The following is a 57,671-nucleotide window of genomic DNA, read 5'->3' on the forward strand; positions in this document are numbered from 1 at the left end:
AGCTGGCTCGATGTCCGCCGGCAGAGGCGGACGCGGCGGCACGATGAGGTTGGCGGGCAGCGGCGGCGGAGGGCCGGGATCGACGACGGGCGACGGCGTCTCGCGCGACGGGCTCGCGGTGGCGGCCGTCGGCGGCTTCTTGGCCCTCGACGCGCGAGGCGCCGCGGGCTTGCGAGCGGGAGTGGCGCGCGGGGCCTTCGCCTCCTCGTCGCTCGCGACGCGTGGGGCCGCCGGCTTCCGTGCGGACGTGGCCCGGGGCGTGGCAGGTTTCTTCGCGGATGCCGCCCGCGGCGTTGCAGGCTTCTTCGCCGCGGGCGTGCGGGGACTGCGCGCGGCGGAAGCCGCTCCGGCGTTACGGGCAGACGAGGCGCGCGGCGTCGCGGATTTGTTCCCTTCCGGCGTGTCGGCGTCAGCGGCCTCCGATCCGGCCGACGAGGAAGCCGAGCCGGCGGCAGGCCGACGGGGCGCCCTCGGACGCGGCGGGGGCGAGGGAGAGGCGTCGACGCTCGCCGCATCGTCCTCCGACCCAGCGGAGGCGGACTCAGGGGGCTGCGGCAGCGACGCTGTCATCACTACAAGCTATCAACCCCCTCGGACACCACCGAGGCCCACGGTCCGTTGTGAGGGAAATCGGAGGTGGCCCCGGCCCGCGGCGTCGTGATCGGCCCGCGAACAGCGAGTCCGCCCGAACCTCATCGTCTCTGCGAGGGCGGTCGTCAAGGCCCCACCGCCGCCGATCGGGAGAGGCAGGATGGTTCCATGGCCGAGAAGGTGCATCGCATCCACTCCCTGCCCGACGACTCGCCCTGGAAGGGTGGGCTGCCGCCGGCCGGGTCCGAAGAGCATCCCCGAACGATCCGCATGCTCGACCGCGTCCTCACGGTTCAGCGCCCGGCCGTGCTCGCGCACCTGCGCAGCATTCGCCTCCGCCACCCGGACGCGTCGCCGGCGGAGATCCTGCGCATCCTCGAGCGCCGGTATCTGGCGGCGGTGACCACGGGCGGTGCAGCAGTCGGCGCGACAGCCGTGGTCCCGGGTATCGGGACGGGCGTGACGCTGGCCCTCAGCGGCGTCGAGACGGTCGGATTCCTCGAGGCCACCGCGCTCTTCGCTCAGTCCGTCGCAGAGGTGCACGGCGTCGCTGTGGAAGACCCCGATCGCGCGCGAGCGCTCGTGCTGACCCTGATGCTCGGCAAAGAGGGCGTCGACCTCGTGTCGCAACTGGCCGCGCAGGCGGCTGGCCGTGGAACGACACGCTCGAGCTATTGGGGCGATCTGGTCACCAAGACGCTTCCGCGTGCCGCCGTGGGGCCGCTCGTCGACCGGCTCAAGACGACGTTCGCGCGACAGTTCGCCGCGCGCGGTGGAGCATCGTGGCTCGGCAAGGCGCTGCCCTTCGGCGTCGGTGCCGTCGTGGGCGGGGCCGGCAACAACATCCTCGGACGACGGGTGCTCGTCACCTCGCGGCGCGCCTTCGGTTCCCCGCCGGAGATCCTGCCGCAGGACCTCGAGCCACGGCCCGGTGCGGCGAAGCTGGAGCGCCGCGCTGCCGGCGGAATGCAGCGCGTCGGTGGCGCCATCGCGGGGGCCGTAGGGTCGGCGGGCCGGCGCACGGGTTCCGTCGCCCGTAAGGCTCTGCCGCGCCGCAAGCGGGACGACGAGGACACGGCCGCGTCCTGACCCATTGTCATCGTCTCGTCCTGCGCGCAAGACCTGGGCGGGCCTCACCGGATCGCGTTAGCCTCGCCGCATGGACGACCTCCTCGATCTCCTGGCCGCGTGGATGCCGCGACAGCGCTGGTACGGCACGAAGGGCCGCGATCCTCGGCTGACGCTCGTCGCGGACTGGCCGCTCGAGACTCCGGCGACGCGGGTCCTGCTGGTGCGGGACGATGCCGTGACGCCCTCGGCGGTTTACCAGGTGCCGGTATCGCAACGCGACCCCGATGTCGTCCTGCCGGGGAGCCTCATCGGGCCGGGCGACGATGGACGGGTGTGGTCGGATGCCGCCACGGATCCCGCCTTCACCGACCTCTTGTTCCGACTGGTGTCGGTGGGTGGCACGGCATCCTCGGGGGAAGGGGGGTTCGTCGGCGTTCCCCTGACCGCTCCTTCCTCAGAACTGGTGTCGGACGTTCCGGCGCGCGTGCTCAGCGGCGAGCAATCCAACACCTCGATCATCTTCCGACCCGTGGGCGCTCACCCGGTGATCTGCAAGCTCTTCCGTCAGGTCAACGTGGGCATCAACCCTGATGTCGAGCTCCAGTCGGCCCTCGCGGCCGGCGGCGCCACGTTCGTCCCCGCCGCGATCGGTGAGGTGCAGGGCGCGTGGACCACGGCGAGCGGAGAATCCGTCACGGGCTCCCTGGCCTTCGCACAGGAATTCTTCGACGGGGTGGAGGACGCGTGGCGCGTGGCACTTCAGGCCGCCAGTGCTGGCGACGACTTCTCCGCACCGGCTCGCGCGCTGGGCGAGAGCGTCGCGCGCATGCACGTGTCCCTCGCCGACATCTTCCCCACGGTCGCCCCCGACGCCGAGGTCCGGTCCCGCGTCGCGGCGGCATGGGAGCGACGCCTCGCCATCGCGGTAGCCGAGGTTCCTGCTCTGGGACGCTACGTCGAGCGCATCGGCGAGGTGTACGCGGAAGCGCTCGCGGCCCCGTGGCCCCCGCTGCAGCGCGTCCACGGCGACCTGCACCTCGGTCAGGTCCTGCACACTACCGCGAACGGATGGGTGCTGCTCGACTTCGAGGGCGAGCCGCTCCGTCCGATCGCCGAGCGGCGCGCTCCCGACCTCGCCGTGCGCGACGTCGCGGGCATGCTGCGCTCTTTCGACTACGTCTCCGGCGCGGTTGCCGACGACGACGGTGCTGCCGTCCGTGCGTGGGTCATCGACGCTCAGCAAGCGTTTCTCGGCGGCTACCTCGACACGGTCGGGGACGAGAACCGGGCATCCGACGCGCTCCTGTCCGCCTTCGAGCTCGACAAGGCCGTCTACGAGGCCATTTACGAGACGCGGAACCGCCCAGACTGGGTGCGCATCCCGCTCGCGGCCATCGGACGCCTGGCACCCCTCCCGGACTGAGCGAGAGCCGGAAAGGAAAGACGCCGCCCCGCGAATGTCTCGCGGGGCGGCGTCTTCGTCGAATATCAGTTCTGCTGCATGGTTCCCAGCGTCACGTCGACGGTGCTCTCCTTACCGCCGCGGAGATACGTCACCTTCGCCTGCGAGCCGGCGGCGAGCGCGCGCACCTGGGCGGTGAGGTCCACGGAATTGGTGACCGGGATGCCATCGAACGCGGTGATGACGTCGCCCTTCTGCAGACCGCCGGCCTGGGCGGCGCCGCCCGCGGTCACGTCGGCGACGTAGGCGCCGGTCGTGGTCGCCCCCTGGACCGAGGCGGCATCCTGGACGCTCGCACCCAGCAACCCGTGGGTCGCGGACCCGTTGTCGATGATCTCCTGCGACACGCGCTTGGCGACGTCGGACGGGATGGAGAAGCCGACGCCGATGTTGCCGGACTGTCCGCCCGACGACGAAGCGCCGGGGGCGCTGGCGATCGCCACGTTGATTCCGATCAGCTTGCCCTCGTCGTCGACGAGTGCGCCGCCGGAGTTGCCCGGGTTGATGGCGGCATCCGTCTGGATGACGGCGATCTTGATCGTCTGGGTCGCCTGGCCGCTGCCCTGCTGACCCTGACCGAAGTCGAAGAAGAACGGGCTCTCGCCGCCCTGCTGACCGCCCTGGCCTTCCTGACCGGAGTCGGAGCCGTCGCTCGGCGCTGCCGAGGATGCGACCTGGATCGAGCGGTTGAGGGCACTGACGATGCCGGTGGTGACGGTGTTCGGAAGACCGAGCGGCGCGCCGATCGCGATCGTGTTGTCCCCGACGTTGAGCTTCGACGAATCGGCCCACTCGATGGGGGTGAGGTTCGACGCGTTCTCGAGCTTGATCACCGCGAGGTCGTACGTGGGATCGGTCCCCACGACCTTCGCCTTGAAGACTCGCCCATCGGAGGTCGTGACCGACAACGACGCGTCGCCGGTCTGTCCGTCGAGGGTCACGACGTGCGTGTTGGTCAGCACATAGCCGTCGTCGCTCAGGATGACGCCCGAACCGGTCCCGCCGGAGGAGCCGGCGCTGGCGCTGATCGTGACGACACTCGGAACCACCTTCGACGCGACGGCCGCGGTCGCATTGACGTCGCCGTGGTCGTTGACGGTGATGGCCGTGGGACCGGAAGCCGCAGCGCCGTCGGATCCGCCCCACAGCGCGAGACCCGCGTAGGTGCCGCCGAGACCCGCACCGCCGCCGACGAGTGCGGCCGCGACGAGGAGAGCGGCGATCTTCGTTCCCGAGCCCTTCTTCCGGGGCTTCGTGGCCTCGGACTCGGGCAGAGTCAGCGTGGGGTGGGTGCCGTAGGTCCCGCCCGCGGCGGGGCCGAACGCCTGCCCGGTCGGGGCGGTCGCACCGGTGGGCGCCGCGGCATACCCGTGTGCGTGCGGGGTCGGGTGCTGAGGCGTGCCGTAGTGCGGGGTGACGGGCTGCTGCGGGGTCGCGGGCGTCGGGCCCTGCGCGGGCGGCGGCCACGCGGCCGCAGCATCGGAGGGCGACCGGGTCGGCACCGGCGGCACCGCCGGCGCGGATTCGGTCGCGGGCGCTGCCGGCGCAGCGTCGGTGGGGGTCTCGTGCGACGTGGGGACCGCGCCCTGCGCGGCCGCGTCGATGGTGGGGCGGTGCTCGGTACCCTCGGGACGGTCGTCCGTGGTGTCGCTCATGGGGTGCTCCTTCTTCCAGGCGAGATCAACCATGACTCCCGATGCTGTGCGCTTCCTATGACGCGGTTGAGTCGCCTCTATCAGTGTTGAAGGAACGGAACGCACGGTCATCCGCGACCGCCGGCCGACGCCGCTCCGTTACGGTGAGAGGGTTTCGGCTCGGTGCATCGCACCCCTCTCCCCCGAAGGCCTCTCATGCACGACCTCCCCGGCGCCTGGCGCCGTACCGCCCTCGGCGCAGGGCTCATCGCCGCCGATGGAACGGCGGTGCCCACGATCTTCGCGGAGATGACCGCGCTCGCCGCCTCGACCGGCGCCCTCAACCTCGGGCAGGGATTCCCCGACGAAGACGGACCCGAGGCCGTTCTCGAAGCCGCCCGACGGGCGATCTCCGACGGCGTGAACCAGTACGCGCCGGGCCGCGGCTTCCCCGACCTTCTGCAGGCCATCGCCGAGCATCAGTCCCGGTTCTATGGGATCGAGCTCGATCCCGCGCGCGAGGTGCTCGTAACGGTGGGCGCGACCGAAGCACTGGCCGCGACCCTGCTCGCCCTCATCGACGGCCCCGACGACGAGGTCGTGGTGTTCGAGCCGTACTACGACTCGTACGCCGCGTGCGTCGCCCTCGCGGGCGCCCGGCTGGTGCCGGTCCCCCTGCGGTGGCCCGACTTCCAGCCCGACCTCGAGGTGCTGGCATCCGCAGTCTCCGACCGGACCCGCGTGATCCTCGTCAACGACCCGCACAACCCGACCGGCTCGGTGTTCACGCGGGAGGTGCTCGACGAGGTCATCCGGCTCGCAGACCGACACGACGCGATCATCGTCACCGACGAGGTGTACGAGCACCTCGTCTTCGATGGGCCGCACGTGCCGATCGCGACGCTCCCCGGCGCCGCTGAGCGCACAGTGTCGATCTCCTCGGCGGGTAAGACCTTCTCGCTCACCGGATGGAAGACGGGCTGGGTGACCGGTCCCGCTGAGCTGGTGTCGGCGGTCCTGGCGGTGAAGCAGTTTCTCACCTACGTCGGTGGGTCGCCGTTCCAGCCGGCGATCGCCACGGGCCTGCGGCTCCCCGATGCGTTCTTCGCCTCGGTCGCCGCGGAGATGAAGGCCAAGGCCGACCTGCTCGGCACGGGGCTCCGTTCCGCGGGCTTCGACGTCGGAACCCCGGGCGGGTCGTACTTCACGGTGGTGGATGCCGCCCCGCTCGGCGCGACGGACGCCGACGCGTTCTGCCGCGAACTCCCGTCGCGCGCGGGGGTGGTCGGCATCCCCCTCACCGCTTTCGCCTCGCCGGAGCACCGTGCCGACTACTCGACGCTCGTCCGGTTTGCGGCGTGCAAGCGCGTCGAGGTGCTGACGGACGCCGTGGAGCGGCTCTCGGCGCTGTCCCGGGCATGACCGCCGCGGTCAGCGCGGGGTGACGCGGAAGCGACGCAGCTCGAGAGCCGGGTTCACGCGCCGGACGCGGGCGATGGCGCCGGGGTCGATGTGCGCGACGGCGACGTCGGTCGCCGTCCCGATCGTGGCGAGGGCGACGCCCTGCGGATCGATGACCGCCGAGTGGCCGACACCGAGGGGCGGCGGGTGGTCGGCGCCGGCGATGAAGAACGTGTTCTCGATCGCGCGGGCCGTGAGGAGCGTCGTCCAGTGGTGCTCCTTGAGCGGGCCCCGCACCCACTCGGCCGGCACGAGCGCCACATCGACGCCCGCGTCCGCGAGGGTCCGCGATACCTCCGGGAAGCGCAGGTCGTAGCAGGTCATCAGGCCGAACCGCAGGTCGCCGACCTCGAACGTCTCGGGCGGGGAGATCTCGCCGGGGGCCACCCAGTCCGACTCCCGCTGCCCGAAGGCGTCGTACAGGTGCAGCTTGCGATACACGGCCTGGATGCCGGCTCCCCCGACGGCCACGACCGCGTTGCGGACCCGCCACCCGTCGTCTGCTCGCTCCACGAGGCCCGCGACCAGGATGACGTCGAGATCGGACGCCAGCGACTGGAGCCCGACCGTGAAGGGCCCGTCCAGGTCTTCGGCGTTCTCGGCGAGCGACGTATCGAACGGGTCGACGAAGTAGCTCGAATACTCGGGGAACACGACCACCCGAGCGCCGCGATCGGCGGCGGTGCGGGCGAGGTCGGCGATGGCATCCAGGTTGGTCTGCTTCGACGCGGTCGGAGCGAACTGCGCCACCGCCACACCCACGCTGTCGTGCGTCATCCGTGTCCTTTCTCGCCGGTGCGGCTCTCGCCACTGGCCCTGCGCAGGAGCGCGGGACCCACGATCCACAGTACGAGGATCACCACGGCGAGGACGACCACGGCGATCACGGCCGCGTCGAACCCGACCACGACATCGAACACGAACGCCACGACCCCGGTCAGAAGTACCGCCACCGCCGTGAGCGCGGCGATCAGCGCGCGATGTCCGAACCGCACCACGACCGGCTTCACGCCGCGGTGGAAGACGGCGCGATGCAGCGCGACCGGCGCGAGCGCGAGGATCGCCGTCAGCGCCGACAGCGCGACGAGCACCAGGTAGCCGGTGCGCTGGGGATCGCTGAGGTCGGCGAATGCCGGTTGGAAGGCGAGCGCCAGCAGGAATCCCGTGAGGATCTGCGTGCCGGTCTGGAGGACGCGGAGCTCTTGGAGGACGTCGGCCCAGTTGCGGTCGGCGCGCTGCGCCGCGCTCTCGGGACGTCCGTCCCGCAGGTCATCGCGGGGATCGTCGGTGGGGGTCAGCATCTCCGCATCCTGTCGCGTCGTGGGGGTCCGAATCAACGCCGATTCGACACGACCCGAAACCCATGCTAGGTTTATCTCTTGTGCCGCGGGGTGGAGCAGCTCGGTAGCTCGCTGGGCTCATAACCCAGAGGTCGCAGGTTCAAATCCTGTCCCCGCAACAAATGAAGGCCCCGAATCTCCGGATTCGGGGCCTCCGCCTTTTGCCAGGACCGGTCTGGGCGTTGGCTATGTCTCTCAGTCCCCCACCCACCAGTCGGCGAGTTCAGCCATGCGCTCCGCGGTGTTCCGGTGGGGCTCCGTCGTGCGCCACCTCTCGAACGCCGACCGATCCGCGAAGGTCCCGTCCTTCCCGGGCCAGATGCAGGATGACAATCAATGCCGTGGCGCGCGCGGCAAGACTCGGTCCGTACCCCGGTCCGCAACCCATGCGATCGCGATCGTCGCAGCTAGAGCCGGAATCGCCCACCACGATCTGTTTGCCTCCGTCTGAATGAGGATCGGATAGTGAACGACATAGAGACCATACGAAATACTTGCCACGGCCGCGGCTGCACCCGCGACACGCGCACTCATAGTAGCTAAGAGCCTGCGCAGTGGCGAAAGGAGGAGGACAAAGAGTCCGAGCACGACCAAGAAGTGCCGCAGCATCAGGAAGGGGAAATAGCCGAATCCACTGTATCCGTAGAGGAGAAGTCCTATAAATGCGGCGACGCAGATCGAAATCAGCCCTACTATCTCGGGGGTCGCGAATCTGAGCCGAAGTTCATCTCGAAGATACAGATGTGCGGCCATCGCGCCGACCCACCAGACCAAGAAGTAGGCAACCACAAGCGAAAAGTGATTCGGAAAAGCCAAATATGAGACGTATGCCAACACGGATACTAAGACCACCGACAATCGGGTCACGGTTTGCGAACGCCTCCATGCAAGCATGACCGCAGGAAAGACCAGGTAGAAGAATATCTCATACGACAAGGACCACAGTGGGTCGTTCCCGAGATACGGGTCAGTTACCACTCCCGGCTTCAGGAAGGAGATATCCTGCAACGCAAAAATCGTGCCTAGCGCCGATTCCCACGAGAACGGCGTGTGGATGAGCCCCGTCGACCACAGCACGGTCGAGACCAGCATGGCGATGATGAGCGGTGGATAGATGCGTCGGATTCGACGGACATAGTAGCCAGCGGGCCTGGCAACACGACCACGCTCATTCGCGAAGATGACGAAGCCGCTCAGCAGGAAGAACACCAGAACGGCCTCCTGCCCGAAGGAGAAAAATGCCCCTAGCGGTCCCGGAACTCTGATGGCGTGGTGTGCAACCACGTAGACAGCAGCTATGGCTCGACTCACGTCCAATCCCGCACGAACTCGTGGGGACAGTTTCTTCTGAAAAGAGGGAGTCTCGGATCTGACCGTCACGCCCGCACACTATCGTGAGCCGATGTCCGGTGTGTTACGTTCCACGGCCCCGGGGGCCCTCGAAAGGGGGTCGTGCATGGCTCAATGCTGCATTTCGGTTCAGGCTACCTCTGTAACTCGCCAAGCAGAGCACCCGGACCTCTACAACTCGCCCAGCAGAGGACCCGCTCCGTCAGGCCGGTTGCACGGATCAGTATCAGGGCGCCAGGAAAATGTGGAGCGCCGATTCGTGTGCACCCTGATCCGATGCAGGCTAAGAGCCTTCCGTCATGCCTGAACGTCACGCATCTCGCGTTGAATCGCCTTCTGGCGACTGTTGATGAATGGTCGTTCGAACACATAGAAGAATCCAATACACACCGAGACCGCAAGTGGCACGACGACGAAGGTCATCAGCAGCCATTGTGCGGCGATTGGAAGCTCTAGCGGGAGCAGTAGGAGGTTGCCCAGCGCGAGGAGGGGACTGTGGAGTAGGTAGACGCTGTATGAGACATAGCCGGCAAATTCGAATGGCCTGCTTCCCAACAACCTCGCGGCGGATGACGATCGGCCTTGGTTATGCGCCCGACCCATCATGCCGATGACGACGGCGGCGACGACTCCCGTGAGAGTCTCGGAGAACCATAGCCCCGAGACGTCGGGGCTCGCCAGGGCTGATGTTCCCGCCAGCAGTACGGCGATCCAGATCGCGGCAAGGATCGCTACCCAAGGCCTCACTCTTCTTCCGCGAGCGAACTCTGAAGAGGCCATCCCCATGGCGAACATCGCAAGCAACCAGGGGTGCGTGACCGTTCCGATGTCGAGAACCACAGGGGGTATCAAGGTAACGGTCAATATCACGCAGGCAAGGAGGATGGGATCAATCACCCTTCTCAGGGGGAGGAGCAGAATGGGCAGAAGGAAATATATCTGCCATTCTACCGCGATGCTCCACATCGGCCCGTTAATATTCACCGCCCAGGCGCCGGAGAAGTTCTGAACGAGAAGCAAATGCGCAATAACCGATGGCGTTGTTACGGGAATTTTGTTATCCCAGTCCGTTCCGCCTTCCACCTGGAGAATCGGAATGAAGAATATTAACCCTAGAGATACGGCCAAGGCGGCATAGTAGGGAGGGAGAATTCGACGGGCGCGACTACGAATATATCTGCGCACTCCGTTGCCGAAGCTGTAACGGAGCAAGAATCCCGAAAGGACAATGAAGACAGGAACGCCCAGGTATCCCCAGCCGACAATCGCCCCGATGACCGGAAGCTGCTTCTCGGACTCGTCCGAAAGCCCCGTGAAAAGAAACGCATGATACACAACCACGGCGAGACAAGCGATACCCCTGATGCCGTCCAGAAATGGGTACGCACTACCTGGGACGGGCAAAACGTCGACCACCGCTCCGGAAGGCTTGTTTGCTGAGCGAAACGGTGTCATTGATTCCACCCTCCAAAGCTGCGTTCTTCGACACACGAGGCACGCTCTCGAGGGCTAGAATCTTCGAGACAGATCAGATTACTCATCATGCTCTTTCGAGTCTGCGTCGAGTGCTGGCTGCTTCTCATCGTCCCATTCCCCGATCAGCCAGTCCGCGAGGCCGGCCATTCGGCTCGCCACGACACGGTGGTAAGCCGTCATTCGCCAAGTGTGGAACGCCGCTCGGTCGATGAAAGTACCGTCCTCGGCAATTACCCGTCCCTTACGTTCGTCAAGCGATCGGGCGATGACCCACGTGACGACGCCCGGTGAGTTGCCCAACGCGCGTAGTTCATCGATCGCCACAGACACGCTCTCTTCCGCGACATCGTCACGGACCCGGAACAGAACCACATGGCGGAACATCTATTGCCGCAGCGCCTCGACGTGGTCGCGATACCAAGCGACCGTGCGCTCCATCCCCTCTTCGAGCGAGATCTTCGCCGTCCAACCGGCCTCAGCGAGCTTGGACACGTCCAACAGCTTCTGCGGCGTTCCGTCCGGCTTAGAGGTGTCCCACTGCGTGTCACCCTCGTACCCCGTGACCCGCGCGATCGTCTCCGCGATCTCACGGATCGTGACATCGCTGCCCGTGCCGACATTGACCTGGTCCGGACCGTCGTAGTGCTCCATCAGGTGGAGAGAGGCGTCGGCCATGTCGTCGGCGTGCAGGAACTCACGTCGCGGCGTACCGGTCCCCCAGTTGGTGACGCTCGTCACCCCGGAGGTGGCCGCTTCGTCATAGCGGCGGATGAGCGCCGGCAGGACGTGCGACCCCCGGGGAGAGAAGTTGTCGTTCGGGCCATAGAGGTTGGTCGGCATCGCGCTGATCCACGGGAGACCGTACTGGCGCCGCACCGCCTGTGTCTGAAGGATGCCGGCGATCTTGGCGATCGCGTACGCGTCGTTCGTGGGCTCGAGATGACCCGTCAGGAGCGAGTCCTCGCGGATCGGCTGCTCGGCGAACTTCGGGTAAATGCACGACGAGCCGAGGAAAAGGACGCGTTCCACATCGTTGGCGAGGGCGGCATCCAGCACGTTCACCTGAATGCGCATGTTGTCGCTCAGAAAGTCGACCGGGTAGGTCGAGTTCGCCAGGATGCCACCGACCTTCGCCGCGGCAAGCACGACGTACTTCGGCTTGGTCTCCCCCATGTATGCGAAGACGGCGTCGCGGTCCTTGAGGTCGAGCTCGGCCGAGGTCTTTCCGACGATGTTCTCGAAGCCCGATGATTCGAGCTTGCGGACGATGGCGGAGCCGACGAGCCCCCGGTGGCCCGCGACATAGAACGTCGCGTCGCGGTCGAGCTCGTGGGGGGTGTAGTTGACCCCCTCGACAGCCGTGGTCACGCGCGCGCTCCGAGGAGTTCGGCGTTGCTCCACGTCGGCAGATTTACGGTGTCGATCCACTCGGGTCCCTGTTCAAGGGCCGTGACGTCGGCGTCAACCATGAGCCTGGCGAGCTCGTCGCCGCGAACGGACGGGACCCAGCCGAGCTTGTCGGCGGCTTTGGTCGGATCGCCGATCAACGCGTCGACCTCGGTCGGGCGCAGGTAGCGCTCGTCGAACTTGACGTATTCCATCCAGTCGAGGCCCACGTGACCGAATGAGGTCTCGAGGAAGTCCTTGATCGTGTACCCGACGCCGGTCGCCAGAACGAAGTCCTCGGGGGCGTCGGCCTGCAGCATGCGCCACATTCCCTCGACGTATTCGGCTGCATAGCCCCAGTCACGGATGGAGTCGAGATTGCCCAGGTACAGGTCCTTCTGCACGCCTGCTTTGATTCGAGCGACGGCACGCGTGATCTTGCGCGTCACGAACGTCTCCCCGCGCCGCGGAGACTCGTGATTGAAAAGAATGCCGTTGACCGCGAACATGTCGTAGGCCTCGCGGTAGTTCTTGGTGATCCAGTAGCTGTAAAGCTTCGCGGCGGCGTACGGAGAGCGCGGGTAGAACGGGGTCTCCTCGTTCTGTGGCGGCGGTGTCGCGCCATACAGTTCGGACGTCGACGCTTGGTAGTACTTCGTGTCGATTCCGGACAGGCGGACAGCTTCCAGGAGGCGAATGGTGCCGGTTCCCGTCGTGTCGGCCGTGTGTTCCGGCTCATCAAAGGAAACACGCACGTGCGACTGTGCCGCGAGGTTGTAGACCTCGTCGGGATCGATCTCACTCAGCAGAGTCACCATACGGGCGCCGTCCGACAAGTCGCCGTAGTGCAGAAAGAGCTTCGCGCTCGGGTCGTGCGGGTCGACATACAGGTGATCAATGCGATGGGTGTTGAACGTCGACGCGCGGCGGATGAGGCCATGCACCTCGTAACCCTTTGAGAGGAGAAGTTCCGCGAGGTAAGAGCCGTCTTGGCCCGTGATACCGGTGATGAGAGCGCGCTGGGTCAACGTTTCTGCCGTTCTTGATCGTGAGTTCGGGTCACACTGGATGCTTCTCGGCGACAGTGACGGTCAGATCCGCGAGAAGACTATCGAAACGATCGATCGCGAATGTTTCCTCTAGAACGGTCTCTTTGTAACGTTTTCCGTTCCGTCCGAGGCGTTCCGCTTCCACCGGGTCGAGGCCGATCTTTTTCGCTCCCGCGAGCAGAGCTGCCGGATCCCCCGCGGCGACGGTCACACCCGCTTCCGCGTTGTGAACTTCCTGCGCTGTGATCCCAGCTTCATCCGTGGCTGCCAGCACCGGCCGGCCTGCGGCGAAATACGACGTAAGTTTACTGGGCACGCACATTTCGGCGACCCCGGGCAATTCATTGACCAAGAGGACGTCGGCCGACTGCAAAACGTCGGCAAATGCTCGATCGTCCAGCGGAGGCAAGATCTCGGTCGTCGTCGGCTTGCTCTGCACCCGCTCGCTCAGCTCGTCCCTCTGAGCCCCGTTGCCGACGAGGACGAATCGGACGCGCTCGCTGTTCGCGTGGGCAAGCTGCCCGGCGTCCACGACGTGGTGCAACCCTTGCTTGACGCCCATGTTGCCCGTATGCACGACAACGATCTCCTCGTCGCTCCACCCATAGGAAGCTCGCACTGCCGCCACGTCCGCGAACGGGAGCTCACCAAGATGGGTCCAGTTGCGGATGACGGCAATACGATCACGAGGCACGCCCAGGTCCTCGTGGATACGGTTCGCGAACCGATCGTGGATCACGACGACCATGGATGCCGAGCGAAGAAGCCAGCGCTCCACAGACCGGATAGCACGTGCCGCCAGACCCTGCCCTTGGCCTGTCTCCGACATCCCCAAGCCGTACAAATCTTGCACCCACACCACGAAGGGCGTGCCCGAATTTGTCAGGTAGGCACGTAGTCGCACGAGCGCAGATGAGAGCAGCGCCGGGGATACCGTCACGATCGACGTCGGGTTTCCCCAGCGCGCGCACACCTGACGGATACCGAAAAACACCTCCGAGAAGGCGCGAGGAAGCGGTGCAGGTCGGCCCGGGACCCAGTGCCAGACCCGCCTCACATCGACACCATCGATGTTTTCGCGCCGCGACCACTGCTCGTAACCTGAGGAAATCTTCCACTCTGGATAATGGGGGTGCGCCACGACAGCCCGGACGTGGTGGCCCCGACGCGCCAGCCCCGCGGCCATGGCGCTCGTGTAGGGCGCGATTCCCGTAGTCTCCGGGGCATAGTTGATCCCGAAGAAGAGGGGTCGTGACACTTGCTGCACGATCCAGACGATACAGCCCCAACGATTACAAATTAGTTACGAGAAGGGACGCCGTGAGCGACATCCCCGTGATCGACCTCTCCAAGGCACCAGGCGAAAAGGCAGCGTGGGATCGACCCGCGTGGAACGTGTATCTTTGGGCGATCTGCGAGCTGCTTTTCGTCACAAATCCCTGGCAGATCAGCTCGAGTCTGCGCGTCCGTGTACTTCGCGCGTTCGGAGCGAGCATCGGACGCCAGGTCGTCTTTCGACCCCGCACGCGAGTCAAGTTTCCCTGGAAATTGACGATCGGAGATCGCTCGTGGATAGGTGAAGGGGTCTGGATTCATAATCAGGACACGCTGAGCATCGGCCACGATGTTGTGATCTCGCAAGAAACATTTCTCACAACCGGTAGCCACCGCCTTCGGCGCGACATGGCGCTGGTGACTCGACCGATCGTCATCGAGCCGGGCGCTTGGGTGACGAGCAGATGCGTGGTGCTTGGGGGCAGCCACGTAGGGCGCTCCGCCATCTTGAGACCGATGACATTATTGGACGGCAAGACTGTCGGCGCGGGTGAAGTCTGGGGAGGGAACCCCGGCTCCCTAGTGGGGACGCGCTATGAGGGAGAATCGACGAGTGAATACTAAAATTCCTATCTCCGCGCTGATCCAGACAAAAAACGAGGAGCTTGGAATTGAAGCGTGCGTGCGCGCCCTGAGCGATTTCGCAGAGGTGATAGTCGTCGACTCCTGCAGCACCGACCGAACAGTCGAGATCGCTAAACGCGCTGGCGCCCGAGTGGTAAATTTTGAGTGGAATGGACGCTATCCGAAGAAGAAGCAGTGGCAACTGGAGCATGTGAACACCCAGTTCGACTGGATCTTCTTCGTGGATGCGGATGAGTCCCCCCAACCCGAACTGGTGTCGGAGCTGCGCGCGCTTTTCGCAAAAGGCGCGGGGCCCAACCTGGCGGCCCTCGATATCGACCTTGACTACGTTTTTTCCAGACGCGTTCTACGGCATGGCCACCGGGTAACGAAGCGGTGCATTGTTCACAAACGACGCGTTCGGTTCCCTGAAATGGACGACCTCGAGGCGCCCGGCATGGGCGAGCTTGAGGGCCATTACCAGCCGGAGGTAGATGGCAATGTTCTACAGATGACGGGGCGAATTCTCCACAACGACGTGGATCCAGTCGAGACGTGGTTCGCCCGCCACAACAAGTATTCCAGCTGGGAGGCCCATCTGAGGGCCAACAAGTCGCTCAGGAGCGAGATCGCACGCAGGCGAACGTCAAAGGGACGCACCTTCGACCGTGTTCCCTTCAAGCCCCTACTCTTCTTCATCTATGCGTACATCGTGCGACTTGGTTTTCTCGATGGCCGCGCCGGCTTCGATTATGCTTTCGCATTGAGTTCTTACTACTGGCAAATTGGCCTGAAATATCGAGAGTTGCGAAAGACGCACGTCGCTGCGAAGAAGGCATAGTGAAAATACTGCAAGTCGTCAATACCCTGGACGCCACGGACGGCGGGCCCGCTCGAAATTCCTTCGAAGTAAATCAGGCGCTCAATAATCTACCGGATTTGAGCGCTCTGATCTGGGCCGTGCACGGGGTCCATTTAGGATCCACCGTCGATGCAGACGAACGTGCCGGCCGATCAGTCGGTGTTCCATACCCGGTTTTTGCGGGGCGTGCCAGCCGCTTCCTAAGCGAGATACGCGCGTGCGACGTTGTCGTCATACACGGGTTCTACCTTTGGTGGGTGCCGCTGGTGATCTTGGCTGCGAATCTTTTGAAGAAGCCCTTCGTGATCATGCCCCACGGAGCAATCTCACCCTACGAAATGCGCAAGTCATCCATTCGGAAGCGGATATTTGATGAAGCCGCAAGGCTCGCCGGCGTCCGCGGGGCGCGCTTCGCGGTGGGGTCAGAATCTGAACGTACGGACGTTCTCCGCCGGAGAAGCGACGCAAACGTAGCGGTCGTGGGCGTAGGAACCGCGCTGCCCGGAGGCACACTTCAAGAGCGACCACGCCGCACCCACCTTCTGCTTCTGTCTGTCTGCCGAATCGCCTCGAAGAAGCGCATTGACTTGTCGATCGACGCGCTCGCCTGCACCTTGAAGCTCGGCATTCCCGCCACGTTGACCATCGCGGGTGACGGAAGCCCGGAGCTGAAGGCAGAACTGTTCGCACAGGCTGAACGACTGGGCGTCGCCGACGCCGTGAACTTCGTCGGTCACGTAGATGCGGAGGAGAAAGCGTCTCTGTTTCGCGAGGCCGATGTCTTCCTGCTCCCGAGCGAAGACGAAAACTTCGGGATTAGCGTAGCGGAGGCCCTGAGCTACGGAACTCCGGCGATTGTGAGTGATCGAGTTGCGGCAGCCCACGAAGTCCACGGTGACGCCATCCAGATGCTTGCGGATCCCAGTGGGGAGTCGATGGCTACGGCGATCGTCGCCTGGGCAGACCCCAGCGCTCTGGCGGCGGCCCGCGCCAGGGCATGGGCCGAGGCGCGACGAGTATTCGACTGGGCAGCCGTGGCGCAAAGATGGCTCGAAGTTCTGCAGGCGGCACACGGCCGAGGCGAGAACGCCCCGGCCGGAACGATCATCTACGTGAGTACCAGTTATCCGTCATACTCTGAGACCTTTGTCTCTGCCGAAATGGAACACCTTCGCAGCGTTGGATGGAATGTGCTGTCGTACTCGCTCCGAAAGCCCCCGGCTGAACTCGATCACGCGGTTCCCTATGTCGTGCGACCCGCAGGCCGCCTACTCCTTTCCCCGTGGATTCTTCTCGGGCTCGCAATGCGTTTCACACGCTGGCGAAACCTCCCCCGCCTCCGTAACACTCGATCCATCCGCTCTGCACTGCGCGGGGTCTTCCTCGATGCTCATGCCGCTCGACTCTCGCGTGCGATTGCGAGCATCGGCACGGAGGTGACCGGTGTACACGCCCACTTCTTCGCTCAGCCCGCGGAAGTGGCCGCAAGGGCGGCGGGAAGACTTCCTGTCGTCGTCACCGTTCATGCGGCGGACGCGTCGGTAGAGCCCTCAGTCGAGAATCTGCGCTTCATTCGTAGAATCACTGGCTTTCGTTTCGCGAGCCACGCTGTGGAGCGCACGTTCCAGACGGTGGGCGTTCCGACCCGATCAATCGTGTTGCCGTGCGTCGCATCCCTTCCTCCCGAAAGGAAGTCCCTCTCGGCGAAGGATAGTGTCGTACGCGTCATCACCGTCGCACGCCTCGTGACGACCAAGGGTTATCGCCGGATGATGGGTGTGCTCGAGAAAGCCTCGGAACGTGGGCGAGTCGAGTGGACCATTGTCGGTGACGGCCCCCTTCGGGAAGAGATCGAGAGGTGGATCAGCCGTCATGAGAGCCCGCGGCTCCACGTCCGGCTGATGGGCGCCCAACCTCACGCAGAAACCCTTAGCCTGCTATCGAACGCAGACGTCTTTCTTCTGCTGCCCGAGGAGACAGGCGACAGCATCACGAAAGGTGACGGTCTCCCCGTCGCCCTCATGGAGGCAATGGCGTCTGGCGTACCCATCGTGAGTTCGTCCGCAGGCGGTATAACCGAACTAGTGAGGCCGGGCGTCACCGGAATCGTCGTCGGACCCACCGACGATAAGACGGTGATCGAATCAGTCTGGGCTGCAAACAGAACAGCAGCTTCTGCACGTATCGTTGACGCGGGGCGTGACCTCGTCGCGAAGAGCTTCAGTCCCGAATCTACTACCGCGGTTTTGAGCGAGTGGCTCCACGAAACGTTGGAGTCGCCCAAGGCCCCGGTCATTCGGAGCCATGAATGATGGCGAATTCGCCGTCCGCGATATATGCCACGAACGTCCGGCATTATCAGCATGTCTTGCAAGGGCTGACGCAACGCTGGGACTCCGTAGGCTTTCTTGGCCCGAGTGAATTCAGCCCAACTGCATTACAACGCCTGAAAAAAATCATCCCTGCTCGAGTGGCGAGTATTCTTGCCCGTCGAGAAGGTCCTGCACTGCCTGACGACGTGGTGCGCCTGGGGATGCTGCACGTCGCGAATCTTCCCTCTGTCCTCAGTCGCCTGACGGGTCGTTCCGCCACCCCCGCCGAGATTCGTACGATCCATCGATTCCAGGCGGGACAGGTCGCGCGCGCTGGCCGTGGGGCCGCGTTCTTACAGACAGTCGAGGGCCTTGGTTACATGGCCATCAGAGAGAACGCGGCTCAACTCACTGTGGTCGAGAGACGAAATCTGCACCACGCTGTATTCGAGGAAACCCTTGATACCCATCTCGATTTCCCGTTCCGGACCAAGCTCGACCCGTTACGCGATATATTGGAGGAAGAGTATCAAGGTGCGGATCGGATCGTTGTGTACTCCGAGGTCGCGAAAGCTTCCTTCGTCGAAAGAGGATATTCCGCAGACCGCATCTGGGTATCTCCCTTACCCGTCGTAGCAAGTCCCCCGCTAGGGGGTCATAATTCACGACGCGATCCATTCCAGTTGCTCTATGTCGGCAGGCTGGACGCCTACAAGGGGATCGATGTAGCCGTGGCAGCGGTTCAATCGCTGGGCAGCCCGTTCAAGCTGGTGGTCGCTGGGCCCGGAGGTGAGGCCGAGCGCGCCTGGCTGGAGCAGCAGGACCAGGTTGAGTATCGCGGGGTATTGCCTCGTCACGAACTCGCGGATCTCTTTAGATCCTCGGCCGCTCTCCTCGCCCCATCTATCGAGTCGTTCGGCCTGGCGGTCCTGGAAGCGACAGTGGCGGGCACGCCAGTCTTAGTCCGAGAAACGACCGGAGTTGTCGACTATCTGCCGCCGGGCAGTTTTCGGGTCGTGCCTTCGAGGGATTCCGAGCGGTGGGCTCACGCCATCGCACAAGGATTCGAAAGCCTCGGCGGCGCCTGGGCGGCAGAAAATGCCAAGATCTTGGCTTTCGCTTCCGCCGTCTCAAACCAGACCTCACTGATCGATGAGCTCATCAGCTCGGACGAGGAAGGCGAAAAATGAGGATCCTACTCGCTTCTCACAAGTTCTCCCCCGACGTGGGCGGCATCGAGACGATGAGTGAGCTATTGGCGAACTACTTCACGGAACACGGTCACGACGTCACCGTTGTGACGCATACGGGCCAGGACGATGGAATTGAGCGGGAGTTCAACGTCCTCAGGAAGCCATCTCCCATGTCCCTCTGGATAGCATCGAGGTCGTCTGACGTGGTGTTCCACAACAACATCTGCCTGCAGTTCGCCTGGCCTCAACTCTTCCTACACAAACCGTGGGTGATAGCGGTGCGAACATGGATTTCTAGGAACTCCGGTCGGGTGGGCATCAGAGACCGCATCAAATTGGCGGTCCTCCGGAGAGCCAAAGTAATTGCCATCAGTCACGAAGTCGCCCGCCACCTTCCCGTCCTGGACCCGATCGTCATTCCTAACGGGTACCGAGATGCGATGTTCACGGCCGCGGGACGACACGATCGTGACCCGAGAAAGCTCATTTTTGTTGGAAGGCTGGTCGAGTCGAAGGGTGTGCAAGTACTCCTCGAAGCAATGAGCGACCTCCCCCAAGACGTAACTCTCGAAATCGTTGGCTCAGGACCGTACGATTCAATCCTTCAGCGCATCGTCGAACTCAAGAACCTAACGAACCGCGTGGTGTTCCTGGGCGAACTGAAGGGAGCCAGTTTAGTGAATGCCTTGCGCCGCCGCGGGACTCTTGTCGTACCGTCCCTCTGGAATGAGCCGTTTGGAATTGTGGCACTAGAAGGCATGGCATCTGGATGCTGGGTTGTAGCGTCCGAGGGCGGCGGCCTTTCGGAGGCCGTCGGCCCTGCTGGCCTGACGTTCCCGAATGGCGACGCACGTGCGCTTGCGTCGAGACTGCGGCTGCTCATCGAGGATCGAAGCCTACGCGAGCGACTCGCCGAGAATGCCAAGACCCACCTGGCGGCTCATACCACTCGAGCCATGGCTGATCGCTATCTCCACGTCATCGAAGCGCCCACAGGTTAGTAGTCCTCTTGATCTGGAAATCTCGCTTCGCGAAACTCTCTAGGTTCTTCTCGGCGCAGATCCTCGTCCAGGGCGTCGGCTTTGTTGTCGGCATTCTGCTGGTTCGCGCAATGACAAAAGAAGAATTCGCTCTCTATTCGATATGCGTCTCGGTCACCGCCGCGGGCGTTGCCCTGTCGGAAGGTGGAGTAACTGGTGTTCTGATGTCCGAAGGTCCAAACTTCGGTGTACGACGCGCGCGATTCGCGACACTGCTACATGGCGCCGTCCGCTTCCGACGGATCATCGCCGTATTCATGCTCGCACCCTCGAGTGTTCTTCTATTCATCATGCTCGCACGGAACGGTGCCACACCACTACTGGCGATCTGGAGCATAGTCATCGTGGTACTCACGATGTGGTTCTCGCTGGAGCGAGGATTGCTTCAGGTTCCGCTCCGGCTCGACGCACAGTACGTTCGAATTCAGTACGCTTCGCTGCTCGCCGCTTGCCTTCGTCTTGTGCTCGTTGGCGTCCTATTCGCCACGCAGTCGGTCGGCGTTTGGGAGGCACTTTCCGTCGTCGCTGTCTCCACAATATTGGAGATCTGGGTCCTTCGGCGCTCCCTCCGTTCTCTCCCCGCAGCAAATCCACACCAGCGACTGCAGAGCGTAGTGAAGTCTCGGCTCATGCTCGCCTTAGGGCGCACCATGCCGGCGACGATCACAGCCGTTCTGCAGGGACAGGCATTTCTTCTCATACTGTCCTTCTCTAGTTCCACCGAGGTCATAGCTGAGCTCTCCGCGCTGGCCAGGTTTTCCGTTGTATACGTCGTCTTCAACGCCTTCTTCCTCGACGTCATCTCGGGGAGATTCGCACGCGCCACCTCAGCACGCAGACACCTCGCACGCGGGGTCACGTCAGCCCTGCTCGGCTACTTGGGCATTGTTGCCATCGTGGTCGCGGCAATGAGCGTATTTTCAGTGCCAGTTCTGGCCGTTCTCGGCCCGGACTACTCAGGTCTCGAGATCGAACTTGTCATTGTCAGCCTGGGTTCCGGTCTGATCGCACTTGGCAACGCATGGCGGAACCTCAACTTCGCGCGGAACTGGGTACGCGGATCCTGGCTCTTCGTCCCTTCCACGATGGTGTGGGTACTGATCGGGATATTCGCACTCGATCTCAGCAACATATATGCGGCGGCGTGGTGGATGGCGGCTCAAGCGTGCGCGGCGCTGGTCACTCAGTGCTACTGCACATACTTGGGGATACGTGAGGCCGCACCGCGTTGACAGTGAGCCTCATCGGTGCCGTCGGCGGAGCCCACTGGCGTCTCGCCCCCCAACCCTCGAGCCGACACGCCCCTCACCTGAACCGGATGTCGACAGCACATGCCACCGCGTCTCGAGGTACGCGCTTATAGCGATCGACGCAGCGAGGGCGAAGAATCCCTGCGATGTCGGTTGCGTGGTCATGCCGCCGACGACGAGCGAGTACGCAACGAGCGCACCCGTCGTCGCCACAATCGGCGAGGCGGTTCGCGCTCGTGCGACCAGCCAATAGAGGACGGCTGCAGCAAGCAGGAACCGAGCGAAGATGATTGCGTAACCGACAAGTCCTAACTCGGCGACGAGCCTCGTGTTCTCGTCCTCGATCCACATCGCGCCGGACCCGAGCCGGATTCCGGCATTGCCGTGCACACCTATCCCATCGCCGAACACCGAACTCGAGTACTGAATGAAACCAAAAGCGGAGTCGGATATTCGTTCGTCCACCGAACCAGCGTCCGAGGCTGTCGATATTCGAACCTGAAAGGCGCGCAATATCAAGGGGAAAGCCACCGAAGCCACCACGAAGGTCATCGCCACAATCGCAAGCAGGCTCACGCTCGCGCGACGCATCTGTGACGATGCGAAGAGACTTGCCAACCACCCGACAGCGACAACGCCCGCATATACCAATGCACCCCGGGAGCCACTCAAGGCGATGATCATGACGCTCGACACGAGCCCTACGTAGACAAGCGGGAGCTTGATACTTATACGTCCGACTGCCGCAACGCCCACCGCGAACAGAACTGCAACGTATGACGTCAGTCCGATCGGTGAGGAGAACGTACCGCTCGCGCGGACGACTCCGAAGGCCGTCGTGAATGACGCTCCATCATCTCCGAGCTGCTTGTTGATCGCGGCAGTCGCGGGGCTCGAAGCCTGCAGAGCGGCGAGCACGGCCTCAACCGGCGCGAACGCCATGATCACGATCGCGATATTTCGCCAGACCAGCGGGGGGCGATAGCGAATGACAATGTAGATGGGCAGTAGTGGCGCAAGGACGTTTCGAACTCCAATCGCGGAGACGAGCGTCGGTATATCCAGGACCAGAGACTGGTAGAGAGCAACTATAGCCGTGTAAGTGCACACCCCCCAGAAGGCAACACCGATCTGGCGACGCACTGCCATGGGTGCGATCAAAGCGGCGAGCACGAGCGCACCTAGCAGTAGACCGTCGCGGAGAACGTAGAATACGTTCTCCATACCCGGTACCCACTTACGCACTGCACCCTCAACGATCCAAAGCACCGCGTAGAGAGTGAGCGCGGTGGACAGGATGCGGTCGCGGCGAGCCTGCAGGGCACCCGATTCAGCGAGTCCGAGCCGCGCCGATGAGTTCGTCCTGGATCTCCGTGGCGCACGGCGGTTCAGAATCGCGGCGGGTCCTCGTCCGTCGGCCATCACAGCACCATCGTTGCGCGCAGGATAAGGACCGCCGAACTACGCGGGCGACCCACCTGCTGCCCACACTTCTCAAAAGCGACGAGGCCCGATATCGCGATGTTCGGAACCCTTCTAAGCAACTTGGTGCGCATCGACCCGACTCTCTTCCGTACGGCGCCTGCGGCCGGGCTCAACTCTGGTTTGAAACCCGATGTCAGACAAGCAGCGGCGTAGAGCGAACTCATCGAAGTATCGTCCCGATCATCGCAATCGCCAAGAATGTCACGTTGTACATGACGTGGCAGAACAGCGCGCCCCATATCCGCCCAGTCAACAGTACGAGCGCCGCACATGTCACCCCCACCACCAGGAGTTGAACCGCCCCCTGCAGGCTTGGAGGCGCGAAGACAGCGTGGAAGAGGACGAAAGACCCGGCCGAAGCGAGCGATGCGGAGACCCCGGCCGCCAGTGGACCCCACCGCAGTCGGCCGAGTTGGTAGACGCTCACAAGAATGAGTCCGCGAAAGAAGAGCTCTTCGACGGTCGGCCCGATCAACCCCGTGGGTAGCGAATATGTAAACCACCACAGCGGGGTTAGGGTCCCGTCCGGTTCGAAGAGGGTGGGGAAAGGTCCGGCGTTGGCGCCACTAGTGAGGCCTTGTACCAGCCGGAGCAGCAAACCCACGACCGCGCCGAGTAGCAAGTCGTAAGGTCTGAACCTGAGAAGCCCGTTCGGTGAAGCTCGTCGGAATGCGAAGAATAGCCCGGCAACGAGCACGCTCCACAACGAGAGCGTGGAGGCCACCTCCGCCCATGGTTGAGTAACACCATTCAGGAGCGACGAACCTATGATCCCCAAGCCCACCAGGGCCAGCTCCACAGCGGCCCTGCGCCCGGTCCATCCGAAACTCGCCTCCCTCGCGAGCCGCCAGTCAGATCCTCGCAAGGATCGCCGAGGGTAGGCACTCGAGTCGGACAGCACCGACGAGCTGAGATTCTCAGTCACCGGCCAAACCTAACCCTCCTACTCGGTCTGATGCGGCTCGGACGCACCACGGCCCGCGTCCATCTCGCCTCGCCTCCCGCCCGAGACGCCGACCCGATTCGACAGGCCGCGGCCCACAGCCCACGATTACCAGCCGGAAACAAACGGTGTGGCACACTGAGGACGATTCTTTGAACACGGCCCGTCAGGTTGAGAGGGCGTCCCCGAAAGGCACCATGGAGCTCACTGACTACATCCGCACGTTCCTGAAGAATTGGCTCCTCATCGCCGTCATGATACTCGTGGGGTTTGGAATCGCCGCGGCGTACACGTTCACACGCACCCCCACATATCAGGCGACAAGCACCGTCTTCGTCTCGACGCAGGGGGGCAGCTCGACCGCTGAGTTGCAGCAGGGGTCCAGCTTCACTCAAGCTCGTATCAACACTTACGTCGGTCTGGTTACGACTCCAGTCGTCCTTGAGCCGGTCATCGTTGATCTCGACCTTTCTGAGTCGGCGGAAGCCTTAGCGAGCCGCGTCACGGCCTCGGCTGCGGTCAACTCGACACTGATAACGATTTCAGTGAGCGACACCGACGCCTCTCGATCCGCCGCGATCGCCAATGGCATCGCGACGAGTCTCTCTAGTGCCGTGCCGAGGCTTGAGCCCGAAGCAGACGACGGGACGAGTCCGGTCCGGCTGAGTACGGTGCGCGAGGCGCAACCGGCAATGCAACCGAGTAGCCCCAACATCCCCGTCAACCTTGGGATCGGTGCTCTGCTCGGTCTCATCGTGGGTGTCGCAACAGCTTTACTGCGGCAAGTACTCGACAATCGTGTGCGAACCCCCCACGACGCGGAGCGGATCACCGAAGCGCCTGGCATCGGCGCGATACCGTACGACCCCAAAGCGACCGAGCGACCACTCATCGTCCATGACGACCCCTTGAGCCCGCGCGCTGAGTCTTTCCGAGCGCTTCGAACGAACCTGCAGTTCCTGGACATGGGGGGCCGTTCCAGCTTCGTCATCACAAGCTCAGTTGTGAGTGAGGGAAAGTCGACAACGGCTGTCAACTTGGCGATTGCGCTCGCGGACGCGGGGGGTCGAGTGGCGCTGCTGGACGCGGATCTCAGGAAGCCGAAGGTCTCTGAATACCTGGGCATCGAAGGAGCTGCGGGGCTCACAGATGTACTCATCGGCCGTGCAAGTGTGACCGATGTGATGCTGCCCTGGGGCGGGCGGAGTCTGTATGTGCTTCCGGCCGGGAAGATTCCGCCGAATCCGAGCGAATTGCTGGGTTCCCAGCGAATGACATCGTTGATCCAAGAACTGGAGAATGAGTTCGACATCGTGCTCTGCGATGCTCCAGCGTTGCTGCCCGTGACTGATGCCGCGATCCTTGCCCGCGCGACTAGTGGCGCGCTGATGGTGGTGGCGGCCGGCCGCACGACCCGACACCAGCTGGGCCTGTCCACGGACGCGCTGAACACCGTGGGCGCGAAACTGGCTGGTTTTGTTCTCTCCATGGTGCCCACGCGTGGACCCGATTCGTACTACGCCGCGTATGGATACGGGTACGGATACCGACTGGAGACGCCAGAGAAGGCCACGAAGAGTAGGAAGCGGAATCGGAAGCAGGGCTCGTCCACCCGACGGATGGCTCAGGGGGCGGCGCAGGACGATTCCATGTATTCCCGGCGCGCTCACCGCGGGTCGTGAACCCGATCACGATGGTCCTTGGAACGCTTCTGAGACGGAAAAGCGCACTAGTTTCGTCTAGCGGTCCGCTGGCAGGCCTACTGCCACGTCTGCGCGAGCCGACATGAGGAGATCTTCAAGGCCATCGGTCGCGACAGGCGTACCACGAGCGTTCAGATGGGCGATCGCATCGATCTTGTTCTTCCTCCTGTTCCTTTGCGCATGGGTAGGCATTCGGGGTTTTCTAGCGTTCCAACATCTTGCCCATGTACAGGCCGGGGCAACCGACAGCATCTCGAGCCTTGTAGCAGATCCCTCCAGCGCTGAGCCGGTGCTCAGCGGCCTCGCTTCGGATGCTGCGAGTGCTCGCGAACTCACATCTGATCCGCTTTGGCGTCTGGCCGAGCGCGCACCGTGGTTCGGGCCTCAGCTGGAGGCGTTCGGAACGGTCGCAGCTTCATCGGACGAACTCCTACAGGGCTCTGTGCTTCCGTTAATGAGAGCAGCTGAGGGGGTCTCACTTGACGTGGTGAGACCCTCAGAGGGGCGCATCGACACGTCATCCCTTCCTCTGTTAGTCGCTCCCGCTCGAGAATCAGCAGCCAGAGCCCAAGCCGCGGCGAAGTCGATCGACAAGATCGACCGGACACCGCTGCTGGGCGCGGTCGCGGAGGCCGTCGATCAAGTCGCGACCGTACTGGACACAACGGCCCGTTCAATGGATGCGCTCTATCGCGCGTCGCAGTTGATGCCTGGCATGCTCGGCGCAGACGGCGAACGGAACTATCTAATTCTCGTGCAGAACAACGCCGAGTGGCGTTCGCTTGGGGGCATCACGGGGGTTGCTGTGCTCGTACGCACCGATCGAGGCGCGATTTCATTGGTGAGCGCAGAATCAGCGACATCCCTGGGCAGAGGGTTCACGGGCCCGCTGGGGTCGATCCCTGAAGAAGCGCAGGCGATCTACGAGACCAAGCCGACTCGCTATTTTCACAATCTCACCCAGATTCCGGACTTCACGATCGACGGGCCGCTCGCTCGCGACATGTACGAGGCCAAGACCGGCACTCGAGTCGACGGCGTGATTGCAACAGACCCCGTAACGCTCTCGTACCTTCTCAGCGCCACGGGCCCGGTGAGACTGCCGAGCGGGGAGCAACTTACAGCCACCAATGCGGTCCAGCTGCTCCTGAGTGACGTCTATGAGAGGTACCCAGAGCCAGAGGCGCAGGACGCATTCTTCGCGAGCGCAACCGAAGCAGTGTTCGAGACACTGCTCAAGGGTCAGGGATCCACGTCAAGTCTCTTCAGCGCGCTCTACAGAGCGGGCGAGGAACGTCGCACATACATCTGGAGCGGCATCAGTAGCGAGCAAGCGATCCTCGACAGCACCACGATCGCCGGTCATCTGCCCCGTACTGACGCGGACACGGCGAGGTTCGCCACATTCCTCAATGACGGTGCCGGTTCGAAGATGAGCTACTACGTCAAGCCAGACGTTTCTCTCGTTTGGAGTTCCTGTGCGGCACAGGGCGCCGGCAAGCGGCAACTCATGTTGGACGTCAGGCTCACGAGCGTTGCACCGGAGGATGCAGCGACGTCACTTCCGGCATATGTGACCGGCGGGGGAGCTCATGGCGTCGCCCCCGGCGTCGCAAAGGTGATCGGCAACGTCTACCTACCCGAGGGGCTGCGTCTGGTTTCGGCCACCAATAGCGGAGGTACTGGCTTTTCGGAGGCAACATTCGAGGGGAGGCAGGTGTTGACATTCGGTGCTGCTCTTGCCCCTCAGTCATCGAGCCACGTCACCGTCGTCGTCGAGGCCACCTCGTCGATGTCCGAAGCAGAGGCACTCGTCACACCGACTGCCGATGCCTCACTCGAGCCGATCGTTCTAGCTTCTTGCCCAAGCGCAGCAGGCATGGCCGTTCGGTGACGGTCGCCGACATTGCCACCGCAATTGTTGCGCGGAATTTACACAACATGCATCGAACGGATTTGCAACGTGGCAAACGTGTACGCGATACTGACCGTGATCTTTACACGAACCCGCTTCATTCTCGTCCCGATCTGAGCAGCAAACGGATACCAGGAACGAGCGGACCCACCACAGTACCGGTAGCCCGGATTCGAAAGCAGGCAGTCATGAAGCACACACTCACCAAGGCCGCGGCCTCGGCGACGATCGCGGGCGCGCTGCTGTTTGCAGCGCCGGCGATCGCGCAGGCCTACGTCCCGACCAGTCCCGACACCGTGACCGTCACTGTGACTGGTGACGGTCCCGTTCCGATCGACGGCTTCACTGCTGGCGCGAGCGTGACCTTCACGCTCGTCGGCCGCGGCGTCACGGGTGCCAACATCGCCACGGCGAACCTGCCCGTCACCTCCGCCTCCGTTACCAAGACCGCTGACTCCTCGGGCGTCGCAACCGCGGTCGTCACGCTCCCCGCCAACCCCAGCGGCTCTTACACCCTCTCCGCCACCGGCGCACGCGCCGCGGCGGCGGGCGGCGGAACGGGCTCGGGCACCAGCGCCGGCGGCAGTGGCACCGCACTCCCCGCCACCGGTATCGACAGCCAGTCGATGATGGGCATCTGGGTCGGCGGCGGCGCACTGATCGCTGCCGGCGCTACCGTCGCCGTCGCGGCGAAGATGCGTCGCAACCGCGGCGAGGCGAACTCCTAAAGTATCAACACCAGAAGAGAGCGTCGTCGGCCACGGCCGGCGGCGCTCTTTTTCGTGACGGCGTCCGCGCCTCGAGGAGCGCGGTGATCGGGTTTCTGGCATCCATAGGGAACCCTCCCCCGAGCGTCAACCCGGCTGCTCCTCCTCGCCAGAAGCGATTCACTGACTGAATGACCGAACTCACCGCCACTGCGCGATGACCGATGTCGAGATGACCCGCGTCCCGGCCGGCACCGTGCTGCGCGCGGACCAGCGCGGAGCGGACCGTCGCGAGATCACCGTGGAGGCGTTCGACCTCGGGGTCTACCCCGTCACCGAAGAGCAGATGGCCGAGATCCTCGGGATCACTGCGCAGAATCCGCGCCGGCCGGCCGTTCAGGTCAGCTGGCTGCGGGCCGTGCGTTTCTGCAACGCCCTGTCGGACTGGGAGGGCCTCGACCCCGTCTACACGTATGACGGCGAGAGCGTCGACTGGGACACGGAGGCCGACGGGTACCGACTCCCGACTGAGGACGAGTGGGAGTACGCCTGTCGGGCGGGGTCCACGGGATCGACCTACGGCCCGATCACCGAGATCGCGTGGACGGCAGAGGATGGACTGCGCGGCCCCGCAGAGGTGGGGGGACGGCTCCCGAACCTCCACGGACTCTTCGACATGCTCGGCAACGTCTCGGAGTGGTGCTGGGACCCGTTCGTCCCGGACACGAGCGACGCGCGCGTCTTCCGCGGCGGCGGGTGGAGCGACGCGCGCGCGATCGTCCGCGCTTCTGCCCGCCGTGGAGCGAATCCACGCGCCGCGTTCGACGACGTCGGAATGCGCGTCGCGCGCGGTGCGCTCAATCGTTCGCGCTGATGGCGTCGCTGAGTCCATCGACGAACTCGGCGATCGTCGTCAGTTGCTCGTCGGTGAACTTGTCCGCCACGGCGACCATCGCGGTCAGATGGGCACCGAAGTGGCGGAAGAACTCCGCGCGCGACTTCGGCGTGAGCACCACGACCCGAGCGCGTCCGTCGGAAGGATGCGGCCGACGTTCGAGGTGCCCCGCCGCCGCGAGGCGGTCCAGGAGCTTCGTGGTGGACGCCGTGGAGATGCGCAGGTGGGCCGCCACGTCGTGCGGACTGACCATCTCACCGCGCTGCTCGCGGATGATCAGCATCCGCAGGGTGGCGAGGTCGCTGGCGTTCATGTCCATGGCGCCCTTCATGCCGCTGTTCATGCGGTCGAGGGCGTCGCTGAGCGCACGAACCGACTCCATCGCGCGCACTACTCCCGGCCTGTTAGCACGGAAGGCATCGACGACGGACACGGTGGACACCTCCATTGCGCTCTGGGTATAGTCGGCTGATATCGCTAGCTAAACTAGCAAACAGGAGGCACGATGAGCGAGACCGAGTATGTCGTCCTCCTGGACGACTGGGGCAACGAGATCGGAACCGCCCCCAAGGCGAGCGTCCACGGCACCGATACCGCGCTTCACCTCGCCTTTTCGTGCCACGTCGTGAATGCGGACGGCCAGGTGCTCGTCACACGTCGAGCCCTCGACAAGAAGACGTGGCCCGGAGTTTGGACGAATTCGTTCTGCGGCCATCCCGCCCCGGCCGAACCTGTTCTGCAGGCCGTACACCGGCGCGCCGCGTTCGAGGTGGGGCTCACGATCCGGAACGTCGAGCTCGCCCTGCCGCTCTTCCGCTATCGGGCCGTGGATGCCAGCGGCATCGTCGAGCACGAGATCTGCCCCGTCTACGTCGCGCACACCGATGAGGAACCGCATCTGAACCCCGCCGAGGTCGCCGAGGCCCGCTGGGTGGATCCCGCCGACCTCGCTGCCGCCCTCGAAGCGACGCCGTGGGCCTTCAGCCCGTGGCTCGTGCTCCAGGCACAACAGCTCCATCTGTTCTCTCCACCCCCCGCCATACGAGCAGCATCATGATCACGCTTTCGACGACCCCCACCGCGCGCGCCGAGATCGACGCCGAGATCGACGCGGTCATGGCGCGCCTGACACGGCGCCTGCGGGAGCACGGCGAGGGCGCCGAGGCATTGGCATCCGCCATCACCCGCGCCACGGCGGGCGGAAAACGCTTTCGTCCCCTTCTGGTGATCGCCGCGTTCGACACGCTCCGCGGCGACGACGCCCACCGCGCAGCGCTTTACCAGGTCGCGGCAGCATTCGAACTCCTGCACACCGCGTTCGTCGTGCATGACGACGTCATCGACCACGATCTCGAACGGCGCGGCGTCGCCAACGTCGCCGGCGAGTTCCGCACCAGGGGCCTCACACGCGGCGCGGACGCCACCGGCGCGGCACTGCTCGGCGACGCGGCGGGAATCCTCGCCGGCGACCTGCTCCTGCACGAGGCCGGGCGCCTCGTCGCCCTGAGCGAGCTGCCGACGAGGGTACGAAGCGACCTCCTGGGCCTCGTCGAGGAGGCCGTCCTGATCTCGGCAGCGGGCGAACTCGCCGACGTCGAGAACGCCGTGTCGGCCGAGGAGGTCGACGCGGAGACCATCCTTCGCACCACGCACGACAAGACCGCGGTGTACTCCTTCTCCGCCCCGCTCGAAGCCGGGGCCGTGCTCGCCGGGGCGGACGGCCCCGTGCGTGCCGCGATGGAGCGCTTCGGTCAGCGGCTCGGACTGGCCTACCAGCTCGTCGACGACCTCATCGGAGCGTTCGGCTCCGCCGAACAGTCGGGCAAGGACGAGGGCTGCGACCTCCGCGAAGCGAAGAAGACCCACCTCATCGTGCTTGCGCGCGAGACCGAGTCCTGGCCCGAGGTCAGCGAGGCCCTGGCGCTCGCCCACACGGGTCCGGTCGCCATCCGCGCCGCACAGCGCGCACTGAGCGAATCCGGCGCCCGCTCGCGACTCGAAGACCTCATCCGCGGCACCCTCGACGAAGCGCGCGCGATCGTGTCGGCATCCACGCTCCCCCACGACTGCAAGACGATGCTGTACGACCTCGTGGATGCCGTGCAGGGACGCGTGCCGTGAGCACGACCGCGACCGGCCTGGAGCTGTACTCCCGCACCGCCGATGACGCCGCAGCCGCCGTGATCAACCGCTACTCCACCTCGTTCGGCCTGGCGACTCGGTTGCTCGGCCCGAGACCCCGACCCCACGTGCGCAACATCTACGCTCTCGTGCGCGTGGCCGACGAGATCGTCGACGGACCGGCCCACGACGCCGGACTGACTCCGGCCCAGGAGCGCGCGGCGCTCGACGCGCTCGAGAGCGAGGTCCGGGAGGCCATCGCTTCCGGCTTCAGCGCCAACCTCATCGTCCACGCCTTCGCCCGGAGCGCCCGAGAATGCGGCATCGGCGACGATCTCATCGCCCCGTTCTTCGCATCCATGCGGACCGATCTCGACACCGCCGCACACGACGATGCGTCGCACGACGCCTACGTGTACGGCTCGGCCGAGGTCGTCGGGCTCATGTGCCTGCAGGTCTTCCTCAACGCGGGGATGTCGGCGCCGGCTCGTCCCGCCGCCGACCTCGTCGACGGGGCCCGGCGCCTCGGTGCGGCCTTTCAGGACGTGAACTTCCTCCGCGACCTCGACGACGATGCCTCGCGCCTCGGTCGCGATTACCTCGACGGCGCCGCCGGCGATGACCGGCGCACCGCCGTCCTCGACCGCATCGATGCCGACCTCGCCGCGGCCGCCGCGACGGTGCCTTTCCTCCCGCCGGACTGCCGTCGGGCCGTCACTGCTGCGCACGATCTCTTCGCCGAGCTCTCCCGCCGGCTGCGCCTCGCCCCCGCGGGCGCACCGCGGGTCCGTGTCCCCGACGGAGTCAAGGTCACGCTCGCGGCCCGCGCATTCCTCGGACGCCCACCGAAAGGGGCCCACGCATGACCTCGCAGCGCATCGTCGTCGTCGGAGGAGGCATCGCCGGTCTCGGCACCGCCGCGCTCCTGGCCGATCAGGGACACGACGTGCACCTGTTCGAGGGTCGCGACCAGCTCGGCGGTCGCGCCGGATCGTGGGAAAGCGACGGGTTCCGGTTCGACACGGGCCCGAGTTGGTACCTCATGCCCGAGGTGTTCGACCACTTCTTCCGCCTGCTCGGCACCAGCGCCGCTGAGCAACTCGACCTCGTGCGCCTCGACCCGGCCTACCGCGTCTACGGCCCTCCCGGAAAGGGCGAGCCGATCGACGTCGTCTCCGGCCGAGAAGCCGTGCGGGCGCTCTTCGAGCAGCACGAGCCCGGCTCGGGCGACAAGGTCGAGGCGTACCTCGACTCGGCGAAGGACGCCTACGAACTGTCGACCTCGAAGTTCCTCTACGACACGTACTCGTCGACGCAGGGGCTGCGCGACCCCGCGCTCGTCAAGCGACTTCCGACGCTCATCCCCCTCCTGACGCAGACCCTGTGGAAGCGCGTCACCCGCGACTTCTCCAACCCGCGGCTGCAGCAGATCCTCGCGTACCCGTCGGTGTTCCTCGGTGGCTCGCCGTTCGAGGTTCCGAGCCTGTACCACCTCATGAGCCACCTCGACCTCGGCGACGGTGTGCTCTACCCGCGGGGCGGATTCACCGAGATCATCGCCGCGATCGAGCGGCTCGCGCGCGAGCGGGGCGTCCAGATCGAGACCGGTGTTCCGGTCGAGGCGATCATCACCGACGACGGCATCGCCCGAGGCGTTCGACTGGCCGATGGACGGATCGTGCCGGCGGATGCCGTGGTGTCGGGGGCCGACCTGCATCACACGGAGACGCAGCTGCTCGAAGAGGGCGACCGCCAGTACCCCGAGAAGTGGTGGAAGGACCGCGTTCCCAGCCCCGGTGCACTTCTGCTCCTGCTCGGCGTCAAGGGCGAGCTGCCCCAGTTGACTCACCACACACTGCTGTTCACGGACGACTGGCACACCAACTTCGACGCGATCTTCGGCGAGAACAAGCGCATCCCCGACCCGGCGTCGATCTACGTCTGCCGTCCGAGCGCGTCGGACGACTCCGTCGCCCCGGAGGGCTACGAGAACCTCTTCGTCCTGGTACCCGTACCCGCGGACCCCGTCAGCGGGCGTGGCGGCGTCGACGGTCGGGGTGATGCGCGGATCGAGGCCGCCGCCGACCGCGTGATCGCGCAGATCGGCGAGTGGGCCGGCATCCCGGACTTCGCCGAGCGGATCGTGGTGCGCAAGACCATCGCGCCGGAGGACTTCGCGACGGATCTGCACGCGTGGCACGGCAACTCGCTCGGCCTCGCGCACACGCTGGGACAGAGCGCGATCTTCCGCCCGAAGAACCGCTCCCGCAAGGTGTCGAACCTCTACTACGCCGGGACATCGGTCCTGCCGGGTATCGGTCTTCCGATGTGCCTGATCTCGGCGGAGCTCGTGGTCAAACGGATGACGGGCGACCGCACCGCGGGCCCCCTGAACGAGCCGGCCCGCGCGGCGGTCTGAGGTGCCCGGGATCTACCTGGGCGCGATCCTGTTCTCGCTGGCCGGGATGATCGCGATCGATCTGAAATACGGCCTCGCGCTGCGCACCGCGCCGGGCCGCACCGCTCTCGCGGTGGGCCTGGGAACGGCGTTCTTCCTCGCGTGGGATGCCGTCGGCATTCTCACCGGGGTGTTCGTCAAGGGCGACAGCCCGCTGTTCGTGGGCATCGACCTGGCGCCGCACCTCCCCCTGGAGGAGCTGTTCTTCCTCCTCTTCCTCAGCTATCTCGCGCTCGTGCTGTGGACGGTGTTCGAACGGGCGCGACGCCGGCGGGATGCCGAGCACCGGACCCGCGACGACGTCGAGGAGTCCGCGCCGTGACGTATCCCGTCATCCTCCTGCCGTTCGTGGTCGTGACCGTCGTCGTGACTCTCCTCAGCGCGCGCCGCCCCGGCTTCCGTCGCCGCATGCGCGCGTCGGCGTGGACGGCGCTGGCGCTCGTGCTGCTCACCGCCGTCTTCGACAACATCATGATCGCGGTCGACCTGTTCTCGTATCCGGCGGAACACCTCAGCGGCCTCCGGATCGGTCTGGCCCCGCTCGAGGACTTCGCCTACCCCGTCTGCGCGGCCTTCCTCGTGCCCGCGATCTTCACGCTCGTCTCCGCTCGGAGGGAACCCACATGACCACCCCCGCCGCCCTCACCCCCGGACGCGTACTGCGAGAGCTGTTCGTCTCCTCGCGCCCGGTGAGCTGGATCAACACCGCCTTCCCGTTCGCCGCCGCCTACCTGCTGACGACGCGTCAGGTCGATGCGGTGCTCGTGGTCGGCATCCTGTTCTTCCTCGTGCCGTACAACCTGGCGATGTACGGGGTGAACGACGTCTTCGACTACGAGTCCGACCTGCGCAACCCCCGCAAGGGTGGCACGCACGGCGCCGTGCTCGCCAAGCGCATGCATCCGATCACGATCTGGGCATCCGCGCTGTCGTGCCTGCCGTTCGTGGTGTTCCTCGTGATCATCGGTCCACCGCTGTCGTGGCTCGTGCTCGCGCTGAGCCTCTTCTTCGTCGTGTTCTACTCCGCTCCCCCGCTGCGGCTGAAGGAACGGCCCTTCGCCGACTCGGTCACCAGCAGCATCCACTTCTTCTCCCCCGCGGTCTACGGGCTCGTGCTCGCCGGTGCGGAGTGGACGTGGCAGCTCGTCGCCGTGCTCGTCGCGTTCGCCCTGTGGGGTATCGCCTCCCACGCGTTCGGTGCCGTGCAGGACGTCGAGGCCGACCGCGCCGCGGACATCTCGTCGATCGCGACCGCGCGAGGGGCGCGCTGGACGGTGCGCTTCTCTCTCGCCGCGTACGCCCTTGCCGGTGTCGTCATGCTGGTCACGGCATGGCCGGGCCCGCTCGCGGCGTTGCTCGTGATTCCGTACCTCATCGTGTGCTGGCCGTATCGGAACGTGACGGATGCCACCTCGGACACCGCCACCGCCGGGTGGAACCGCTTCCTGTGGCTGAACCAGATTGCGGGGTTCGGCACGACGCTGCTGCTGATCTGGTGGTGGTTCCTCACCGCGTGAGCGGCTCGGGTCGCTCAGAGGCCGTCGAGTGTCCAGGACACGCCGGCCGCGGGGCGGTGGGATCGGCGTGTCTTGGACATTCGGGGCAGCCGAGGGCGGGGCAGGGCGAACCGGACAGGGCCCGCGCCGTGCCGGGGACGACAGACGCCGATGCCCCGAAGGGCACCGGCGTCTGTCGTGAAGGGCGGGTCAGCCCGCGGGGGTCGGCGTCGGCGTCGGCGTGGACGCCGCGCCTCCGCCCTGGCCCTGGTCCTGCAGCTGGATGAGGCGCTGCACGGCCGCGTTGAGCAGCGCATCCTGGCGGGCGAACTCGGTGAGGTCGCCGGCGGTCAGAGCCGCCTGCTTCGCCGTGAGTGCCGCCTGGGCATCAGCCAGCGCCGCCGCGTAATCTCCCGCGTTCTCCGCGGGCGCCGAGGGAGACGTCGAACCGTCGCCCTCACCGGTCTGGTCGGTCGGGGTCACGGACTCGTCGCCGGTCGTCGCGCCGGACTCACCGCCGAACAGGGCGTCGAGAGCCTCGCTCAGGGTGTTCTCGAACGCGATCTTGTTACCGAAGGCGACGAGGACACGACGGAGCTGCGGGAGCTGCGTGCCACCCGAGGACTGGACGAACACCGGCTGCACGTACAGCAGGCCGCCACCGACCGGGAGGGTCAGCAGGTTTCCGTTCAGCACCTGCGACTGCCCCTGCTGAAGGATGTTGATCTGCGACGAGACGGCCGTATCGGAGTCGAAGGTGTTCTGCACCTGGCCCGGTCCGGGAACGGTCGTGGCGGCGTCGATCACGAGCATGCGCAATCGGCCGTAGTCGGAGCGTTTGGTCCCCTGTTGATCGCCCGCGTTCGAGTCGACCGCGAGGTAACCGGTCAGCACGTTGCGGGCCTGCCCGCCCTGGGATGCCGGGATGAAGCTCGTGAACATCGAGTACGTCGGAGCATCCTGACTGGGCATCTTCATCGTCAGGTAGTACGGCGGCTGCAGGCTGGTCGGGTCCTGCGGGTCGTTCGGGGTGGTCCAACGGTTGTCCTGCTGGAAGAACGACCGCGCGTCGTCGACGTGGTATACGCCGAGCATCGAGCGCTGCACCTTCATCAGGTCGGTCGGGTACCGCACGTGGCTCATCAGGTCGGCCGACATGTCGCTCCACGGGCGGATGCTCGAGGGGTAGACCTTCTGCCAGGTCTGCAGGATCGGGTCCTGGTCGTCCCACGCGTAGAGCGTCACCTCGCCGTCGTAGGCATCCACGGTCGCCTTCACCGAGTTGCGGATGTAGTTGATGTTGTCCAGCGCGTAGTTCGGCGACGGGGTGTTGGAGTCGGCGATCGCGCGCGACAGGGAGACGCTCGACGAGTAGGGGTAGTTCGCGCTCGTCGTGTAGCCGTCGACGACCCACTTGATGCGCCCGTCGACGACCGTGGGATACGGATCGCTGTCGAGCGTCAGGTACGGCGCCACCTTCTGCACGCGCTCCTTCGGCGAGCGGTCGTACAGGATCTGCGAGTCCTCGTTCACGTAGTCGGAGAAGAGGATCTGCTCGGACTGGAACTTCAGCGCGTAGATCAGTCGGTTGAACACGTTGCCCACGCTCGGCCCGCCGTCACCGCGGAACGTCGTGCGCGTCTCACTGCCGCCGTCGGCGCCGATGGGGTAGTCCAGTTCGATGTCTTCGCCGCCCTCGGGGCCGCCGACGATCGAGTACGGCGGGGACTGCTCACCGAAGTAGATGCGGGGCTCGTAGTTCTCGTCAGTCAGGAAGCCCGTTCCCGGAATGGCCTGCTCGAGGAAGACGGGGTCGCCGTCGTCGGTGCGCTCGTTGCCCGCCGCGGCCACCATGCCGTACCCGTGCGTGTACACCAGCGCGGTGTTCTGCCACGTGGCGGCGTCGCCCAACTGGTTGATGTTCAGCTCACGCAGCGCGACGACGGCATCCTGGCTCTGCCCGTTGATCTGGTACCGATCGACGTCGAGAGGGCTGCCGAACTGGTAGTACGAGCGGTACTGCTCGAGCTGTCGAACGGTCGGGCTGATGATCGCCGGGTCCATGATGCGCAACTGCGCGGTCGATGCTGCGTCGTTGCGCAGCTGCCCCGCCTCGGCGGTCGTGGCGGCCTCGAAGTTCTCTTTCTCGACGTTGTCGATGCCGTACGCGGCCTTCGTGCTGTCGATGTTGCGCTGATAGAACTGGCTCTCGAGCGCGAGCTGGTTGGGGCGCACCTGGAAGGTCGTCACCGCCCACGGGATCGCCGCGCCGACGACGATGGCCGAGACCACCAACAGGGCCGTCGCGATCAGCGGGTAGCGCCAGCGCCCGATGAAGGCCGTGACGAAGAAGGCCGCAGCGACGATCACGGCGGCGATCGCGAGGATCGTCTGACCGGGGATCACAGCGTTGACTCCGACGTATCCCGGACCGGTGATGCGGTCTTCCTGGTTGATCAGGGTCGTGAAGCGATCGAGCCAGAGGCTCGCGCCCTGCAGCAGCAGGTACAGGCCGGCGAGGACGGCGAGCTGGATGCGCGCGGCCTTGGAGATGCGCAGCTCGCGCTGGCCCACCCGGACCGAGCCGTAGAGATAGGACACGACGGCGGTGAGCAGCAGGCAGACCAGGACCACGGCCGACGCGAATCCCAGCGCGGTCGTGTAGAACGGCAGGCCGAACAGGTAGAAGCCCGTGTCGAGACCGAACTGCGGGTCGGTGGTCGAGGTGGCGACGCCGTTGAACCACAGCCACGTCGTCTCCCACTGCGCCGAGGCGGCGAAGCCGGCGAAGAAGCCGAAGAAGATCGGGATGCCCCACATCGCGAGGCGTCGAAGGGGTTCCACGACCTCCTGGTAGCGATCGAGCTGCGAGCTCAGCCGGGCGTAGACGGGGCGCAGTCGGTAGGCCAATTGGATGACGCCCCACACCGGCACCGCCATGGCGAGGAAGCCGATCACGAACATCACCGTGCGTGCGATCCACTGCGTGGTCAACACCTCGGTGAAGCCCAGCTGCGAGAACCACATCCAGTCGGCGTAGAGGTTCGCGAAGACGAAGAACGCCACGACCAGCGCGGCGATGACCGCCAGGGTGATCGAGATGATCCGTCGTGAACGGTTCGGGGGCGTGGCCTGGTTCGGCGCTGAGGTCGTGGTCACGCGTCCATCCTAGGCGTCGGCCTCTGAGGGTAAGCCGTGGATACTACGATCCCGAGGCGGGCGTCCCCTCGCACGTCGGGAGGGCATCGAGGTCGCCCCCGTCACGGATCGTCTCGAGCGCCGTGAGCGAGTCCCGCAGCGTCGATACGGAGAACACCCGGATGCCATCGGGCACGTGCCCCACCACCTCGTTGCAGTTCGCCTGCGGGGCGAGGAACCAGGTCGCGCCGGCATCCCGAGCTCCGTAGAGCTTCTGGCGGATGCCGCCGATGCCGCCCACATTGCCGTCGGCGTCGATCGTGCCGGTGCCGGCGATGTGCTGACCGCCCGTCAGGTCGCCCGGCGACATCTTGTCGATGATGCCGAGCGCGAACATCATTCCGGCACTCGGTCCGCCGACGTTGTTGATCTGGATCTTCACGTCCACGGGAAGGTCGAAGCTCAGGGTCAGGCCGACGCCCAGGAGCCACTGCTGCTGGCCGCTGACGTCGGTGAGCCGCGGAGTGACGGACACCGAGCTCTCCTCGCCGTCACGGTCGATGCCGAGCGCCACGGGCGCGCCGTCGCCGGTCTGGACCGCGGCGCGGACATCGTTCACGCTCGCCACCGACGCACCGTTGAGGGAGGTGATCACGTCGCCCACGTCGAGCACGCCGGAAGCCGCTCCGGTGTCGTCCACGCTCCCCACCACGATGTCCTGCGGCACGGTGTATCCGAGCTCACGCAGAGCGGCCGCGGAGGCCTCGAGCTGCGAGTCCGTCATCATCGCGGCGTTCTCGCTGTTGCGCTGCTCTGTCGACTGCCCCGAGGGGAAGATCCGATCCAGCGGGACGACCGCCCGGGACGGGTCGAACCAGGCCTGCGCCAGTTCGATCCAGCTGGGGGTGCGTTCGCGGTTGCCGTTGATCTGGACGGTCAGGAGGTCGAGCTGGCCCGCAGAGGGGGTGTCCTGCTCGTCCGGCACCGTGATGAGGGGCACCTCGTTCCCGTCGGCATCGGTCGAGGTGCCGAGCGTGTTCAGGACGGGACCGGGCTGCTGGATCACGTAGGGGGACGGCAGGAAGGTCAACGCGAACAGGACGAGCGTGGCCACGACAAGGGACCACACCCCGAAGACCGTCGACCGACTCCACCGTTGCCGGGGAGCGGGCACGACGGAGACGTTCTCGTCGAACAAGGTCACGGGTCCTACCTTTGCCGGGTCGTTCGCGCGCGGCGTAAGCGGCGTGGGGCCGAGCCGAGGGGAGCGAGGAATCGTGCGACTAGCGTAGATCCCGTTCCCCTTGACCCGGCTGAAAGGCGGCGGAAGTGGCAGACGACGACCGGAACCCCGAGGAGGAGTTCCAGGAGCTCATGCGGCGCCTGATGTCGGGAGACACCTCGGGCCTCGACCCCGAGCAGCTGTCCCGCCTGTCCGGGATGCAGATCGATCCGGCGATGATGCAAGCGGTCATGAACCAGCTGCAGGGCGCTTTCTCCGGCGCTCAAGACGGCATCGACTGGAGCCTCGCCGAACGTCAGGCCCTGCACATCGCCAACCAGGACGGCCTCGGCGTCTCGACCGGACAGCGCACGGATCTCGATCACGCGTTCTCGCTCGCGGGCCTGTGGCTCGGCGAGGCGACGACCATCAGCGACCTCCCGCGTCCCGCCAAGGCCGTGACGCGCGGCGCGTGGGTCGCGGCAACCCTTCCGGTGTGGCAGGAGCTCGCCGAGCCCGTCGCCACGAGCATCGCGGACGCCCTCACCGAGGCTCTCGGGCAGCAGGCTCCCGACGACATGCAGGATCTCATCGCCGGCGCCGGTCGCCTCATGCGCACGGTCGGGGGCTCTCTCTTCGCCACGCAGCTCGGCCACGTGGTCGGCCGCCTGTCGACCGAGGTCGTCGGCGGCGGCGACGTCGGCATCCCGGTGATGCCCGAAGGCGACGCGGCCATCCTGCCGCAGAACTTCGCCGACTTCGGCCGCGATCTCGAGATCCCCGACGACCAGCTGGCGCTCTATCTCGCCACTCGCGAGCTCGCTCACGCGCGCTTGTTCCGGCACGCGCGCTGGCTTCGCCTCCACGTCATCTCGCAGGTGCGCGAATTCGCGCACGGCATCCGCGTCGACACGGATGCGCTCGAGGAACTCGCGTCGCGCTTCGACCCGTCGCAACCCGACGAGCTGCGCAGCGCGCTCGAAAGCGGTGCGCTGCTCCCCCAGCGCTCCGAAGAGCAGACCGCCGCGCTCACGCGACTCGAGAACCTCCTGGCCACCATCGAAGGGTGGGTCGATGTGGTGACCGAGGACGCGACGTCGCGCCTGCCGTCCGCGGCGCGCATCGCGGAGGCGGTCCGACGTCGCCGTGCAGTCGGCGGGCCCGCCGAGCAGGCGCTCGGTTCCCTGGTCGGCCTCGAACTGCGCCCGCGGCGCATGCGCGAGGCGGCGGCGATGTGGCGCGCGGTCACCGACGCCGTCGGCGTCGCCGCGCGCGACGCCCTGTGGGACTACCCCGACCTCATGCCCTCCGCCGACGACATCGACGACCCGGCCGGTCTCGTCGCCCGTCTCACCGCGGCCTCCCGCGGCGAGACGGCCCCCTCGGATGCCATGGACGACGCGCTCGCCCAGCTCATCGCCGAGGAGACCGCCGCCGAGTCCGCGTCGTCCGGAGAACCGGGTGATGCGCCGACCCCCACGGACGGCGGCCCCGAATCCGACGACGACGACCCGACACCCGGGGACCAACGCCCCGTGTGATCGCTCCTCCCCAGGCCTCGATGCGGGACGGAGTCCTGGGGACAACACGGCCGGCGGCCGAGTGCCGCGTCATCATCGGTGCATGCTTCGACTCGACCCCGCCACTCCCCCGCTCTGGCGTGACGACGGGACGGTTCAGCTCGGCTCACCGGCGCGCGCATTTCTCTCGCTTCGGGAACCCTGGACCGACCCCGCTCTGTCCGCGCTCGAGGCAGGAACCTCGCGTCCGGCTCTCCGAGCCCTCGTCCGCATGCGCGGCGGCACGGATGCCCAGGCCGACGAACTGATCGCTTCCGTCTCAGCGGCCCTCGTCCCTCGACGGCGTACGCCCGCCCTCGTGGTGCAGGTCGCCGACGATCTTCCCGCCGCCGCGGTGCGCGCCGTGCTCGCAGCCCTTCCCGCCCGGACGCCGCGGTTGGATTGGGCCGGTCCGGCGTCCCGCCCCGCGCCCGAGGGCTCCCGCGTGCTCCTCCTCGCGGCGCACCGCGTCGATCCGCGGCGAGCGGTCGACCTCATCCGCCACGACATCGTGCATCTCCCGCTGGTCCTCAGCGGTTCTGCCGCGACCGTGGGGCCGATCGTCGCTCCCGGACGCACCGCGTGTCTCAGCTGCCTCGACGCCCGTCGTCGACGGGAAGACCCGTCGTGGCCGCTGATCGCCGCGCAACTGCTCGCGCGGCCGAGACCCGCCATCGACGTCGCGTTCGCCGCCGAAGCCGCGCGCGCGGCGCGACACCTGATCAACGGCCGGATCGACCCGCTGACGCGTTCCCTGCACCTGCGCGCCGACTCGCTCCAGCGGGCCTGGCGTACGCATCTGCCGAGCGAAGACTGCCGCTGCCGATCTCTCGAAGGAAACGCGACGGCATCCGCTCCGACCGACCTCGACCGCGCGACCAGCTCACCGACAGTGTTCGCGCGGCCCGCGTGACTCCGACGTAAGCCAGACGCCGTTCTTCGTCGACCGCCTCGAACGTCTGGGCGTAGGAGATCGGCAGCAATCCTTCACTCACCCCCACGAGGTAGACGTGGTCCCATTCCAGGCCCTTCGCCGCGTGCAGCGTCGCCAGGGTGACCGTACGTGTCGCGGGTTCGTGCTGATCCCGCGCGCGGGCCTGCAGATCGTCGGTGAACGTCCGCAGATCGGTGCCCTCCGGCGCCTCCTCCGCCAGCCGCAGAAGCGCCGCGCGCGCCTCCCACGCATCGCGCAACGCACCACCCGCCGCGGGCGGTTCGTCTGTCAGGCCGATGCTACGCAGGACGTCGCGGACCGTCGCGAGGAATCCGGTCTCGAGAGGCGCGACCGAGGCGGCACGCAGAGCCATGAGCGCTTGGCGCACCTCCGGCAGGTCGAAGAACTTCCGGCCGCCGAGCACCGTCGCGGCAATCGACTGCTTCGCGAGCGCGCTCAGCAGCACGGCCGACTGGGCGTGCGAGCGGTAGAGCACGGCGATCGCGCGTGGATCGGTGCCGGCGCGGACGGCCTCGGCGATGGATGCCGCCACTCCCTCGGCCTCGGCTTCCTCGTCGTCGAACGCGCGCACCGTCGGGATCGGCGATTCTTCCGGCGCCGCGGCGATGAGTTCCAGCGCGCCCGCCCTCCCGCGCATGAGATCGTTCGCGACCGCCAACACGGCCGCCGTCGACCGGTAGTTCCGCTCGAGGCGCACCACGCGGGCGTCCTCGTGCGTGCGCTCGAACTCGAGCAGATACCGCGAGTCGGCGCCCGTGAACGAATAGATCGTCTGGCTGGCGTCCCCGACGACGCACAGGTCGCGGCGGTCACCGAGCCACAGCTCGAGCAGACGATTCTGCAGCGGCGAGACGTCCTGGTACTCGTCGACCGTGAAATGGCGGTATTGCTCGCGCACGGCCGCCGCCACGCGCGGCTCGGCCTCGATCATGCCCGCGCACGTCAACAGCACGTCTTCGAAATCCATCTGTCGCCGCTCGTCCTTGAGCTTCTCGTATGCGCGCTGAAGGGCGACGACCTGATCCACGTCGAGCCGGCCGATCCCTCCGGGGCGATCCACGGCATACCGTTCGATCGAGCGCATCGTCACCTTGCGCCATTCGATCTCCGCGGCGACGTCACGCAGCGTCGCCGTGTCCGGCCGCAGACCGACTCCGTCAGCGGCGTGAGCGAGCATCCGGACCTTGTTGTCGATGATCGTCGGGGCTTGGTCACCGGCCAGGGTCGGCCAGAAGAAGTTCACCTGCGCCAGCGCCGCAGCGTGGAACGTGCGCGCCGATACCCCGGCGACTCCGAGAGCACGCAACCGGCCGCGCATCTCGCCCGCAGCCTTCGCGGTGAACGTGACCGCCATCACCCTCTGCGGCGAGTACGCGCCCGTGTCGACACCGTGGGCGATCCGTCGCGTGATGACCCGCGTCTTGCCGGTCCCGGCACCCGCGAGCACGCAGACCGGACCGCGCAACGCGCGCGCAGCCTCGAGCTGACGATCATCGAGGCCGCTCAGCGGGTCCGTGCTCACGCGAGGCCCCGGTACCACTCGTCGATCAGGCGGTGAGCGATGGATGCCGTTCCCGGGAGCTGCACGGCGGTCTCTCCCCGGAGAGCGGCCCCGATCTCGGCACGGTCGAACCAGCGCACCTCGACGATCTCTTCACCGTCGGCGCGAGCATCGTCGTCGTGGGTCGCCCGCGCGCGGAAACCGAGCATCAGTGAGCGAGGGTACGGCCACACCTGCGAGCCGCGGTACTGGATGGCTTCGAGCCGCACGCCCGCCTCTTCGCACACTTCGCGCTGCACGGTGTCTTCCAGGGACTCGCCCGCCTCGGCGAATCCCGCGAAGCATGAGTACCTGCTCCCACCCCAGGCAGCATTTGCGCCGAGGAGCACGCGATCGGGGTCTTCCGCCGACGAGACGAGCACGATGACCGCCGGATCCGTTCGCGGAAAATGCTCTCGTCCGCAGTGCGGGCAGTGTCGCGACCACCCCGCCTGGCGGAGGACCGTGAGGGTGCCACAGGCGGGACAGAACGCGGCATCCCGCAACCAGCCGGCGAGAGCGACCGCCGTCCCGAGGATCTCCGCTTCCTCAACGGGGAGGTCGCCGCCGACGGCACGCAACGGTGCCCAGCGCGCGCCCGTGGGCAGAGCGACATCCGCCTCCTCGTCGACCACGGCCAGCAGCAGGCCCGCATCATCGGTCGCGCGCCCGAGGAACGCCCACTCGCGGGCTTCGTCCACGGCCGACACGGGAACGAGCACGAGGCGCCCGTCCGACACCGGAGCCGCATCGCGGTGCACGACGAGCACGCGCGTGTTCATCGACGCCCGCACCGTCTCGAGCAGGCCGTCGACATCGCGTTCCGCTCCGGCACGGTCGAGCGGCCCTCCGGGCCAGGGACCGGGTACCGCGGGAACGGTCGGCGGCATCGAACACCTCTCTCAAGGGCGTGGCGCGGGGGGATCGGGCGAGCGACCGACCTACCCTGGGGGCATGGCACGCTCGCCCCTCACTCTAGCCGCGTCCGCTACGGCGGCCCTTCCCCGCATCGGTGTGACGAGCGCGGCCCCGCTGACCGAGAACGCGGGCGGACGCTTCGACTCCGCCCTCATCTCGCTCGAGGACGGGCGCACCGTCGTGGTGCGGATGCCGGCCAGTGAAGAGACGGCTGCCGATCTCGCCGCCGAGTCCCGCGCGCTGCGGGCGCTCACGTCGGGGGTTCGGGCGCTTCTCCCCTTCGCCGCGCCCGAGGTGATCGGCGAGAGCGGGTCCGGGGCCAACCGGGTGCTCGTCGTCGATGTCATCGACGGGTACCGCATCGACCCCGCGGAGCTTCCGAAGGGTCCCGGCTACGCACCCGCCATCGGTGGCGCCCTCGCCGCGGTCCACGCGCTCCCGGTGTCGATCGTGCGTACCGATGGTCTTCCCGTGCGTGCGCCCGAGCAGGTCCGTGACGACGTCGCGCGCCTCCTCGACCGTGCCGACGCGACCGGACGTGTTCCCGACGGTCTGATGATGCGGTGGCGACGCGCTCTCCAGGAGCCGGAGCTGTGGCGGTTCGAATCGGCCGTCGTGCTGGGAGGTGCGACGAGCGCCTCCATTCTTCTGGTCGACGACCCGCAGGGTGTGCCCCGGGTGAGCGGGATTCTGGACTGGTCGGGGCTGAGCGTCGGTGACCCCGCCGTCGATCTCCGGTGGCTCGCGTCCGCGCCCGTCGCGACCGACGATGTCTACGACGGGTACGCCGCGGCCGGCGATCGGTCGCCGGATCCGCTGCTGCGGGAGCGCGCGCGCCTGTATGCCGAGCTGGAATTCGCGAAGTGGCTCGTCCACGGGCACGATGCCGCCGAAGCCGATGTCGTCGACGATGCTGTGGCGCTCCTGGAGGCTCTGGCCGACGGCGTCCGCGGAGACCACATCGTCCCCTCGACTCGGTCCGACATCGAGGACGCCATGGCCCTTGTCGAGCGGATGCCGCCGACGGCGGCCACCGCCATCGACACGTCGATGCAGACAGACGCCTACGACCCGGAAGCGCTGTCGCTCTACCTGTCGGCCGAGCGCGACCGGGAAGCCGCCGCCGCCGCGCTCGCGGAGGCGCTGGCCACCGAGGAGCACGGCACCGCCACGGAGTTCGGCGTGAGCGACGCCGACGACGCCGAGCCGGGCCCCACCGCGCCGATCGACCTCGACGGGTGGACGCCCGCGTCCGGCGCGGATGCAGCGCGCGGCGAGACACCGGAATCCGCGAGTGTCCTGGGTGACGAGACCTCGACGGAGTCGGCTCCCACGGGCGAGGTCATCGATGCCGCGACGCTGCATGAAGCGATCAACGACGAAGAGGAGGCCGCGCGCGCCAGCCGTGCCGCGCTCCGCCGATGGGGCATCGCGCGCGACGGCTCCTGACGTCCGCGCCGGCACACCGTTCCGACACCGTCTCGCCGCCGCGCAACGCCCGGCCCGCGGAAACCTCCGCCGCCCCGGACCCGACCCGCGTCACGTCCGCGGAGTCACCCGCGGAGCACGATCTCGTCGCCGACGTAGAACAGGGTCACGTCGATGAGATCGAACGGCACCCCGTGCTTCGCGTGGTAGGCCTCGCGGTACAGCTCGAGTTGCAGCATCCGTGAGCGGCGCTCGGCGTCGTCGGTCGGCGGACGACCCGTCTTCCAGTCGACGATCTCGTACCGGTCACCGTGACGGTAGACGGCATCCAACTTGCAGATCACGACGTGGGGGCGCCCGTCGAGACGCGTCGTGACGAAGTCGATCTCGGTCTCGACCTCGAGGGGTTGCAGTCGTGCCCATTCGGACCGTTCGAAGATCTCGCGCAGGCGCTGGAGCTCCGCCGCGTCTGCGGCCGAGGCTCCCTCGTCGTCGTCCCACAGTCCGGCGTCGTCCAATCCCGTTCCCGATCCCACGATTCCTGACCGTTGCTCGACCCAGGCGTGAAACAGGGTGCCCAGCCGCGTCTGCCGGTAGGGACGTTCCGGCAGCGGGCGTCGCAGCTCTTCCACCGCGCCTCCGTAGTCGGCCACGAAGTCTTTGAACTTCGATGCGGGGATGCGAGTGGGAGCGGGCGAGTGGGTGGGCCGCAGGCGGTCGGCGCGTTCGGCGAGGAGCAGCTCGAGGTCGGCATCCGGCGACACGGCCGGTTGTGCACGCGCCGCGCTCACCTCTTCTGCAGCGGCTCTCACGGCGGTCCGGCGCGCACCCAGCGGGTCGAGCGGCCAGTGCAGAAGGCGCCGTTCGCCGTCGTACGGGTCGTCGCCGGGATCATCGACGCCCAGAGGAATCCCGAGCGCCGAGCTCGCCTCGTCGAGGAAGACGCTGGGGGTTCGGGAGCGCTTTGTCCCGGACCAACTCGACCCGGAGAGGAGGAGGTGATCGCGCGCCCGAGTGAACGCGACGTACGCGAGTCGACGGTCTTCGTCGAGCTGGCGCGCGCGGTTGGCCTCGACGAACGCGTCGATGGCCGCTTTGAGGTCCTGCTGCGTTTCCGCACCTCGCCACCCGAAGATCGGCAACCACGCGGAGTCGCCGCGGAACTCGGAGGGAAGCACGCCGAACCCGAGCCACCCTTTCGTGTCGCGGGCGAGTGAGGGCAGCTCGTCGGTGACGAGACGCACCACCGCCACGGCATCCCATTCGAGCCCCTTCGACCCGTGGATGGTGAGCAGCTGGACGACGTCGTCCTCGGGCGGCTCGGTCCGGGGCGCGAATTCATCGGCCTGCTCGGCGTGATCCAGCCAGGCGAGGAGGCTCGTGACCGAACCCGACTCGTCAGCCGCCAGGAAGCCCCGGATCTCATCGACGAACGCGCGCAGCTGCGCCGAGGAGATGCGTGCCGGCCCGCGTGATTCGTTCGCCGCCAGCTCCACGTCGAGCCGCAGCTCCGTCTCGATCAGACGGATGAGCTCGGGAATCGGCACCCCGATGTTGCGGCGCAACCCGGCGAAGACGGCACCCGCCTCGCGCAAACGCTCCCGCCCTTCGGCGGTGATGTCCGCGAGCCACCCGTGACCGTCCGTCTGCCGGCTGAGGAAGTCCAACGCGTCCACGAGCGACGCGCGGTCGGCGCCCGGAGTCGAGCGAAGGCGATCCACGACCTCCGGGGAGAGTGGCTGCAGCGCCACGTCGTGGGTGGCCAGCCGGCGCGCGAGCTGGGCGAGAGCGCGCAGGTCGGCAAGCCCGATCGACCATCGCGGTCCCGACAGCAGCCGAATGAGGGCTGACCCGGCCTCGGGGTCACTGATGACCCTCAGCGCCGACACGACGTCGACGACTTCGGGCGTCGTCAGCAGCCCACCGAGCCCCAGGATGCGGTGCGGGATGCCACGGCGTCCGAGCGCGTCGCCGAAGCGCACCATGTGCTTCTTGCTACGGAACAGCACCGCGCCGGTCGTCTGCTTCCCCCCGGCCGCCCGGGAGCCGCGCACCCCGGCGAACCACTCCGCGACGCGATCGGCCTCCGTATCGAGGTCGCGCTCGAAGAGAATGTCCACGACGCCGTCGGGCGCTCCGGGCCGCGCGCGCAGTTCCTCCACGGCCACCGGCGATCGGCTGGCGAGCGGGGCCAACACCGCGTTCGCCGCCGTGAGAACGCGCGCGCTGTTCCGCCAGCTCGTCAGCAGCGAGAAGGTCTGGCATCCGCCGTCGGGAGCGAACGCGGCCGGGAATCCGCCGAGGTTGCCCGCACTCGCTCCGCGCCACGCGTAGATGGCCTGGTGGGGGTCGCCGACGGCCATCACCCCGGTGCCCGCGAACAAGGTCGCGAGCAGGTCGGTCTGGACGACGGAAGTGTCTTGATACTCGTCGAGCAGCACGACGCGATAGCGCGATCGCAGCTCCGCGACGACCGGCGGGTGCTCGCGCACGATGCGCAGGGCACCGGCGACCTGGTCGGCGAAGTCCATCACTCCGAGCCGCGCCTTCTCGCGGTCGTACGCGGCGGCCAGCCCGGCGAGCATGCCGAGCGCGGAGACACGGGATGCCGCGTCGGCGACGTCTTTGTACACGCTCACGCGCGCCGAGGTCGACGGGCGTTCGACGATGCGGCCGAAATCGTCCGGGAACGCGGCGAGGCGGTCGAGGTCGACGAGATTGTCGACGCTGTCGCGCGCGATGCGAAGCGCCGCGTCGATGAGGGTCCGTGGGGACTCCTGCCGCTCCTCCAGCCGAGGGTCGTCGGAGGTGAAGACGACCCGCCGCATCAGCAGCCACGCCGCAGACTCGGAGAGGACCGCGGATTCGGAATCGCGGCCGATACGCAGTCCGTGCTCGCGCACGAGCGCGTCGGCGAAGCTGTTGTACGTGGCGACCGTGGGACGGTGCAGCAGCTGGTCTTCGTCGCCGACCGCGGGGCCTGCGCCGACCTCGAGCGCGAGAGCGTCGAGGACCCGCCGCCTTTCCGCGTCCCCGCGAGCTCCGTCAGCCTGTGCGAGTTCGGCGAAGACAGCCAGTTGGCCGCTCGCGTGCAGCTCGGGGAGCTTCGGAAGCAGGCCGCGGCTCTCGAACTCGGACAGCCGGTGCAGGCGACGGTGGATCCGCTCGGCCAGCTCGCCAGCCGCCTTGCGTGTGAAGGTCAGCCCGAGCACTTCGTCACGCCGGACGAGACCATTCGCAACGAGCCACACGACCCGTCCGGCCATGGTCTCGGTCTTTCCGCTCCCCGCCCCCGCGACGACGAGCGCGGGTGAGAGAGGAGCCTCGATGACGGCCGTCTGCTCCACCGTGGGCGGGAACTGGCCGAGGGCGGCCGCGATCGTCGCGGCCGAGAGTGAGGCCGTCACGACGCGCTCACCGCGGAGACCGTGTGGATGCGACACAACCCGAACGAGAACTCGTCGCGGCAGTGCACCTCGTAGGGCGCGGCGAAGGAGTGTCCCCGCATGACGTCGACAGCCCGCTGCACGCGCTCGACGAACTCCGCTCGCGCGGCCTCATCGAAGGGAGCTTGATGCGGCTCCGCGTAGTCCTTCGTCGCCGCGGTCGGGCGCAGGACGAGGAGCTTCGCCCCGCCGGGCGGCATCCCCGCGACCTGCTCGATGGCACCCGACGAGAAGGCGAGCTGGTACGCGGCCAGTTGCGGGTTGTCGGCGACTTTGGCGTCGGTCTGCGGCTCGTTCTTTCCGGTCTTGAGATCGACGATGACGACCTCGCCGCTCGGCGTGATCTCGACCCGGTCGATGTCACCACTGAGGAGCGCGCCGTGCTCCCCCGCATCGGCGACGGGGATCGGGACCTCGAAGTGTCTCTCGGCGCCCACCAGTCGACCTCCCGCGTCGTCGAAGCGCCGCAGGTAGGCCGCGAGCCGTCGGACGAGTTCGCGCGCCCGGACTCGCTCGGCACGCTCGCGCCAGGCGGCGTCGAAGACGAGTTCGCCCCAACGCTCTTCCACGACCTCCCACAGTGCCTCTTCGGTCCCCGCGGCGGCCGTTTCGAGCGCCGCGTGGATGATCGTGCCGATGCCCGCGGTGGTACCGCTGCGATCGCCACCCAGGTCGCTGATGACCCAGTCGAGCTCGCACTGCTCCAGCGCGTGCAGACGGGACGGCGACACACGGACGTCCTCGTGTTCGAGGTCGCGCAGAGGGGCGGTGGAGCTGGGGGCCGCCACGCCGTACCACTGCTCCGGTGCCGCCCCGGCGACGTCCGCAGCCGCTAGCAGCGCGAGCTGGCCCGCCGCGTGTCGACGCTCGCGAGCAGGCGAGCGGGGAGACGTGAGCGTACGCCGGTGACGGGCGACCAGACCCCGCAGAGAAAGAGGGTGTTCGGGAACCGACGACGCCGGTTCGGGCGTCGGCAGCATCTCGAACAGCACGCTGGGTCCGGTGTCGTCGTCGTCCACCGCGGTGACGATGAGTCGGGAATGGGCGCGCGAGACCGCGCGGACGAACAGTCGCAGCTCGTCGTGCATCGCGGCCCGGCGACGATCCAGCATCCCGGCGGACGGAAGGTCGGGGAACTGAACGGCGTCGGCCAGGCGCCATGTCTCGAGCAGGCCGCCGCGCAGACGGGTGTTCGGCCAGACGCCCTCTTGGACACCGGCGACGACGACGGTGTCGAAGGCGGTGCCCGCGGCGGCCGCGGGCGTCAGCACGCGGACCGTGTCGACGACCGCGGGCTGTTCGATGCGGTCTTCGGCGACATCACTGTCGATCACCGACCGTAGGAAGCCCGCGGCCTCTCCGTCGGGCTCACGCTCGGTGAACCGCTTGGCGGCCTGGAACAGTGCCACGATCGCGTCGAGATCGCGGTTCGCCTGTTCCGCGAGCGGACCGTGTCCGCGCGAGGCCTCACGCCACGACCGCGCGAGACCGCTCCGCTCCCACGCGGTCCACAAGAGCTCGTGTGCGGTCGCCCGCCCGTCGGCCTGGGCTCGCAGGGCCGAGAGCGTCTCGCCGAGCCGGGCCGCACGGCGGGCCTCGCGCGTATCGATCGTCGCGAACTCGAGCGGATGCCTCAGACCGGATGCCACGAGTTCCGCGGCTGAGCGCGTTCCACCGGACGCGAGCTCCTCCTGTCGCAGCGCGGCACGCAACCGGCGCAGCTCGATCGGATCGAGTCCGCCGTACGTGCCGAGGAGCGCATCGAGAACGGCATCCGAGCCCCAGCTCTCGGGGTCGGCCATGCCGAGCTCGACCAGGGCGACGAGGTCTCGGACAGGGCCCTGCACACCGAGCGCCAACCCCGGTCCGCTCGCGCGTGCCGGGACCTCACGCGCGGCGAGTTCGGCTTCCAGCGCGGCCACCTGTCGTGAATCGTGGGCGATCACCGCGCACGCACCCCACGGGACACCGTCGAGGACATGACGCTCGCGAAGGAGGCGGGCGATGGCGTCTGCTTCTTCCGCGGGCGAGCGCAGCAGGAAGGTCCGCACCGAACCCTCGGGCGCCGCACCGACCGGCGCGCGGCGGTGGGCCACCACACCGGCGGCGCCGATGCGCGCGGCCACGCCACGAACGAGATCGATCTGCTCGGACGTGCCTCGATGCGGGTCGCCGAGAGCGACCAGATCTCCCAGTTCCGCCGCGAGTCGCGCGAAGTTCTCCGGCGTCGCACCGCGGAACGCTCCGGAGCCGACATCGGGATCACCGAAGGCGACCACGCCGATTCCCCGCTGGCGGCACGCTCGCAACAGATCGATACCGCCGGAGGTCAGCTCTTGGGCGTCGTCGACGAGGATGCACCGGATGGATGCGAAGCGGCCCAGGAGTTCGCGATCGACCGCCGCTGCATCGACCACCGCCACCGCCTCGCGTGCCAGGTCCGCCGCATCGCGGTGTGCACCGCGCATCTCGGCGCGAACGGCGCGGTACTCGGCCGCGAAGGATCCGACGGCAGCCCACACCGGGATGCCGTGACGATTGGCCAGACCGGGGAGGTCTTCGGGCGCGATCCCTAGGTCGGTGCATTCCGCGAGGAAGGCGCGCAAGTCGCCGCGGAATCCACGCGTCGCCCGGATCGAGGGCCCGAGCCACTCGGGCCACCGCGACGGCCCGTCGACCTCATCGAGCGCGTCGCCCTCGAGCAGTTCACGGATGATCTGGTCTTCGTCTCCACCGGTGAGCAACTGCGGCGGCTCGGCACCGCGCCGCACCTCCGCGCCGCGCACCACCTGGAACGCGAAGGACGCCAAGGATCGAGCGAGAGCGCCGGCGGTCGCGCGCCCCACCGCCAGGGCAAGGGGATCGCGGAGCGCGGTCGCCGCAGGACGCGTCGGGGTCAGGACCAGGATGTGGTCGGGGTCGACACCCCGGGCGACGAGGGACCGCACGCGCGTGAGCACCGTCGACGTCTTGCCCGAACCGGGTGCACCGACCACCGCGCCGCTCGCTTCGGGTGCCCACCCGACGACGACGCGTTGTTCCGGGTCGAGGTCGGACGGCTCGAGGGCCCGCGCCGCCCAGCGATCACGCGCGACCTCGGGTGCCGGCTCCGCCGCGACGCCCGGCACCGGACCACCCGCCGGGGCGACGGTGACGGCATCCGGATCCTGCATGTGTCCCACGGTAGCCGCGGCCTCCGACACCGGCTCGACGACCCGCCCCGTTCGCCGTCCGCGAAGCGGGCCCGCGCACGGGGAACCCCCCTCCGCCCGTGTCGTAGAGTCGGATCATCGCGCCGGGTGGACCGAGATGCCCGGGCGGAAAGGGAGCATCGTGGAGATCCGCATCGGCATCACCAACACCGGCCGCGAGCTGAACTTCGAGACGAACGAAGCCTCGGATGCCGTGAAGTCGTCGATCGCCACGGCGCTCGACCAGTCCGCCAGCCACGTCACCTTCACCGACGTCAAGGGCAACTCCTACATCGTCCCCACGGCGAATCTCGCGTTCGTCGAGCTCGGTACCGAGGAAGCCCGCCGGGTCGGCTTCGTCGCCTGAGGCCACCGTGCAGATCCTCCTCGGCCTGATCATCGGCGCCGTCGTCGGACTCGCCGCCCACTTCACGTTGCCGCATCGCGATCTGCGCGGGGTGGCTCTGGCACCGCTGGCGGGTGCGACCGCCTCGGCGACCTCGTGGACGGCCCTGACCTGGGCGGGCATCGCGTCCGACTCCCCCGTCCTGTGGATCGTCGCGGTCATCGCTCCCGCGATCACGACGCTGGTCCTGATCACGGCCTTGTCGCGTGTACGTCAGCGCAACGACGTCGCTCTGCGGTCGCGCGCCGGCATCTGAGGCACCCGCAAAACGATCGCGAGCGCGGGTGATCCTCAGGCCGCGAGGCCCATGGCATCCATGCGACGGGCGTGTGCTCCCATGAGTTCCGTGAACACCGGCTCGACCTTCGCCTCCTCCGCGAGGTCGAGTCGAGGGTGGGTGAGGGCTGCCCGCGCCACGAGGAGCGTGTCGCCCACGAGCCGGCGACCCCACAGGGCGAGCAGCCACCGCCATTCGTCGTCGCTCGCGATCGTCGCGCCCAGGATCTCGACGATCGCCTGCCGGTCGTCATCCGCCTGCAGGATGCGGGCGACCCGGCGCCCGGTGTCGCCGTAGCTCGATGACAGCGCGAGATAGAAGTCGTCGAGCATGCCTGCCGTGATGTGGACCGAGAGCATCGTCTCCTGCGGTCGCACGCCGTGAGTATTGCGACGGAACGCGTCGAGCGACTCACGGAACGGCAGCATCAGCTGGGTCGGATCCGCACCTCGCTCTCGGATCAGAGCGACGATCTCCTGATGTTTGATGAGGGCGGCCCCCGCCGCGCGGGAGAGGGATTCCTTCTCCGCGAGCTCGGGCGTGGAGGCGATCAATTCGCTGAGCGTCTCGAAGAATCCGAGTTGTAGGTAGGCGGCCTGGCCGAGGAACGTCTCGACATCGGGGGCCAGCTCGGCGAAGTCGACGCGCATGGCGTCGCCGAGGTCTCCCCGCGAGCGCAACTGCAGCGTGCGACCGACCGGTCGACGACGACGTAACCACTCGAACACGCTGTACAGCCTAGGCGTCGGACCCCCGAAACACGCGCCGGGTAGAGTGGACTCGCCCCGGCGATGGATCGGGGCCCCGCGCCTGTGGACGAGTGGAGGGCGTGGATCCGACTCCCCAGGCGGTCTCTCACCGCCGGAACAGGCACGCTCATGACGACTTTCGCCGAGCTCGGCGTCGATCAGGACATCGTCGATGCCCTGGCATCCAAGGGCATCGTGGATGCCTTCCCGATCCAGGAACAGACGATCCCTCTCGGCCTTCCCGGCCAGGACATCATCGGTCAGGCCAAGACCGGAACCGGAAAGACCTTCGGTTTCGGCATCCCCGTGGTCCAGCGCCTCGGGCTGAACCCCGAGCCGGGGGTGAAGGCGCTCATCGTGGTGCCGACGCGCGAGCTCGCCGTCCAGGTCTACGAAGACATGGACATGCTGACGCAGAACCGCGCGACGAGCGTCGTGGCGATCTACGGCGGCAAGGCCTACGAGGGCCAGATCGATCAGCTCAAGGCCGGAGCGCAGATCGTCGTGGGGACGCCCGGGCGCCTCATCGACCTGAGCAACCAGCGGCTGCTCGACCTGTCGGGCGCCGTCGAGGTCGTTCTCGACGAGGCCGACAAGATGCTCGACCTCGGCTTCCTCGCCGACATCGAGAAGATCTTCCAGAAGGTGCCCCCGGTGCGCCACACGCAGCTGTTCTCGGCGACCATGCCCGGACCGATCGTGGCCCTCGCCCGCCGGTTCATGTCGAACCCGATCCACATGCGGGCGAACGACCCCGACGAGGGTCTCACGCAGGCCAACATCAAGCACCTCGTGTACCGCGCGCACTCGCTCGACAAGGACGAGGTCATCGCCCGCATCCTGCAGGCAGAGGGCCGTGGGAAGAGCGTTATCTTCACGCGCACGAAACGCGCCGCCCAGAAGCTCGTCGACGAGCTCGGCGACCGCGGCTTCAACGCCGCCGCCGTCCACGGCGACATGAGCCAGGAAGCGCGCGAGCGCTCCATGGCCGCGTTCAAGGCCGGCAAGCGCGACGTGCTCATCGCCACCGACGTCGCCGCGCGCGGCATCGACGTCAACGACGTCACCCACGTCATCAACCACACGATCCCCGACGACGAGAAGACCTACCTGCACCGCGCGGGTCGCACCGGCCGTGCGGGCAAGACCGGCATCGCGGTGACCTTCGTCGACTGGGACGACCTGCACAAGTGGGCGCTCATCAACCGCGCGCTCGAGTTCGGTCAGCCCGAGCCGATCGAGACCTACTCGTCGAGCCCGCACCTGTACACCGACCTCGACATCCCCGAGGGCACGAAGGGCCGCCTCGTCACCGCCCCCAAGGCGCAGGCCCCCAAGGTCGAGAAGCCAGACACCGCCGAGGGAACGGATGCCACGGGCGAGGGCGCCGAGCGTCGCCGCCGCCGGCGCCGCGGAGGCTCGGGCGACCAGGGTTCCGGCCCGGCGCCGCGAGCGGAGGGTGCGGGCACGCACGACGGAGGCGGCAGCGAGCACCACGACGGCAACGCGGCCCCGCGCCGTCGTCGCCGCCGCCGCAGCAGTGGATCCGGCGGCGGCACGACCGCCCCGACCGCCTGAGACGACAGCACGCGAACGGCGCCGCTCCTCTTTCCGAGGGGCGGCGCCGTTCGTCGTCAGGGATAGACGGGTGTGGAGCCCGTGCCCGTGGCGATCAGACGCTCCACCATGTCGTCGTCGGTGGTGTTCTCACCGGGCAGGTTGGGCTTGCCGAGGCCGTGGTAATCGCTCGACCCGGTCACGATGAGATCGCGCTCGACCGCCAGTCGCGCGAGGGTGGCGGTGGCATCCGGAAGATTCTCGCGATGACGCAGTTCGAACCCCGCGAGCCCCACCGTCAGCATGGCCTCGAGGACGGGCCGGGGCAGAAGAGCCCTCCCGGCCGGGTGTGCGATGACAGGCACGCCACCGGCACCGACGATGAGCTCCACCGCGGTGACGGGGTCAGGAGCGAACAGGGAGACGTAGTACTCGTTCCTCGGATGGAGGATGCCGGCGAACGCTTCGGTGCGGTCGGCGACGATGCCCCGTGCCACGAGCGCATCCGCGATGTGCGGTCGCCCGACCGTCGCGCCATCCGTGGTCTGCTCGAGGATGTCGTGCCAGTCGATGTCGAAGTCGCGCGAGATCCGCTCGGCCATGATCTGCGCACGATCCAGACGCGACGTCCGGATGCGGTCGGTCATCGCGCGAAGGGAGTCGTCATCCGGGTCGACGAGGTAGGCCAGGAGGTGAACGCTCCGCCACTCGTGCTGAGCCGACAGCTCCATCCCCGGGAGGAAGGTCATTCCCAGCGACGACGCGGCCTCCGCCGCCTCGGCCCACCCCGACGTCGTGTCATGGTCGGTGAGGGCCACGGTCCGCAGACCGTGGCGGTGCGCCGCAGCCATGACGAGGGCGGGTGACTCCGTGCCGTCGGAATGCGTCGAGTGGAGGTGAAGGTCACTCGGCCCTTCGAATCGTCGATCGTGCTCCACCCGTCGAGCGTACCGCCGGGTCCGCGAGGCCGCGGTCGACGTGGAGGTGCCGCAGTGGCGGCATCCGTCGATCTCCCAGGCGCCTCGCCTAGGGTCGGGTGCGTGCGTCGGCTGTTCGGGATCGTGTTCGCTATGGTGTGCGCTGCGGCGGCCGTGGCGCTGACCTGGCCGACCGTTTTCGGCATCGAACGGACGTTTCCGCTCGCCCAGGTGATCTCCTTCCGCGTGCCCGTCGCCGCAGGATTCGTCGCTGCGGCAGCTCTTGCACTGCTGTTCGCGCTCCTCCGCCCCGTGCGCGCTCTGGCCCTCACGGTGGCCGTGATCTTCGTCGCCGCAGCGGGGGTCAACGGCGCCGTGGTGCTGCAGCGCGGCACGGGCACCGACGGACTCCCGGCGAAGACCGACACGAGCCTTCGCGTCATGACGTGGAACACGGCGGGCTCGGCGACCTCGGCCGATTCCATCGCGCAATTCGCGGTCGGAATGAAGGCCGACGTGGTCACCCTGCCCGAGACGACGATCGAGACCGGCGCTCGAGTCGCTGAGCTCATGCGCGACATGGGTCAGCCGATGTGGGCGCACCACGCCGAGTACGGCCAGTACGGGATCACCGGATGGGATGCCACCTCGACAACGGTGCTGATCCGGCCCGAGCTGGGCGACTACAGCGTCATCGAGTCGTCGCTCGATGGATCCAGCAACACGTCCACGGTGCCCAGCGCCGTGGCGATGCCGGTCTCGGGTAACGGCCCGATCATCGTGGCCGCCCACGCCGTCGCCCCGCGTCAGGAGTACATGACGCAGTGGAAATCGGACCTGCAGTGGCTCGCCGATCAATGCGCGACCGACAACGTCATCCTGGCCGGCGACTTCAACGCGACGCTCGACCACATGACGGGCCTCGGCGTCGACGGCGGCACCCTCGGCCGCTGCCGAGACGCGGCATCCGAGAGCGGCAACGGCGGGGTCGGCACCTGGCCGACCGACGTGCCGGCTGCGTTGGGCGCCCCGATCGACCACGTCATGGCGACGCCGGACTGGACGGTGACGGGCTCCGTCGTCATGCGGACGCTCGACGGCTCGGGCAGCGACCACCGGCCCATCGTGGTGCAGTTGGAGCGGACGACCGGCTGACCGTGCGGTGAAGGGCCGGCGGTGCGAGACTGGACGAATGGACTCCCCCGCTGACCGCGACACGATCGCCCCCGAAGAGCAGAAGCCCGTCGAGACCACGACGAACCGCAAGGC

Annotated in this window: 47 protein-coding genes and 1 tRNA gene (1 of these 48 only partly in view); 28 read left to right on the forward strand and 20 right to left on the reverse strand. The window is 66.9% G+C overall.

Features of this window, described 5'->3' with window-relative positions; genetic code table 11:
• Window positions 1-759 precede the first annotated feature (759 nt).
• Both AC3WLZ_RS09850 and AC3WLZ_RS09855 read left to right on the forward strand, forming a co-directional pair.
• Window positions 760-1,680 carry a hypothetical protein gene (locus AC3WLZ_RS09850; protein ID WP_492469900.1) on the forward strand — a complete coding sequence of 307 codons (921 nt, stop codon included), beginning with the start codon at window positions 760-762 and terminating at the stop codon, window positions 1,678-1,680.
• Window positions 1,681-1,750: 70 nt separating this feature from the next.
• Window positions 1,751-3,085: a maltokinase N-terminal cap-like domain-containing protein gene (locus tag AC3WLZ_RS09855; RefSeq protein WP_492469901.1), complete on the forward strand. Its 1,335-nt coding sequence runs from the start codon at window positions 1,751-1,753 to the stop codon at window positions 3,083-3,085.
• 65 nt (window positions 3,086-3,150) lie between these two features.
• Here the strand turns inward: AC3WLZ_RS09855 and AC3WLZ_RS09860 are convergent, their stop codons facing one another.
• Window positions 3,151-4,779, reverse strand: a complete 1,629-nt coding sequence (locus AC3WLZ_RS09860) for a S1C family serine protease (protein ID WP_492469902.1) — start codon at window positions 4,777-4,779, stop codon at window positions 3,151-3,153.
• A gap of 195 nt (window positions 4,780-4,974) precedes the next feature.
• Between AC3WLZ_RS09860 and AC3WLZ_RS09865 the strand changes: the two genes are divergently transcribed.
• Window positions 4,975-6,180, forward strand: coding sequence for an aminotransferase class I/II-fold pyridoxal phosphate-dependent enzyme (locus AC3WLZ_RS09865; protein WP_492469903.1), 1,206 nt, complete (start codon window positions 4,975-4,977; stop codon window positions 6,178-6,180).
• A gap of 9 nt (window positions 6,181-6,189) precedes the next feature.
• Here AC3WLZ_RS09865 and AC3WLZ_RS09870 read toward each other — a convergent pair whose 3' ends face one another.
• Window positions 6,190-6,996 carry a carbon-nitrogen hydrolase family protein gene (locus AC3WLZ_RS09870; protein ID WP_492469904.1) on the reverse strand — a complete coding sequence of 269 codons (807 nt, stop codon included), beginning with the start codon at window positions 6,994-6,996 and terminating at the stop codon, window positions 6,190-6,192.
• A complete protein-coding gene (locus AC3WLZ_RS09875) occupies window positions 6,993-7,520 on the reverse strand; it encodes a DUF6328 family protein (protein WP_492469905.1) in 528 nt (175 codons plus the stop codon). Before AC3WLZ_RS09875 ends, AC3WLZ_RS09870 begins: the two co-directional genes overlap by 4 nt.
• Window positions 7,521-7,604: 84 nt before the next feature.
• Here AC3WLZ_RS09875 and AC3WLZ_RS09880 point away from each other — a divergent pair.
• Window positions 7,605-7,678, forward strand: a tRNA-Met gene (locus AC3WLZ_RS09880).
• 214 nt (window positions 7,679-7,892) lie between these two features.
• Here AC3WLZ_RS09880 and AC3WLZ_RS09885 read toward each other — a convergent pair.
• From AC3WLZ_RS09885 to AC3WLZ_RS09910, 6 genes are all read right to left on the reverse strand, one after another.
• On the reverse strand, window positions 7,893-8,939 hold the full coding sequence (locus AC3WLZ_RS09885) for an acyltransferase family protein (protein WP_492469906.1): 1,047 nt from the start codon (window positions 8,937-8,939) through the stop codon (window positions 7,893-7,895).
• Window positions 8,940-9,206: 267 nt separating this feature from the next.
• The gene (locus AC3WLZ_RS09890) at window positions 9,207-10,364 is read right to left on the reverse strand and encodes an acyltransferase family protein (RefSeq protein WP_492469907.1); all 1,158 of its coding nucleotides are present in this window, start codon (window positions 10,362-10,364) and stop codon (window positions 9,207-9,209) included.
• Between the two features lie 78 nt (window positions 10,365-10,442).
• Window positions 10,443-10,769 carry a Dabb family protein gene (locus tag AC3WLZ_RS09895; protein ID WP_492469908.1) on the reverse strand — a complete coding sequence of 109 codons (327 nt, stop codon included), beginning with the start codon at window positions 10,767-10,769 and terminating at the stop codon, window positions 10,443-10,445.
• A complete protein-coding gene (locus AC3WLZ_RS09900; RefSeq protein ID WP_492469909.1) occupies window positions 10,770-11,753 on the reverse strand; it encodes a GDP-L-fucose synthase family protein in 984 nt (327 codons plus the stop codon).
• Window positions 11,750-12,799, reverse strand: coding sequence for a GDP-mannose 4,6-dehydratase (gmd, locus tag AC3WLZ_RS09905; protein WP_492469910.1), 1,050 nt, complete (start codon window positions 12,797-12,799; stop codon window positions 11,750-11,752). The genes AC3WLZ_RS09900 and gmd overlap by 4 nt, the downstream gene beginning before the upstream one ends.
• A gap of 31 nt (window positions 12,800-12,830) precedes the next feature.
• Window positions 12,831-14,087 (reverse strand): glycosyltransferase, encoded by a 1,257-nt coding sequence (locus AC3WLZ_RS09910; protein WP_492469911.1) that lies wholly within the window; start codon window positions 14,085-14,087, stop codon window positions 12,831-12,833.
• A 53-nt stretch (window positions 14,088-14,140) separates the two neighbouring features.
• Between AC3WLZ_RS09910 and AC3WLZ_RS09915 the strand changes: the two genes are divergently transcribed.
• Genes AC3WLZ_RS09915 through AC3WLZ_RS09940 form a run of 6 tightly spaced genes read left to right on the forward strand, consistent with a single transcriptional unit; the run spans window position 14,141 to window position 21,358 of the window.
• Window positions 14,141-14,719 (forward strand): LbetaH domain-containing protein, encoded by a 579-nt coding sequence (locus AC3WLZ_RS09915; RefSeq protein WP_492469912.1) that lies wholly within the window; start codon window positions 14,141-14,143, stop codon window positions 14,717-14,719.
• Entirely contained in the window at window positions 14,709-15,560 is an 852-nt protein-coding gene (locus AC3WLZ_RS09920) for a glycosyltransferase family 2 protein (RefSeq protein ID WP_492469913.1), read from the forward strand. The genes AC3WLZ_RS09915 and AC3WLZ_RS09920 overlap by 11 nt, the downstream gene beginning before the upstream one ends.
• Window positions 15,560-17,893 (forward strand): glycosyltransferase family 4 protein, encoded by a 2,334-nt coding sequence (locus AC3WLZ_RS09925; protein ID WP_492469914.1) that lies wholly within the window; start codon window positions 15,560-15,562, stop codon window positions 17,891-17,893. Before AC3WLZ_RS09920 ends, AC3WLZ_RS09925 begins: the two co-directional genes overlap by 1 nt.
• A complete protein-coding gene (locus tag AC3WLZ_RS09930; protein ID WP_492469915.1) occupies window positions 17,890-19,083 on the forward strand; it encodes a glycosyltransferase family 4 protein in 1,194 nt (397 codons plus the stop codon). Before AC3WLZ_RS09925 ends, AC3WLZ_RS09930 begins: the two co-directional genes overlap by 4 nt.
• Window positions 19,080-20,087, forward strand: coding sequence for a glycosyltransferase family 4 protein (locus AC3WLZ_RS09935; protein ID WP_492469916.1), 1,008 nt, complete (start codon window positions 19,080-19,082; stop codon window positions 20,085-20,087). The genes AC3WLZ_RS09930 and AC3WLZ_RS09935 overlap by 4 nt, the downstream gene beginning before the upstream one ends.
• A gap of 8 nt (window positions 20,088-20,095) precedes the next feature.
• Window positions 20,096-21,358, forward strand: a complete 1,263-nt coding sequence (locus AC3WLZ_RS09940; protein WP_492469917.1) for a polysaccharide biosynthesis protein — start codon at window positions 20,096-20,098, stop codon at window positions 21,356-21,358.
• Window positions 21,359-21,367: 9 nt separating this feature from the next.
• Here the strand turns inward: AC3WLZ_RS09940 and AC3WLZ_RS09945 are convergent, their stop codons facing one another.
• Window positions 21,368-22,798, reverse strand: coding sequence for a hypothetical protein (locus AC3WLZ_RS09945; RefSeq protein WP_492469918.1), 1,431 nt, complete (start codon window positions 22,796-22,798; stop codon window positions 21,368-21,370).
• Between the two features lie 223 nt (window positions 22,799-23,021).
• A complete protein-coding gene (locus tag AC3WLZ_RS09950; RefSeq protein ID WP_492469919.1) occupies window positions 23,022-23,786 on the reverse strand; it encodes a CPBP family intramembrane glutamic endopeptidase in 765 nt (254 codons plus the stop codon).
• 215 nt (window positions 23,787-24,001) lie between these two features.
• Between AC3WLZ_RS09950 and AC3WLZ_RS09955 the strand changes: the two genes are divergently transcribed.
• From AC3WLZ_RS09955 to AC3WLZ_RS09970, 4 genes are all read left to right on the forward strand, one after another.
• Window positions 24,002-25,486: a tyrosine-protein kinase domain-containing protein gene (locus tag AC3WLZ_RS09955; RefSeq protein WP_492469920.1), complete on the forward strand. Its 1,485-nt coding sequence runs from the start codon at window positions 24,002-24,004 to the stop codon at window positions 25,484-25,486.
• Window positions 25,487-25,661: 175 nt separating this feature from the next.
• Entirely contained in the window at window positions 25,662-27,401 is a 1,740-nt protein-coding gene (locus AC3WLZ_RS09960) for a DUF4012 domain-containing protein (protein WP_492469921.1), read from the forward strand.
• 209 nt (window positions 27,402-27,610) lie between these two features.
• Entirely contained in the window at window positions 27,611-28,150 is a 540-nt protein-coding gene (locus AC3WLZ_RS09965; protein WP_492469922.1) for an LPXTG cell wall anchor domain-containing protein, read from the forward strand.
• 196 nt (window positions 28,151-28,346) lie between these two features.
• A complete protein-coding gene (locus tag AC3WLZ_RS09970; protein WP_492469923.1) occupies window positions 28,347-29,003 on the forward strand; it encodes a formylglycine-generating enzyme family protein in 657 nt (218 codons plus the stop codon).
• Here the strand turns inward: AC3WLZ_RS09970 and AC3WLZ_RS09975 are convergent.
• On the reverse strand, window positions 28,987-29,472 hold the full coding sequence (locus tag AC3WLZ_RS09975) for a MarR family winged helix-turn-helix transcriptional regulator (protein ID WP_412924798.1): 486 nt from the start codon (window positions 29,470-29,472) through the stop codon (window positions 28,987-28,989). The two genes, AC3WLZ_RS09970 and AC3WLZ_RS09975, sit on opposite strands and share 17 nt — an antisense overlap.
• Window positions 29,473-29,529: 57 nt before the next feature.
• Between AC3WLZ_RS09975 and idi the strand changes: the two genes are divergently transcribed.
• Genes idi through AC3WLZ_RS10010 form a run of 7 tightly spaced genes read left to right on the forward strand, consistent with a single transcriptional unit; the run spans window position 29,530 to window position 35,120 of the window.
• The gene (idi, locus tag AC3WLZ_RS09980) at window positions 29,530-30,081 is read left to right on the forward strand and encodes an isopentenyl-diphosphate Delta-isomerase (protein WP_492469924.1); all 552 of its coding nucleotides are present in this window, start codon (window positions 29,530-29,532) and stop codon (window positions 30,079-30,081) included.
• Window positions 30,078-31,145, forward strand: a complete 1,068-nt coding sequence (locus tag AC3WLZ_RS09985) for a polyprenyl synthetase family protein (RefSeq protein ID WP_492469925.1) — start codon at window positions 30,078-30,080, stop codon at window positions 31,143-31,145. Before idi ends, AC3WLZ_RS09985 begins: the two co-directional genes overlap by 4 nt.
• On the forward strand, window positions 31,142-32,011 hold the full coding sequence (locus tag AC3WLZ_RS09990; protein WP_492469926.1) for a phytoene/squalene synthase family protein: 870 nt from the start codon (window positions 31,142-31,144) through the stop codon (window positions 32,009-32,011). The genes AC3WLZ_RS09985 and AC3WLZ_RS09990 overlap by 4 nt, the downstream gene beginning before the upstream one ends.
• The gene (gene crtI, locus AC3WLZ_RS09995) at window positions 32,008-33,564 is read left to right on the forward strand and encodes a phytoene desaturase family protein (RefSeq protein ID WP_492469927.1); all 1,557 of its coding nucleotides are present in this window, start codon (window positions 32,008-32,010) and stop codon (window positions 33,562-33,564) included. The genes AC3WLZ_RS09990 and crtI overlap by 4 nt, the downstream gene beginning before the upstream one ends.
• Window position 33,565: 1 nt before the next feature.
• The gene (locus AC3WLZ_RS10000; RefSeq protein ID WP_492469928.1) at window positions 33,566-33,925 is read left to right on the forward strand and encodes a lycopene cyclase domain-containing protein; all 360 of its coding nucleotides are present in this window, start codon (window positions 33,566-33,568) and stop codon (window positions 33,923-33,925) included.
• Window positions 33,922-34,230 carry a lycopene cyclase domain-containing protein gene (locus AC3WLZ_RS10005; RefSeq protein ID WP_412924804.1) on the forward strand — a complete coding sequence of 103 codons (309 nt, stop codon included), beginning with the start codon at window positions 33,922-33,924 and terminating at the stop codon, window positions 34,228-34,230. Before AC3WLZ_RS10000 ends, AC3WLZ_RS10005 begins: the two co-directional genes overlap by 4 nt.
• Window positions 34,227-35,120: a prenyltransferase gene (locus AC3WLZ_RS10010; protein WP_492469929.1), complete on the forward strand. Its 894-nt coding sequence runs from the start codon at window positions 34,227-34,229 to the stop codon at window positions 35,118-35,120. Before AC3WLZ_RS10005 ends, AC3WLZ_RS10010 begins: the two co-directional genes overlap by 4 nt.
• A gap of 189 nt (window positions 35,121-35,309) precedes the next feature.
• Here the strand turns inward: AC3WLZ_RS10010 and AC3WLZ_RS10015 are convergent, their stop codons facing one another.
• Together AC3WLZ_RS10015 and AC3WLZ_RS10020 are read right to left on the reverse strand one after the other, a co-directional pair.
• On the reverse strand, window positions 35,310-38,258 hold the full coding sequence (locus AC3WLZ_RS10015; RefSeq protein ID WP_492469930.1) for a UPF0182 family membrane protein: 2,949 nt from the start codon (window positions 38,256-38,258) through the stop codon (window positions 35,310-35,312).
• Window positions 38,259-38,301: 43 nt separating this feature from the next.
• Entirely contained in the window at window positions 38,302-39,441 is a 1,140-nt protein-coding gene (locus AC3WLZ_RS10020) for a YlbL family protein (protein WP_492469931.1), read from the reverse strand.
• Window positions 39,442-39,566: 125 nt separating this feature from the next.
• Between AC3WLZ_RS10020 and AC3WLZ_RS10025 the strand changes: the two genes are divergently transcribed.
• The gene (locus AC3WLZ_RS10025; protein ID WP_492469932.1) at window positions 39,567-41,000 is read left to right on the forward strand and encodes a zinc-dependent metalloprotease; all 1,434 of its coding nucleotides are present in this window, start codon (window positions 39,567-39,569) and stop codon (window positions 40,998-41,000) included.
• 740 nt (window positions 41,001-41,740) lie between these two features.
• On the opposite strand, the gene AC3WLZ_RS10030 is transcribed toward AC3WLZ_RS10025, so the two are convergent.
• Window positions 41,741-43,495, reverse strand: coding sequence for an ATP-dependent helicase (locus tag AC3WLZ_RS10030; RefSeq protein ID WP_412924809.1), 1,755 nt, complete (start codon window positions 43,493-43,495; stop codon window positions 41,741-41,743).
• Entirely contained in the window at window positions 43,492-44,403 is a 912-nt protein-coding gene (gene nudC, locus AC3WLZ_RS10035) for an NAD(+) diphosphatase (RefSeq protein WP_492469933.1), read from the reverse strand. The genes AC3WLZ_RS10030 and nudC overlap by 4 nt, the downstream gene beginning before the upstream one ends.
• 64 nt (window positions 44,404-44,467) lie before the next feature.
• On the opposite strand from nudC, the gene AC3WLZ_RS10040 reads away from it, so the two are divergent.
• Window positions 44,468-45,880: a phosphotransferase gene (locus AC3WLZ_RS10040; protein WP_492469934.1), complete on the forward strand. Its 1,413-nt coding sequence runs from the start codon at window positions 44,468-44,470 to the stop codon at window positions 45,878-45,880.
• A 104-nt stretch (window positions 45,881-45,984) separates the two neighbouring features.
• Here AC3WLZ_RS10040 and AC3WLZ_RS10045 read toward each other — a convergent pair whose 3' ends face one another.
• Complete coding sequence (locus tag AC3WLZ_RS10045; RefSeq protein WP_492469935.1) at window positions 45,985-49,266, reverse strand: ATP-dependent helicase; 3,282 nt, start codon at window positions 49,264-49,266, stop codon at window positions 45,985-45,987.
• The gene (locus tag AC3WLZ_RS10050; RefSeq protein WP_492469936.1) at window positions 49,263-52,478 is read right to left on the reverse strand and encodes an ATP-dependent helicase; all 3,216 of its coding nucleotides are present in this window, start codon (window positions 52,476-52,478) and stop codon (window positions 49,263-49,265) included. The genes AC3WLZ_RS10045 and AC3WLZ_RS10050 overlap by 4 nt, the downstream gene beginning before the upstream one ends.
• Before the next feature lie 160 nt (window positions 52,479-52,638).
• Between AC3WLZ_RS10050 and AC3WLZ_RS10055 the strand changes: the two genes are divergently transcribed.
• Both AC3WLZ_RS10055 and AC3WLZ_RS10060 read left to right on the forward strand, forming a co-directional pair.
• Window positions 52,639-52,863 (forward strand): DUF3107 domain-containing protein, encoded by a 225-nt coding sequence (locus tag AC3WLZ_RS10055; protein ID WP_492469937.1) that lies wholly within the window; start codon window positions 52,639-52,641, stop codon window positions 52,861-52,863.
• A 7-nt stretch (window positions 52,864-52,870) separates the two neighbouring features.
• A complete protein-coding gene (locus AC3WLZ_RS10060; protein WP_492469938.1) occupies window positions 52,871-53,158 on the forward strand; it encodes a hypothetical protein in 288 nt (95 codons plus the stop codon).
• Window positions 53,159-53,193: 35 nt separating this feature from the next.
• Here the strand turns inward: AC3WLZ_RS10060 and AC3WLZ_RS10065 are convergent, their stop codons facing one another.
• Window positions 53,194-53,907 carry a ferritin-like fold-containing protein gene (locus AC3WLZ_RS10065; RefSeq protein ID WP_412924816.1) on the reverse strand — a complete coding sequence of 238 codons (714 nt, stop codon included), beginning with the start codon at window positions 53,905-53,907 and terminating at the stop codon, window positions 53,194-53,196.
• Window positions 53,908-54,057: 150 nt separating this feature from the next.
• On the opposite strand from AC3WLZ_RS10065, the gene AC3WLZ_RS10070 reads away from it, so the two are divergent.
• Window positions 54,058-55,506 (forward strand): DEAD/DEAH box helicase, encoded by a 1,449-nt coding sequence (locus AC3WLZ_RS10070; RefSeq protein WP_492469939.1) that lies wholly within the window; start codon window positions 54,058-54,060, stop codon window positions 55,504-55,506.
• A 56-nt stretch (window positions 55,507-55,562) separates the two neighbouring features.
• Here the strand turns inward: AC3WLZ_RS10070 and AC3WLZ_RS10075 are convergent, their stop codons facing one another.
• Window positions 55,563-56,423, reverse strand: a complete 861-nt coding sequence (locus tag AC3WLZ_RS10075) for a PHP domain-containing protein (RefSeq protein ID WP_492469940.1) — start codon at window positions 56,421-56,423, stop codon at window positions 55,563-55,565.
• Between the two features lie 102 nt (window positions 56,424-56,525).
• On the opposite strand from AC3WLZ_RS10075, the gene AC3WLZ_RS10080 reads away from it, so the two are divergent.
• A complete protein-coding gene (locus AC3WLZ_RS10080; protein ID WP_492469941.1) occupies window positions 56,526-57,557 on the forward strand; it encodes an endonuclease/exonuclease/phosphatase family protein in 1,032 nt (343 codons plus the stop codon).
• A gap of 37 nt (window positions 57,558-57,594) precedes the next feature.
• Window positions 57,595-57,671, forward strand: the 5' portion of a protein-coding gene (locus tag AC3WLZ_RS10085) for an aminopeptidase P family protein (RefSeq protein WP_412924820.1). The gene runs 1,342 nt beyond the window's last position; the window shows 77 of its 1,419 coding nt (coding positions 1-77); the start codon lies at window positions 57,595-57,597; the stop codon falls past the right edge of the window.

This window comes from Microbacterium sp. FW305-3-2-15-F-LB2 (genome assembly GCF_058787255.1).

Bases quoted from the DNA above. Each gene is read 5' to 3' on its own strand.
- AC3WLZ_RS10040 (WP_492469934.1), top strand. From the start codon at position 44,468: ATGGCACGCTCGCCCCTCACTCTAGCCGCGTCCGCTACGGCGGCCCTT.
- crtI (WP_492469927.1), top strand. From the start codon at position 32,008: ATGACCTCGCAGCGCATCGTCGTCGTCGGAGGAGGCATCGCCGGTCTC.
- AC3WLZ_RS09855 (WP_492469901.1), top strand. From the start codon at position 1,751: ATGGACGACCTCCTCGATCTCCTGGCCGCGTGGATGCCGCGACAGCGC.
- AC3WLZ_RS09870 (WP_492469904.1), bottom strand. From the start codon at position 6,996: ATGACGCACGACAGCGTGGGTGTGGCGGTGGCGCAGTTCGCTCCGACC.
- AC3WLZ_RS09860 (WP_492469902.1), bottom strand. From the start codon at position 4,779: ATGAGCGACACCACGGACGACCGTCCCGAGGGTACCGAGCACCGCCCC.
- AC3WLZ_RS10070 (WP_492469939.1), top strand. From the start codon at position 54,058: ATGACGACTTTCGCCGAGCTCGGCGTCGATCAGGACATCGTCGATGCC.
- AC3WLZ_RS09875 (WP_492469905.1), bottom strand. From the start codon at position 7,520: ATGCTGACCCCCACCGACGATCCCCGCGATGACCTGCGGGACGGACGT.
- AC3WLZ_RS09975 (WP_412924798.1), bottom strand. From the start codon at position 29,472: ATGGAGGTGTCCACCGTGTCCGTCGTCGATGCCTTCCGTGCTAACAGG.
- AC3WLZ_RS09965 (WP_492469922.1), top strand. From the start codon at position 27,611: ATGAAGCACACACTCACCAAGGCCGCGGCCTCGGCGACGATCGCGGGC.
- idi (WP_492469924.1), top strand. From the start codon at position 29,530: ATGAGCGAGACCGAGTATGTCGTCCTCCTGGACGACTGGGGCAACGAG.
- AC3WLZ_RS09865 (WP_492469903.1), top strand. From the start codon at position 4,975: ATGCACGACCTCCCCGGCGCCTGGCGCCGTACCGCCCTCGGCGCAGGG.
- nudC (WP_492469933.1), bottom strand. From the start codon at position 44,403: ATGCCGCCGACCGTTCCCGCGGTACCCGGTCCCTGGCCCGGAGGGCCG.
- AC3WLZ_RS09955 (WP_492469920.1), top strand. From the start codon at position 24,002: ATGGAGCTCACTGACTACATCCGCACGTTCCTGAAGAATTGGCTCCTC.
- AC3WLZ_RS09850 (WP_492469900.1), top strand. From the start codon at position 760: ATGGCCGAGAAGGTGCATCGCATCCACTCCCTGCCCGACGACTCGCCC.
- AC3WLZ_RS09945 (WP_492469918.1), bottom strand. From the start codon at position 22,798: ATGGCCGACGGACGAGGACCCGCCGCGATTCTGAACCGCCGTGCGCCA.
- AC3WLZ_RS09890 (WP_492469907.1), bottom strand. From the start codon at position 10,364: ATGACACCGTTTCGCTCAGCAAACAAGCCTTCCGGAGCGGTGGTCGAC.
- AC3WLZ_RS10010 (WP_492469929.1), top strand. From the start codon at position 34,227: ATGACCACCCCCGCCGCCCTCACCCCCGGACGCGTACTGCGAGAGCTG.
- AC3WLZ_RS09930 (WP_492469915.1), top strand. From the start codon at position 17,890: ATGATGGCGAATTCGCCGTCCGCGATATATGCCACGAACGTCCGGCAT.
- AC3WLZ_RS09985 (WP_492469925.1), top strand. From the start codon at position 30,078: ATGATCACGCTTTCGACGACCCCCACCGCGCGCGCCGAGATCGACGCC.
- AC3WLZ_RS09895 (WP_492469908.1), bottom strand. From the start codon at position 10,769: ATGTTCCGCCATGTGGTTCTGTTCCGGGTCCGTGACGATGTCGCGGAA.
- AC3WLZ_RS10050 (WP_492469936.1), bottom strand. From the start codon at position 52,478: ATGCAGGATCCGGATGCCGTCACCGTCGCCCCGGCGGGTGGTCCGGTG.
- AC3WLZ_RS09970 (WP_492469923.1), top strand. From the start codon at position 28,347: ATGACCGATGTCGAGATGACCCGCGTCCCGGCCGGCACCGTGCTGCGC.
- AC3WLZ_RS09935 (WP_492469916.1), top strand. From the start codon at position 19,080: ATGAGGATCCTACTCGCTTCTCACAAGTTCTCCCCCGACGTGGGCGGC.